This window comes from Prevotella sp. MGM2, from assembly GCF_002933955.1.
Classification (GTDB): Bacteria; Bacteroidota; Bacteroidia; order Bacteroidales; family Bacteroidaceae; genus Alloprevotella.
On record NZ_BEWW01000293.1, the window covers coordinates 1 to 44,335 of the forward strand.

The 44,335-nt window shown below is 52.4% G+C and carries 30 protein-coding genes and 1 tRNA gene; 17 read left to right on the forward strand and 14 right to left on the reverse strand.

The window, feature by feature from the left end:
• The 3 genes from C5S62_RS10145 to hflX all read right to left on the reverse strand — a co-directional run.
• The coding region (locus tag C5S62_RS10145; RefSeq protein ID WP_223301214.1) for an NAD(P)-binding protein at window positions 1-601 on the reverse strand (601 nt) is incomplete at its 3' end.
• Between the two features lie 33 nt (window positions 602-634).
• A complete protein-coding gene (locus C5S62_RS10150) occupies window positions 635-1,351 on the reverse strand; it encodes a family 2 glycosyl transferase (protein WP_104405271.1) in 717 nt (238 codons plus the stop codon).
• Window positions 1,352-1,399: 48 nt separating this feature from the next.
• Window positions 1,400-2,665 (reverse strand): GTPase HflX, encoded by a 1,266-nt coding sequence (hflX, locus tag C5S62_RS10155; RefSeq protein WP_104405295.1) that lies wholly within the window; start codon window positions 2,663-2,665, stop codon window positions 1,400-1,402.
• A 476-nt stretch (window positions 2,666-3,141) separates the two neighbouring features.
• Here hflX and C5S62_RS10160 point away from each other — a divergent pair, with 476 nt between their 5' ends.
• The 10 genes from C5S62_RS10160 to C5S62_RS10205 all read left to right on the forward strand — a co-directional run bounded on the left by C5S62_RS10160 (window position 3,142) and on the right by C5S62_RS10205 (window position 16,369).
• Window positions 3,142-4,659 (forward strand): oligosaccharide flippase family protein, encoded by a 1,518-nt coding sequence (locus C5S62_RS10160; RefSeq protein WP_223301215.1) that lies wholly within the window; start codon window positions 3,142-3,144, stop codon window positions 4,657-4,659.
• 177 nt (window positions 4,660-4,836) lie between these two features.
• A complete protein-coding gene (locus C5S62_RS10165) occupies window positions 4,837-6,507 on the forward strand; it encodes a putative transporter (protein ID WP_104405273.1) in 1,671 nt (556 codons plus the stop codon).
• Window positions 6,508-6,932: 425 nt separating this feature from the next.
• Complete coding sequence (locus C5S62_RS10170) at window positions 6,933-8,315, forward strand: DUF6242 domain-containing protein (RefSeq protein ID WP_104405274.1); 1,383 nt, start codon at window positions 6,933-6,935, stop codon at window positions 8,313-8,315.
• 43 nt (window positions 8,316-8,358) lie between these two features.
• On the forward strand, window positions 8,359-9,069 hold the full coding sequence (locus C5S62_RS10175; protein WP_104405275.1) for a DUF6089 family protein: 711 nt from the start codon (window positions 8,359-8,361) through the stop codon (window positions 9,067-9,069).
• 49 nt (window positions 9,070-9,118) lie between these two features.
• Window positions 9,119-9,898: an isoprenyl transferase gene (locus tag C5S62_RS10180; RefSeq protein WP_223301216.1), complete on the forward strand. Its 780-nt coding sequence runs from the start codon at window positions 9,119-9,121 to the stop codon at window positions 9,896-9,898.
• Window positions 9,899-9,958: 60 nt separating this feature from the next.
• Window positions 9,959-12,586, forward strand: coding sequence for an outer membrane protein assembly factor (locus C5S62_RS10185; protein WP_104405276.1), 2,628 nt, complete (start codon window positions 9,959-9,961; stop codon window positions 12,584-12,586).
• A gap of 107 nt (window positions 12,587-12,693) precedes the next feature.
• A complete protein-coding gene (locus tag C5S62_RS10190; protein ID WP_104405297.1) occupies window positions 12,694-13,212 on the forward strand; it encodes an OmpH family outer membrane protein in 519 nt (172 codons plus the stop codon).
• A 112-nt stretch (window positions 13,213-13,324) separates the two neighbouring features.
• Window positions 13,325-13,876 carry an OmpH family outer membrane protein gene (locus C5S62_RS10195; RefSeq protein WP_104405277.1) on the forward strand — a complete coding sequence of 184 codons (552 nt, stop codon included), beginning with the start codon at window positions 13,325-13,327 and terminating at the stop codon, window positions 13,874-13,876.
• A gap of 122 nt (window positions 13,877-13,998) precedes the next feature.
• Window positions 13,999-15,288: a D-alanyl-D-alanine carboxypeptidase/D-alanyl-D-alanine-endopeptidase gene (dacB, locus tag C5S62_RS10200; protein WP_104405278.1), complete on the forward strand. Its 1,290-nt coding sequence runs from the start codon at window positions 13,999-14,001 to the stop codon at window positions 15,286-15,288.
• A 127-nt stretch (window positions 15,289-15,415) separates the two neighbouring features.
• Complete coding sequence (locus C5S62_RS10205; RefSeq protein ID WP_104405279.1) at window positions 15,416-16,369, forward strand: alpha/beta hydrolase; 954 nt, start codon at window positions 15,416-15,418, stop codon at window positions 16,367-16,369.
• A 247-nt stretch (window positions 16,370-16,616) separates the two neighbouring features.
• Here the strand turns inward: C5S62_RS10205 and C5S62_RS10210 are convergent, their stop codons facing one another.
• The 4 genes from C5S62_RS10210 to purL all read right to left on the reverse strand — a co-directional run bounded on the left by C5S62_RS10210 (window position 16,617) and on the right by purL (window position 24,363).
• A complete protein-coding gene (locus C5S62_RS10210; protein ID WP_104405280.1) occupies window positions 16,617-17,783 on the reverse strand; it encodes a class I SAM-dependent methyltransferase in 1,167 nt (388 codons plus the stop codon).
• 41 nt (window positions 17,784-17,824) lie between these two features.
• On the reverse strand, window positions 17,825-18,502 hold the full coding sequence (locus C5S62_RS10215; RefSeq protein WP_104405281.1) for a M15 family metallopeptidase: 678 nt from the start codon (window positions 18,500-18,502) through the stop codon (window positions 17,825-17,827).
• Between the two features lie 514 nt (window positions 18,503-19,016).
• On the reverse strand, window positions 19,017-20,354 hold the full coding sequence (locus C5S62_RS10220) for an NADP-specific glutamate dehydrogenase (protein ID WP_104405282.1): 1,338 nt from the start codon (window positions 20,352-20,354) through the stop codon (window positions 19,017-19,019).
• A gap of 310 nt (window positions 20,355-20,664) precedes the next feature.
• Window positions 20,665-24,363 (reverse strand): phosphoribosylformylglycinamidine synthase, encoded by a 3,699-nt coding sequence (gene purL, locus C5S62_RS10225; RefSeq protein ID WP_104405283.1) that lies wholly within the window; start codon window positions 24,361-24,363, stop codon window positions 20,665-20,667.
• A gap of 636 nt (window positions 24,364-24,999) precedes the next feature.
• On the opposite strand from purL, the gene C5S62_RS10230 reads away from it, so the two are divergent.
• Window positions 25,000-28,515, forward strand: a complete 3,516-nt coding sequence (locus C5S62_RS10230) for a glycoside hydrolase N-terminal domain-containing protein (protein WP_223301217.1) — start codon at window positions 25,000-25,002, stop codon at window positions 28,513-28,515.
• A gap of 128 nt (window positions 28,516-28,643) precedes the next feature.
• Complete coding sequence (locus C5S62_RS10235; RefSeq protein WP_223301218.1) at window positions 28,644-29,948, forward strand: DUF3472 domain-containing protein; 1,305 nt, start codon at window positions 28,644-28,646, stop codon at window positions 29,946-29,948.
• Between the two features lie 166 nt (window positions 29,949-30,114).
• Here C5S62_RS10235 and C5S62_RS10240 read toward each other — a convergent pair whose 3' ends face one another.
• The 5 genes from C5S62_RS10240 to C5S62_RS10260 form a co-directional block, all read right to left on the reverse strand.
• Window positions 30,115-31,212: a GNAT family N-acetyltransferase gene (locus tag C5S62_RS10240; protein WP_104405284.1), complete on the reverse strand. Its 1,098-nt coding sequence runs from the start codon at window positions 31,210-31,212 to the stop codon at window positions 30,115-30,117.
• Window positions 31,191-32,108 carry a DNA/RNA non-specific endonuclease gene (locus C5S62_RS10245; protein WP_104405285.1) on the reverse strand — a complete coding sequence of 306 codons (918 nt, stop codon included), beginning with the start codon at window positions 32,106-32,108 and terminating at the stop codon, window positions 31,191-31,193. Before C5S62_RS10245 ends, C5S62_RS10240 begins: the two co-directional genes overlap by 22 nt.
• Before the next feature lie 77 nt (window positions 32,109-32,185).
• Entirely contained in the window at window positions 32,186-33,859 is a 1,674-nt protein-coding gene (locus C5S62_RS10250; protein ID WP_104405286.1) for a choice-of-anchor J domain-containing protein, read from the reverse strand.
• Window positions 33,860-33,904: 45 nt separating this feature from the next.
• Window positions 33,905-34,912 carry a DUF5689 domain-containing protein gene (locus C5S62_RS10255; protein ID WP_104405287.1) on the reverse strand — a complete coding sequence of 336 codons (1,008 nt, stop codon included), beginning with the start codon at window positions 34,910-34,912 and terminating at the stop codon, window positions 33,905-33,907.
• Between the two features lie 52 nt (window positions 34,913-34,964).
• Window positions 34,965-37,637 (reverse strand): TonB-dependent receptor, encoded by a 2,673-nt coding sequence (locus C5S62_RS10260; RefSeq protein WP_104405288.1) that lies wholly within the window; start codon window positions 37,635-37,637, stop codon window positions 34,965-34,967.
• Window positions 37,638-37,977: 340 nt separating this feature from the next.
• On the opposite strand from C5S62_RS10260, the gene C5S62_RS10265 reads away from it, so the two are divergent.
• Window positions 37,978-39,099, forward strand: a complete 1,122-nt coding sequence (locus C5S62_RS10265) for an endonuclease/exonuclease/phosphatase family protein (RefSeq protein ID WP_104405289.1) — start codon at window positions 37,978-37,980, stop codon at window positions 39,097-39,099.
• A gap of 165 nt (window positions 39,100-39,264) precedes the next feature.
• Here the strand turns inward: C5S62_RS10265 and C5S62_RS10270 are convergent, their stop codons facing one another.
• Window positions 39,265-40,347 (reverse strand): endonuclease/exonuclease/phosphatase family protein, encoded by a 1,083-nt coding sequence (locus C5S62_RS10270; RefSeq protein ID WP_104405290.1) that lies wholly within the window; start codon window positions 40,345-40,347, stop codon window positions 39,265-39,267.
• A gap of 48 nt (window positions 40,348-40,395) precedes the next feature.
• Entirely contained in the window at window positions 40,396-41,352 is a 957-nt protein-coding gene (locus C5S62_RS10275; protein ID WP_104405291.1) for a rhomboid family intramembrane serine protease, read from the reverse strand.
• Between the two features lie 131 nt (window positions 41,353-41,483).
• Between C5S62_RS10275 and C5S62_RS10280 the strand changes: the two genes are divergently transcribed.
• The 4 genes from C5S62_RS10280 to C5S62_RS10295 all read left to right on the forward strand — a co-directional run bounded on the left by C5S62_RS10280 (window position 41,484) and on the right by C5S62_RS10295 (window position 44,168).
• Complete coding sequence (locus C5S62_RS10280) at window positions 41,484-42,131, forward strand: DedA family protein (protein WP_104405292.1); 648 nt, start codon at window positions 41,484-41,486, stop codon at window positions 42,129-42,131.
• The gene (locus tag C5S62_RS10285) at window positions 42,128-42,967 is read left to right on the forward strand and encodes a DUF3316 domain-containing protein (protein WP_104405293.1); all 840 of its coding nucleotides are present in this window, start codon (window positions 42,128-42,130) and stop codon (window positions 42,965-42,967) included. The genes C5S62_RS10280 and C5S62_RS10285 overlap by 4 nt, the downstream gene beginning before the upstream one ends.
• A gap of 18 nt (window positions 42,968-42,985) precedes the next feature.
• Complete coding sequence (locus tag C5S62_RS10290; RefSeq protein WP_104405294.1) at window positions 42,986-44,026, forward strand: S41 family peptidase; 1,041 nt, start codon at window positions 42,986-42,988, stop codon at window positions 44,024-44,026.
• A 60-nt stretch (window positions 44,027-44,086) separates the two neighbouring features.
• A tRNA-Leu gene (locus C5S62_RS10295) sits at window positions 44,087-44,168 on the forward strand.
• Window positions 44,169-44,335 lie beyond the last annotated feature (167 nt).

The window sequence follows — 44,335 nt, forward strand, 5'->3', positions numbered from 1 at the left end:
CCTGATACCGGTCGTTGAAATAGTTGTTGTCAAACGTGAATCGCAGTGGTACGCGGCGTATGATGAAGGCTGGCAGTTCTTTGGCCGGTCGTCCCCATTGTTTTTCGGTGTAGCCTTTGATGAGGCGTTCGTAGATGTCGCGGCCGCATAGTTTCAAGGCTTGTTCCTCAAGGTTTTCCGGCTGTGTGATGTTGTCAAACTCCCTTCGTTGTGCTTCAATTTTGGCGCGTGCCTCTTCCGGTGTTTTTGTTCCCCACAACTGGTAGAACGTGTTCATGTTGAAAGGCAGGTTGTAGAGGCGTCCGCCGTAAGCGGCCAGGGGCGAGTTGGTGAAACGGTTGAAAGAAACCTGGCGGTTGACGTATTGCCACACCTGTTCGTTGTCGGTGTGGAATATATGTGCGCCGTATTCATGTACGGCTATTCCTTCAACGTTACGGCAGTAGAGGTTGCCTCCCGCTGTGTTCCGCCGGTCCACAACGAGGCAGCGCCTGCCGGCCTGTCGGGCTTCGTGGGCAAAAACCGCACCGAAGAGGCCGGCTCCTACTATGAGATAGTCATATTCCTTAACCATGTGTTCGGAGGAGTGGATAAAAGGCATGGGCCTTCCGTGTTGTCATTGGCGGGCGGCGGTTCAGATTTTGTCTTTTCCGCGGGTAAATTTCTGCCAGTAGTATTTGAGAGGGTTTTTATACTTCAACTGTTTCCAGGGCCGGCTTTGGTGCGGACGGTGAATGACTGGCAGATTGGTGAAAAGATAGTTTTTCAGTCCGCATGAAAGAGATTCGTGGGATATGGTGACGTCAAACCAGTCTTTGCCGGGGTTGAGTTGTGTGAAGTCGCATCGCCGCAGGAGTTCCGGCGTAAGCAGCGAGCAGCAGAAACTCTGGTGCTTGCGGTTGTCTATGACCTGGTTCTCGCGTCCTTTGGCGTAGAGGTAGGGATAGTTGATCTTTCCCGCTTCGTCTACGGTTACGGCCGCCGCTATGCCGCAGTCGGGGCGTGCGAGGGCTTCGTCGTAGAGGCGCTGAAGGGTGTCGGAGCTTACCGTCACGTCGCTTTCCACGATGCACAGGCCGGCGTCGGCTTCCAACGCTTTACGCTGTGCTTCCTGAAGTACCAGCAGGTAGTTGGGCGAGGGATGATCCGTCAGTTCGTCCAGGTGTACGAGGTTGAAGTTCATCAGATAGGCGGCCTGACTGAGAAGGAGTGCGTTTTCAGGTGTGCTGAAATCGTCATATACCGTATAGGTGTGGGGTACGCTGATGTCAGACGACACGACGGCACGTATGGTGTCCTGAGCCGTGTCGATGGCATCTTTCACAGGCGTAATGATATGCAGTTGTTTCATAATGGGAGGAGTAGGGGAGTTTGTGAGGAACAATATGGCTTGTGCGCCTCATAGCGCGTCGCCGTTTTCATCATAGTTCTGAAAGAGGAAGTCGTTGTAAGGATACTTCTGCACGTGCAGTTGGCGCACACGCTGGTATATGAGCGTTTTCAGCGCGTCGATGTTGAGGCGCTCGCGGGCGGAAATAAAGATGCAGTCTTCCCCCATGCGCCCCATCCATGTGTTTTTGAGCTGTTCGAGCGAGATGTTCTCTTTCGTGGCGGGCGTGAGGTCGTCAGGTTCTTTCTCCGTCCAGGTGTAGGCGTCCGTTTTGTTGAAGACGAGCAGCTGCGGCTTGTCCGAACAGCCCAAGTCAAGCAAGGTTTTGTTCACCACCTCAATCTGTTCCGTAAAGTCAGGGTGCGACACATCCACGACGTGTATCAGCAGGTCCGCCTCGCGCACTTCGTCGAGCGTGCTCTTGAAGGAGTCCACCAGGTCGGTGGGCAGCTTTCGGATAAAGCCTACCGTGTCGGCCAGCAGGAACGGCAGGTTATCGATGATGACTTTCCGCACGGTGGTGTCGAGTGTGGCAAAGAGTTTGTTTTCGGCAAACACTTCGCTTTTGGCCAGAAGGTTGATAAGTGTGGACTTGCCCACGTTAGTGTATCCCACGAGCGCCACACGTATCAGGCGGCCGCGGTTTTTGCGTTGTGTCGTTTTCTGGCGGTCAATGTCGGCCAGCCGTTGCTTGAGCAGTGCCATCCGGCCCAGAATAATGCGGCGGTCCATTTCAAGCTGTGTTTCGCCCGGTCCGCGCAGCCCCACCGATCCTTTGCCGCCTCCGCCGCCCGATCCGCCGCCTTGGCGTTCGAGGTGCGTCCACAGGCGTTGCAGGCGCGGCAGCATGTAGCGGTATTGCGCCAGTTCCACCTGTGTCTTGGCGTTGGCCGTTTGCGCGCGCATGGCGAATATGTCGAGAATGAGGCTGGTGCGGTCGAGGATTTTCACTTTCAGTTCGCGCTCGATGTTGCGCAACTGCTTGGCGGAGAGCTCATCGTCGAAGATGACCATGCCCACTTCACGCTCGGCCTCTTCTTCGGCTTCGATGTAGCGGCGTATTTCCTCAAGTTTTCCTTTACCCAGATAGGTCACCGAGCTCGGGCCGTCCAGCCGCTGCGTGAAGCGTTTCACGGCAACGGCGCCCGCCGTTTCGGCCAGAAATTCCAGTTCGTCCAGATATTCCGCCGTTTTGCGCTCGTCCTGGTTTTTGGTGATGAGGGCCACCAGTATGGCGGTTTCCGCTTTGGCTTCCGATTGTATGAATTCTTTCATGTTTGTCTTATGATATATGCAAAGATAGTGCAAATGCTTGAGGAAATGAAGCAAACCGGTTTGTTTTTTTGATTTTTTCAGGACATGACGCTCTTTTTGACGATTGTTGGGCGAGGCTCCGCGTCGTTGCGGCCGGCGGTCGGCGGAGTTGGAACTGTGTTCCGATTTAACATATTTAACTTTTCGCAACACTTTGGCATGTTAAAATATAGGTTGTAAGCGTAGCAATATTGAAAGTCCTTATTGGATTTTTAACACGAATACTTGGAATTTCAACTCCGATACGGGGAGTTTTTGAAAAAATATGGTGTTTTTCTCATGAAAAAGGCCTGAAAAACACAGAAAAAGCGGGACTTCCCATTGGAAAGCCCCGCTCCGCTGTTACAAAGATACGATATTTTCCGGCGGAAAGCAAGAAATGTTAAAACGGCCGATCGGGCGGTTACAGCCGGCAATGTCCAAATAAATGTGTACTTTTGCCGGAAACATTCATCCTGTCAGTTTTTTTCATGAAAACGGCTTCGTATAACCATATACTCAAATACACCGGACTGCTCGGCGGCGTGCAGGCGCTCTATATCGTCATGGCCGTTTTGCGCAACAAACTCACGGCGCTGCTGGTGGGAGCCGTCGGCATGGGGCTGGCCGATCTTTATTCGCGTGCGGTCGAACTGCTGTCGAACGCCTCCAACCTCGGTCTGTATATGAGTGGAGCGCGCACGCTGGCCGGACTTTGCGGAGAGGGACGCTGGCGCGCCGTGCGCCACGGTGTCTGCCTGTTGCGCACGTGGGTAGCCTATGCCGCCGCGCTGGGAGCGTTGCTCACAGTGGCCGTCTCGCCGCTCATGAGCCGCTTCGCCACGGGCGACTATGGCGCTACGGCAGCTTTTGCCCTGCTGGCTCCTGCTGTGGCCCTCTCGGTGCTCACCGGCGGAGAGATGGCCGTGCTCAAAGGCTGCGGACGCCTGCGGCGGCTGGCACAGGCGTCGGCGGGAGGCGCTGTTTGTACGCTGCTCGTTGCCGTGCCGCTCTACTGGTGGCTGGGGTTGCGCGGCGTTATTCCCGTCATCACGGCTGTAGCCGCCGCCACCTTCCTGATTTACCTGCGCGCCGCCACCCGCGAATGCCCTTACCGCATAGCTCCGTTGCATCGCCGGTTCGTGAGCCGGGGAGTGCCGTTGCTGCGGTTAGGGCTGGCTTATGTCGTGGCCGGCGTCATGGCTTCGGGGGCCGAGATGGCTGTCAGGAGCGGACTGATGAACTCTGGCGGCGGGCTGAAAACGGTGGGGCTCTACGCTGCAGGTCTGACGCTCACCGTGAGTTACGTGCGCATTCTTTTCATGTCGATGGACGCTGACTACTTTCCGCGTCTTTCCGGGCTTGTGCACGAACGCCGCCGCATGAATCTCACGGTCAACCGGCAGACGGATGTGCTGGTGGCCTTCGCCGCCCCCTTTCTCATACTCTTCGCCCTGGCCCTGCCTTTGCTGGTGCGTCTGCTCTACACGGCAGAGTTCATGGCCGTAGTCCCCATGGCCCTCTGTGCCGTCGGGTTCATGTTTTTCAAAGCCCTGTATACCCCCATAGCCTATCTGCCGCTGGCGGCGGGCCACGGCACGGTATTCGTGGTGATGGAGTTGATCTATAATGTGCTTTTCGCCTTGTCTGTAATCGCCGGTGCGCGATGGGGCGGCTTGGCCGGCGCCGGCGCGGGACTGGCGCTTTCAGGAGCGATCAACCTCGCCATGCTGTGGGCCGTCTATGCCCGTCGTTACGGTTTCCGGCTGCGCGTCGCTACTCTCCGCCGCTCTGCCGGCCTGCTGCTCTGTCTGACCGCCGGTTTGGCTGCTGCCGCGCAAACGGATCTGTCCGTGCGCCTCGCGGGAGGGATCGCGGCCTGTCTGCCGGCCTGTCTGCCGGCCTGGCATCTGCTGCGGCGCCAAACTGCGGCGGGAAATGCCTGGCGTAACCTGCTGCATCGGCGCAAGCACTGAAAATCATTAACTTCTCATTCCGTAAGAGCCAAAACGGCTTCGTATGCAAAAAAATACGGCGAAATCGGGCGCGGATGCTCAGTTCTTATTACCTTTGCACGCCTCAACGCACGCCGGTATGGACGCCGGAGCTCAACATCTAATAATCATCATCTTAAACCCAAACAGCGTTCTGCCATGAATAGTTGGTTTGAACAAACCCTGCTTTCCACTTCGGCCGTACAGGCCGTCATTGTTATCAGTCTTATATGTGCCGCCGGCCTGGCCTTGGGCAAATTGCGTGTGCGTGGCATCAGTCTGGGCGTAACCTACGTGTTTTTCATCGGCATCCTGGCCGGTGCGCTAGGCCTTCGGCTCGATGCCCAAATGCTGGCCTACGCCGAAAGTTTCGGTCTCATCCTTTTTGTCTATATACTGGGTCTGCAGGTCGGCCCCGGCTTTATAAGTGCCTTCCGGCAGGGGGGGGGCAAACTCAATCTGCTGGGGTTGGGCGTAGTGGGACTCAGTACGCTCATAGCCTTGACGGCCGTATGGGCGGGATGGGTGCCCTTGCCCGATATGATGGGGGTACTCTGCGGGGCTACCACCAATACGCCCGCACTCGGTGCGGCGCAGCAGACGTTCAAGCAGTTCGGCGACACGGCTGCCAGCTCGACCGCTGCGCTCGGTTGTGCCGTCACTTATCCCATCGGAATGGTGGGAGTTATCATTGCGCTCATCATCATGCGCGGCTGGCTCATGCGGCGCGACCGCTCCAACGAGAGCGACGGCAAGGCCGACGAGGCCTACATCGCCTCTTTCATCATTTGCAACCCCGCTGTTTTCCATCAGCGCCTGCACGATTTGGCCGATTTGGGTGAAGGTAAGAAATTTGTAGTCTCGCGGCTTTGGCGCGACGGTAAGGTTATTTTACCCAATGCCGACACCCTGCTTGAGGAGAACGACCGCATTTTGGTCATCACTACGGCCGGAGCGCTGAAACGGCTCACGGTGTTTTTTGGCCGTCGTGACGAGAAGGACTGGAATAAGGAGAATATCGACTGGAACGCTCTGGATTCACATCTGGTGTCGGAACGTATTCTCATCACCCGTTCCGAAATCAACGGCAGACATCTCGGATCGCTCCATCTCCGCAACCGTTACGGCGTGAACGTGAGCCGCGTGCAACGGTCGGGGATACAGCTGGTGGCCACGCCGGAACTGACGCTCCGTATGGGCGACAGGCTCACCGTGATAGGAGAGGCCGACAGCCTGAAACGTGTGGCGGATGAACTGGGCAATACCGTCAGACGGCTGGATGAACCCAACATGGTTACCATTTTTATCGGTATTGTTCTGGGACTTCTTCTGGGGTGTGTGCCCGTAAGCGTGGGGCTTAATACGCCGGTGCGCCTCGGCCTGGCCGGCGGTCCTATCATTATGGGCATACTCATCGGTGCGTTCGGACCGCGATTCCACATGGTGGCCTATACCACGACAAGCGCCAACCTTATGTTGCGCTCGTTGGGACTGTCTATGTATCTGGCTTGTCTGGGACTGGACGCCGGAAAGGATTTCCTTGACACCGTTATGCAGCCCGCCGCTCTCGGATGGATAGGGCTGGGGGCTGTCATTACCATACTGCCTGTTGTTGTCATGAGTATAGTAGCTGTGCGTTGGTATCGGAAATCATTTGCCGCAACGGCGGGCATGCTTTGCGGAGCAATGGCTAATCCGATTGCGTTGGACTATGTGAACGATACCCTTCCGGGCGACAAATCCTCGGTGGCTTATGCTACGGTGTATCCGCTTGCCATGTTCTTGCGTGTCATCATCGCACAGGTTGTCGTGATGTTGTGGATGGAGTAACTGTGTTTTGATAATATTTGCTTGCATTGGGGACTTGTTTTATATTAGTAATAGCGAAGCGGAAACTTTTGTAGAGAAGTCCCGCTTCTGGCATTGTTCTGCCAAAAGCGGACGAACAGTTTTAAAGGCGTTTTTTAGAAAAAAAGTTCCCATTCACAATTTGAAATCCAAGTATTCGCCTCCTGATCCGGATACCGACATCTCCTTTTTCAATGCTTAAAATTAGGAAAAACGCCTTCCGCAATGTAATGACAGGTTAAAAGTCTTAAAGTGAAAAAGTGCTTATAAAGTAGCTTATTACCCCTAAAAATTGCAAAATAAGGGGCAATGCTTCCGTTTTGGGAAATTAATGTGTATTTTTGCAGAGCGTATACACTTATAATTATTGACATCTTTTTGACTTCAGCTTCTATTTTTTATATAATATGAAGAGAAAACAATCATCGCTGCTGTCGGCAGCCGTTGCGTTAATCATTTTATTGACAAACGCTTGCAATACGGATAGTACCTATGATGTGGCATCATCGGGCGACTGCATCGTGACAGCCGCAACCCTGGGTACACTTTACAGGGAAACTACGGCTAAAACTCCTGACGGCCGCGACACAACCTACCGTGCCGCCGTTACCGGAGCGCTCTATCCGCTACATATAGACCAGGTGAACAACCGCATCTATAATACCGATTCGCTACCCACAGCTACGGAAGTGGAACGCACGGTATTCTCCATATTTAATGTGGCGGGTATTGCTGCCATCCGTTCTATTGCCACTGGGCAGGATACCCTTTTTGTTAAGACGGACTCTACCGATTGTTCGGTGGAACGCTTTATTACCGTATATTCTTCAGACAGTCAGTCAAAACGGATTTATTCGCTGCAATTGAATGTTCATCGCGAAGAGGCCGATTCTTTTGTCTGGCGGACTACGCAGACCGCCGACGCGGCGCTGCAATCGTTGGGCGCAGCGCCGATGCGTCTCGTTCATCGTAAGGCCGATGGCGCCATGCTGGCCTACGGACAGGAAAACGGACATGTTGTAGTCGGCGTGCTGGCTTCGCCGACCGCCGCATGGGAAAAATATGAACTGGCGGCCGCCATTGATCCGCAGTCGGTCGTGGCATCCAAAGACGGGAAAAACTTCTATGCTCTTACATCCACGGAACTGCTGGCGTCAGCCGATGGGGTGACATGGCACGCAACCGGTAGCCTGTTGCGTCCTGATGCACTTGTCGTTTGCGGAACTACGCTGCTTGTGGGTCTGAAAGACGGCAGTTTTGTGAGTTCTGCCGATGGTGGGCAGACTTGGCAGACCGATGGTGCGGACGAGCCGGAATATCTGCCTCTCACTGATGTATGCGGTGTGGCTGTAACATCGAGAACTGACAATACTTTTGAAGACTTTGTGGTGACCGGCAAGCGTGCTGATGGTAAAGCCGTGGTATGGCGACGTACTGTCGACTTGGCGGGAGAAGAAATTTATGAGTGGTATTATCTTCCCGAAATGAGCGGATCGCCTTATAATTGCCCTGTTCTTAAAGAACCGTTGCTGTTTGTGTATGACGGTGTTACCTATATGGCCGGACTGACGGCTCAGGATCATGTCGCTCCGCTTTATGAAAGCCGTGACAACGGAAGAACCTGGAAAAAAAGCGAACTGTCACTTCCTGCTAAGGGTGGTCCCACGCACATGGCTCTTGCCGTGAGCAAAGATAATTTCATCTGGGTGGCCGATGGTATGACGGGAAATTTGTGGCGCGGGCGTTATAACCGCATGGGATGGCAGCAGGCGCCCACAGTTTTCGATTAGATATAGAAATCCATACACATCTACTGTCAGACATATATTTCACATGAACCGGCTTCATCGTTTTATCGCTTGTTTGTTTCCGCTGCTTCCGGCACTGGGGCTGACAATGGCGGCAACGGCGCAGGAAGAAGTGGAGTATCGTCGTGAGATCGGGGCTGCGGCGGGTGTGAGTTTCTCGCTGACGGATGTCAATTCGGTATGGTACGGTAATACCAATTTCTCAGGTGGTGCTGTCGTGCGTTTTCTCCTTAATCCGCGCATGGCGGTAAAGACTTCCCTGACGTATGCCCGTTTAAGCGGTGCTACATCCGGCATGAAGGACTTCTTTCCGGTTGATCCTGATTGGCCGGGTATGGAACAGCTCAAATTCAAGGCCGACGGCGGAATCGTAGATCTGAGTGCCGTATATGAACTGAATTTCCTGCCTTATGGCTACACGCAAGGCTATCAGGGTTACAAACGTTTCGTACCATATATTCAAATGGGGCTTGGCCTGACTTATGCAGATGCAGGAAAAGTTTTCACTATGAATGTTCCCATTGGCGCAGGATTGAAATACAAAATAGCGCCACGTCTTAATTTGGGATTGGACTGGTTGTTTCATCTGACACTAAGCGATAAACTCGAAGGACTGGAAGCTCCGTTGGGCATTAAATCGTCAGGTTTCAGAAATAAAGACCATTACGGTATGACGCTGCTGACGCTGACTTATGACATTTCGCCCAGGTGTCCGACATGTAACCGCGATGAGTGAACAAGACCGGTCGTATTATATTATTAGATGTAGAAATAACTTCAAGGACATGATGTCTGAACAACATATAACCTCTGGCAGCGGCAAGGCTGCTATCCATATTCCCAGGCATGTAGCCATCATCATGGACGGAAACGGACGGTGGGCAAAAGCACGCGGTCTGAATCGTAGTATGGGGCATCAGCAAGGCGTGGAAACTGTCAGGGAAATAACAACGCTGGCCTCCGGACTAGGCATTGAATACCTGACTCTTTACACTTTTTCAACAGAGAACTGGAACCGTCCGCCAGAGGAAGTGGCTGCATTGATGTCGCTCATACTCACGGCTATGGAAGAGGAACTGTTCATGAAGAATAATGTGAGAATGCGCACTATCGGCGATATACAGCGGTTGCCTGAAGAAGTGCGTGAGGCTATTGTGGGGCTGGAACAGCGTACGGCCGGAAATACAGGCATGACAATGGTTATAGCTTTGAGTTATTCCGCTCGGTGGGAACTGACGCAGGCGGCGCAAAAAATCGCGCGGAGAGTTGCACAAGGAACATTGTTGCCGGAAAACATTACGGAAGAAACCGTCAGTCGCGAACTTTCTACCAGTTTTATGCCTGATCCCGACTTGCTTATCCGGACTGGCGGTGAAGTGCGTTTGAGTAACTACCTATTGTGGCAGTGTGCCTATTCGGAACTGTATTTCTGTAACACCTTCTGGCCGGATTTCGGTGAAACTGAATTTATGAAAGCCTTGGCGCAATACCAGCACCGCGAACGGCGCTACGGTAAAACCAGCGAACAGGTGGCAAACGATAACAACGAACAAACATATTCCTAAAATAGAATCGTTCCTGCGATTCTTCTACGACATAAATCCCAAGAAACGAACAGAAAAACAATGAAATATCTCAGCCGAATTATCCTGCTTACGCTGCTGGCGCTGACAGTTGCAAACTCACAGGCACAAGACTATGTGCCTGTGCAGGTGAAACCTAACATCACGTATACGCAAGACCGCACACGATATGTATTGGGCGGATTGGCCATAGATGGTGCAGATGACTTTGATGAGGAGTCACTTTTGAGTGCTTCCGGACTGATTGTAGGCGAAAGTTACGATGTGCCGGGAGAGGATATCAGCGAAGTCATACGCCGGTACATGCAGCAGAAATTGTTTTCAAACGTACGCATCGAGGCCGACAGCATTGTAGGAGGAAAAATATATCTGCATATCTATCTGACGCCGCAACCGCGTATTTCAAGTATCAGTTATTCCGGCGTTAAAAAAGGAGAACGTGAGGAAATTGAAAAGCAATTGGGACTGCAGGTAGGTAGCCATATAACTCCCAATATGGTGGACAGGGCTAAATTCATTATTAAGAATTATTTTGAACAAAAAGGATTTAAGAATGCCAGCGTTGAGATTATACGCCGTGATGATGTGACTGCAAACAACCGGGTTCTCGTAGATATCAATATTACAAAAAATGAAAAAATAAAAGTCAGCAAAATCTTCATCACAGGCGTAGACCGGCAATATGTGAAGAAATTAAAGCGTGCGATGAAGAAAACACATGAGAAAAGTTTGGTGAACATCTTTCGCTCTAAGAAATTCTTGCCTGAGAAATATGATGAAGACAAAGGTTTCCTTATAGATAAGATGAACTCATGGGGCTATCGTGACGCATTGCTGAAAAACGACAGTGTGCAAACTTTGGACGATGCACACGTTAATATATATATAGATATGCATCAGGGACCGAAATATTACTTACGTAATGTGGAGTGGGTTGGTAATACGGTCTATCCTTCCTCTGTGCTTGAGAATTTGCTGAAGATGAAGAAGGGTGATGTCTATAATCAGGAACTCCTTCAAAAGCGTCTCTATGTGGATGATGACGCCGTAGGTAATCTTTATTATAATAACGGTTACGTTTTCTATAATCTTGATCCTGTTGAAATCAATGTGGACGGTGACTCCATTGACTTGGAAATGCGTATCAATGAGGAGCAGCAGGCCACCTTCAATAATGTGCGGATTTCCGGTAATGACCGTGTTTATGAAAATGTCATTCGTCGCGAATTGCGCACCAAACCGGGCGATCTTTTTTCAATGGAGGCTATCAAACGTTCCGTTATGGATTTGGCCAATATGAATCAGTTTGATCCGGAGTATCTGCAAACCGAAATATTCAAGAATATTAAACCGGATCAGGCTAACGGCACGGTAGATATAACCTATCCGCTTGTTACGAAAGGCGGCGATCAGGTAGAACTTTCTGCAGGTTGGGGACAGACTGGTATTGTGGGACGTGTCGGATTGAAGTTTACAAACTTCTCAATCCAAAACCTTTTCGGACGCGGTTCCAAACGTGCCGGCTTTATTCCTCAGGGTGATGGCCAGACCCTCTCTTTGAGCGGACAGAGCAACGGTACCTATTACCAGAGTTACTCGCTCTCATTCCTTGACCCGTGGTTTGGTGGCAAGCGCCCGACGCAGTTCTCTTTCTCGCTCTATTATTCCAAACAAAGCGATATCAATTCCAACTATTACAGCAGCTATAACAGTATATACAACAATCTTTACGGTTACGGAACGAACAGCAGTTATTATGATTACAGCAATTATTATGAGCCTGACAAGTATGTGAAACTTTTCGGTATGTCCGTGGGCTTTGGCAAGCGTCTGCGATGGCCCGATGACTATTTCATGTTCATGGCGGAACTGTCTTATACGCGTTACAACCTGAAATCATGGCAATACTTCCTGATAACAGACGGTAATTGTAACAATATAAACCTTTCGCTCTCTGTCAATCGTTCATCCGTCAACCATCCTTTCTATCCGAGTTCGGGTTCGGATTTTTTGGCTTCGGTTACGCTTACGCCGCCTTATTCGCTTTGGGACGGCCGTAACTACAAGAATCTGGCAACCAATTACAACAGTTCCAATTATCAGCGTGAAGCACAGGAAAAATACCGTTGGATTGAATATCATAAATGGAAAGTTAAATTCCGTACGTTCACAGCTCTCTCCAATGCCCCTCTCAAAACACCAGTGCTCATGACGCGTGCCGAATTCGGCATACTCGGTGCTTACAACCGCTATAAGAAATCGCCTTTCGAAACTTATTATGTAGGTGGTGACGGGATGTCGGGCTATAGCACCGGATATGCTACCGAAACCATCGGTTTACGCGGTTATGACAACGGTTCTTTGGCCGGTAATAACGGGCAGAACGCTTATGCCTATAGTCGTATGACGCTTGAATTGCGTTACCCTCTGATGCTCGAAACGTCAACCAGCATGTATGCCTTGGCTTTTGTTGAAGGCGGTAATGCCTGGTCGGATGTCAAACGTTTTAATCCCTTCAATATGAAGCGTTCGGCGGGTATCGGTGTGCGCATTCTGTTGCCCATGGTCGGTCTGATGGGTATTGACTGGGCTTATGGTTTCCAGAAATATATCAATGGTGTTAAAGCCGGTGGTCCACAATTCCACTTCATTATAGGACAGGAATTCTAAGTCTTCAGGTAAAAATATAAATAATCGGACAGGCTGGCGCATTACCTTTGATGCGAAGAAAGCATATTGGCATGTCTGGCCTGAATCATCCTAAAAACAAAAAAACTATGCGAAAAATCATTTTCTCCCTCCTCGTGGCTTGTGCCGGTTTCATCACGGCCTCTGCCCAGAAGTTTGCCCTCGTAGACATGGAGTATATTATGAGCAACATACCTGCTTACGAACGTGCCAGCGAGCAACTCAACCAAGTTTCAAAGAAATGGCAGGCCGAAGTCGAAGCCCTCGACAATCAGGCCAAAACTCTCTATAAGAACTATCAGAATGAAGTTGTCTTTCTCAGTGAGGCACAAAAAAAAGAACGCGAGCAGGCCATTGTAGATAAGGAAAAAGAAGCGGCCGAACTCAAGAAAAAGTATTTCGGGCCTGAAGGCGAACTTTATAAAAAGCGTGTGTCGCTCATCGAGCCCATACAAGATGAAATATATAACGCGGTGAAGGGCATTGCCCAGTCAAAGGGATTTCAGCTCATTCTGGACCGTGCCTCTGAATCTGCCGGAATCATTTTTGCCTCCCCCGCCATTGATATCAGCAACGAGGTATTGGCCAAATTAGGCTATTCCAATTAATTTGTTTACCTTTGCCCCTGTTTGCAACGGTAAGTGAAGTCTCGTCTTCATAGTGAAAAACCGTTGTACGCCAAGTGAAAATATACGAAAATAACAAATCAACCAATAAGTCATGATTAAGAAAATTCTATTGATGGTGCTTTTCATCGCACCGTTGGGCCTTGCAGCTCAGAAGTTCGCTACTTTCGATTATGCCACCGTTATGCAGGCTATGCCCGAAACGAAGAAAGCACAAACCGAACTTGAATCGTTGAACAACCAGTACAGAACGGAGTTGCAGAACATGCAAAAGGAAATCCAGACGAAGATGGAGAAGTACGAAGCGGAAATCAACGATAAGACACCGGAGAATATCCGCACGCGCCGTGCTCAGGAAATTCAGGAAATGCAACAGCGTCTTCAGCAAGCCTACGAAGACAATACCAAGAACTTCCAGGATGAAGAGACCAAGAAAATGCAACCCATCATCCAGAAGGTTATTGATGCTGTCAATGCTGTTTCAAAAGAAGGCAACTACGTCTATATAATAGATAAAGCCTCCTCCCAAAATGCCGGCATATTCGTAAACACCGCCCTCAACGAAGACGTTACGAATAAGGTCTTGGCCAAACTCGGCCTTTCCGCCTCTGCTGCCACACCGGCTACTCCCTCAACGATGAAATAAGTCATTGTAAAGACCACATAAAAACTTAGGAACTGCCGGACGATGCTTTTCGCTCCCAGTTCCTAAGTTCTTTTTTTGCAGTGTGAACAAGCCGGCCTTTCACCGTCTCAATTCTTTTGCCCATGTCCCGCATCCTTTCTTTGCCATTGTTCCTTCTCCTATTGGCAACGACTGTACAGACAGCGACTGCCAATAACCTGCATTATACAACAGAACCGGCCGATACTGTTGCACCCGATAGTTTGCCAAACAATAGTGTCCTTGGCAAAGGCAGTAATGTTTCTGCCATAGTGCCTGTCTTGCAGGATTCCGCTAAGGCAGTCATAGTCAGCCGCCTTAATGCCTTAACGGGTGAAGAACTCTTTAAGCACAGCCAATTAGGACTTTATGTGTATGACCTTACGGCAGATACCCCAGTTTTCGGCTGTGGCCAAGACCAGCAGTTGCGTCCGGCCTCGTGCGAAAAGATTGTAACAGCCGTGACTGCGCTCTCGAAATTGGGGCCCGACTACCGGTACCGTACCCAGTTGCTAACCGACGGCAAGCCGGCCGACAGTTTGCTCAACGGTAATCTCTATTTGCGTGGCGGTTTCGACCCGCTCATCGGCAATAGCGATGTAAAACTCCTGGTTGGAACGTTGAAAGAGCAAGGCATCACCCATATTAGCGGTGACCTTGTGTTTGACCGTACATTCAAGGACACGGCCTCTAAAGGTTGGGGATGGTGTTGGGATGATGACGACACGCCGCTCACGCCCATGCTTTACAACGCCCGGCCGGGCTTGGAAAAGTATTTTTCTGAAGCTTTGAAAAACGCAGGTATAGTCCTGCAAGGGCGCCAGTGTTATGGTACCGTGCCTCGCCGTGCCGAATTGTTGACCGAGCGCATGCACACCGTCCGGCAGGTTCTGCCACACATGATGAAACAAAGCGACAATCTTTTTGCCGAAACCCTGTTTTATCAGCTTGCAGCTTCCGACGGCCGCCATTATGCCGGCCGCCAACGTGCCGTACATCATATAGAGGATTTGCTCAGCAGTCTGGACATTGATGCCGGCACCTATCAGATTGCAGACGGCAGCGGGCTGTCGCTCTATAATTATCTGACCCCGCGCCTGCTTGTGGCTCTTTTACGCCATGCCCATGCCAATGCCGGCATTTATCGGGAACTCTTGCAGGCTTTGCCTGTGGCCGGTCGTGACGGTACGTTGCGTCGCCGCATGACCTCCGGTTCAGCCCATGGTAATGTACGGGCCAAGACCGGTACGCTGGAAGGGGTCATCACCTTGGCTGGCTACTGTACGGCCGTCAACGGCCATCTTCTCTGTTTCGCCATTATGAATCAAGGCATTCTGAAAGGTTCCGTGGCACGCCGTTTTCAAGACCGTGTCTGTCAGGCTCTGACAGAATGAATGTCTCGGATATTTTAAAAGAACCGAAGAAAAAAACTTCCATGTCGGTCCTATGAGAAAGGCCAATCTCCTGTGTATTTATTGAAAACCGTCCATTTTCAGATACTTATATGTAAAAAACAAAAACATGAGACGCTCATATTTCAATTCTCTTAAATACGTCTTTGTGGCGTTGACCGTTTTGCTGCTGCTTTCCGTCGGTAGCGCGTTCTTCCTGTTGAACTACGCTCTTACTCCTTCCCACGACGGCCGTAATGTGGAACAATCATGGCAGGACATGTATCGGACATATCCTGATGTGAAAAACTGGAGCGACAGTCTGCGCCATTGCAAGGCTTTGCGCGACACCTTCATCACGGCTCCCGACGGTATCCGTCTGCATGCCTACTACGTGCGCGCCGCCCGCCCCACCCGCCGGACGGCCGTTATTGTGCATGGTTATACCGACAATGCCGTCCGCATGATGATGATCGGGCGCATGTATGGTCATGATTTGGGTTACAATATACTCCTGCCTGATTTGCGTCGGGCCGGTCAGAGCGATGGCAGCCACATACAGATGGGGTGGCTCGACCGTCTTGACGTGGCGCGTTGGGTTAGTGCCGTACCCCGGCTTTTCGGCGATACGGCTACGGTGGTGGTTCATGGTATCTCCATGGGAGCCGCCACAACAATGATGCTGTCAGGCGACAGTCAGCCTCAGTATGTGCGTGCCTTTGTCGAAGACTGCGGCTATACGGATGTCAAGGCCCAGTTTACCAAGGAGATTTCCGAGCGTTTCCATCTGCCCTCCTTCCCGCTCATTCCTTTGGCCTCCGCTTTGTGCCGCCTGCGCTATGGATGGAGTTTCGATGAGGCCAGTGCGTTGAAGCAGGTGAGCCGCTGCCGTCTGCCTATGCTTTTCATACACGGCTCGGCCGATACCTATGTGCCGACGTCCATGGTGAACGAACTTTATGCTGCCAAACCCGCTCCCAAGGCATTATGGGTGGCTCCGGGTTCCGCTCATGCTATGTCTTACCACGATTATCCGCAGGAATACACCTCCCACGTAGCCTGGTTCTTGCGTTCTCTGATGTGACAGGCAAGAGGCATGTTTAGCCCTGTGGGGTACTCGTCTTCTGTTCCTGTAGTCTACGTACAGAAACGGAAACAGTTGTGCCGGAGAAATATTTTATGAGTTGTTTTTGCGCCAACCGGTCTGTTCCTATAATAAGAACAGACCGGTTGGCCGTATAGGAACAAGTATGTTACGTTCAGAACTTATTCGCCGGCCTTTCGGCGGGGTGTGACTGTTCCGGCTGATAATCCTGTCTCATCGTGCCGGCTCATGATTCTCTTTTGGCTGTAATCACCACCCGCCGCCCGTCGGCCAGCGTTGTGGCAAACCAATGAGCCGTACCGCCTTCCTTCACCTTGAGGCGTCGGCGGAGTTCGGCCACTGTGGAGGGGAAGTTGCGCACGGCAATGTTGGCACGCTCGCCGGTGGCGCAAAGTGCGCGGAGTTCCTTTTTTGAAAAACCATATATCCCTTCTACGGCGAATGTGCGGCCGGGAAAGTCTTTTACCGGTGTGGCAGCCGTGTAGAGATGGCTGTTGGGATGAAGTTTTTTCAGTCCGAAACGTTCCGATATGAGGCGGAACGCCCCTGCTTTCATCAATGCCGCTCCGGGTTCGAAGAGATAAGTTTCCACCTCTCCGGCCCACGTCACCAGTGCGGTCTGCTCGTCCTCCGGAGCGTAGTTGAAGCGGCAGCTGCCATCGGCTACGCAGACCTGCTTTCCGCCGTTGTCATTGCGCAAAACGAGCAGCAGTTCCTTGCATTCGCCGCCCGCCGCCACGATGTGCACCTCGGCCACGCTGTGTCCTATCGCCGCTATGGCGCGGTGTATGTCGAGCATGGGTGAAAGTTTCACAACGGCTATGCGGCATTTTGCCATGATGAGTGGCAGAAGCGATACGACGTCGGGCGTGCAGTCCTCGATGAGCACGGTTTTCCGGCCGGCGGCGTCACGGCGCGCAGGGTCGATGAAAATCAGGTCGGCCGGCGGCATTTGTCGGAGGTAGTCCTCTCCGTCGGCACAGACGACCTCGGCCGTTTCCAGCCCCAGAAGCGGAAAGTTGTGCCGTGCCAGCCGGCACAGTTCTTCCTGACGTTCCACGTAGACCGCCCGCGAGAAATGCCGCGCCATGAAAGAGAAGTCCACGCCCAGTCCGCCGGTAAGGTCTGCCATCGTTCCGCCCTCGGGCAGCAGACGGGTTACCGTTTCGGCCTTGTAGCGTGCTGCCGTTTCGCCGGAACATTGCTCAAGCGAAAGGCGCGGCGGATATTCCAGCCCGTCTGTCTCGGTCCACGAAGGCACTTTCGCGCGCAGGCGCTGCCACCCCTCAATCTGTTGCAACAGGTAGGGAGCTTCGGGAATTTTCCGGTTGGCCAGTGTCAGAGCCAGTGTGTTGAGGTCGTCTTCGCGGTGTTGTCTGATAAAAGCGTGCATGTTTCAGGAAGGTTGGCAAAATGATTGAAAGGGGAGGGCCGTCATCTGATGACCTTGTAGTATTTCCGTGCCGTAGCCCGCGACTTGAAATTGAAGTGCCACCACTCTGTGCTGAGCACCTTGAAGCCTGCCGCTGCCATTACGCGGCGCAGCAGTCGGCGGTTTTCCAGAGCTTCGGCGCTCAGGCGCCCTTGCGCGGCATTGCCCGCTTCCGTCTTCACATGGGCCAATGGTCCCAGATGGTCAATGACGGTCCCCATCGTCAGGGTGTCGCCTGTGTCCGCGTGGCAAAGAGTCACGTCAACGGCAAGACCGTAGTTGTGGAGGCCTCCGCCGTTGCGCGGATTGCTCACATAGATGCTTTTGGAGGTGCCGCGCACCACGTCGTACATTTTCTGCTGCACCGACATGGGGCGGGCGGCATCATACACCTTCAGGCTGAGGTCGGGCCTCAGGCGCCGCAGTTCGGTCTGTGCGCGTTTCAGTGCCCGGGCGGCTTCGGGATGAAGATAGGCGTGGTGCAGGTCGGTATAGAGCACACGTCCTGTGAAATTGTCGGCCCGGCCATACATCAGGCTGACATGAAGGGTAGGGTCTACACTTCTCACCTCTACCAGTCCCTGGCGTTCCATGGCCAGTTCGGCCGCTGTTTTCTTTTGGGCCTCAACTGGTAACGGCAGGCAGAACCAAAGGACAGAAAGGAGTAAATATGGTTTCATGGCAAGTGGGGTGTGAATGAAGCTGGACTGCCCCGGCTGGCTCTTTCCGCATCCTGCCGCAGCCGTCCGTCCGGCAAAGTTAGTACAAACCGCTGTAATTTGCCGATTCCTTTCGGTTAAGTTGTCATCCGTTCCCGTTTTGTCTTGAAAAAAGGCGGAGAAAGGCTGTTTTCGATATTCGGCACTTTAACATTTTTAACCTTCCGTAACGTTTCGGAGTGTTAAAACATAGATTGTAAGTAATGTGGAAGAAAAAGTCAGTATCGGAATTTCAACTCGAATACTTGGAATTTAAATTCCAATACGGGGAATTTCGGGAAGAAATATGCCGGTTTTCTGTTTAATTCCGGCTGAAAAACACTGAAAAAGCGGGACTTCCGTGTGGAGAGTCCCGCTTGGCTGTTACAAAGATACGATGTTTTCCGCTGGAAAGCAAATAGTGTTAAAATCGTATTCCAGCGGAAAAACGATGCCCCGTCAGGCTGTTGGCGCCTTTTCGGGAAAGGTGCTTTTCTCACACGATGCCCTGCGCCATGATGGCACTGGCCACTTTCATGAAGCCTGCTACGTTGGCGCCGCGCACGTAGTTTACCGTTCCGTCGGGTTGTGTGCCGTATTTCACACACTGGGCGTGGATGTCCTCCATGATGTGGTGCAGGCGCTGGTCCACTTCTGCGGCCGACCACGTGAGATGCTGCGAGTTCTGGGTCATTTCGAGTCCCGACACCGATACGCCGCCGGCGTTGGCCGCCTTGCCCGGCGCGTAAAGGATGCCGGCCTTGAGGAATGCCTCGACAGCATCCGGCGTAGAGGGCATGTTGGCGCCTTCTGACACGGCAATGACGCCGTTCTGCAGGAGCAGGATCGCATCGTCGCCGTCCAGTTCGTTCTGTGTGGCCGACGGCATGGCAATGTCGCACTTCTCGGCCCACGGACGTGCGCCGGCTACGTATTTTACGCCGGGATATTGCTCGGCATATTCATAGATGCGGCCGCGATAGAGGTTTTTCAGTTCCATGATGTAGTCGAGCTTTTCGCGGGTAATGCCGTCAGGATCGTAGATGTAGCCGTCGGAGTCGGACATGGTAACGGGCACGGCACCCAGTTCGATGAGTTTCTCTGCGGTGTATTGCGCCACGTTGCCGGAGCCGGAAATACATACGCGCTTGCCTTTAATGTCGATGCCGCGTGTTTTGAGCATTTCCAGCAGGAAGTAGACGTTGCCGTAACCGGTGGCTTCGGGGCGGATAAGCGATCCTCCGAAAGCCAGTCCCTTGCCGGTGAGGGTGCCGGTGTTCTCGCGTGCCAGTTTCTTGTACATACCATACATGTAGCCTACTTCGCGGCCGCCTACACCGATGTCGCCGGCCGGCACGTCAGTGTCAGGTCCGATGTGTCGCCACAGCTCTGTCATAAAAGCCTGGCAAAAGCGCATCACTTCGGCGTTTGACTTGCCGCGCGGCGAGAAGTCGGAGCCGCCCTTCGCACCGCCCATCGGCAAGGTGGTGAGTGAGTTCTTGAACGTCTGTTCGAAAGCCAGGAACTTGAGGATGCCGAGGTTTACGGAACTGTGGAAACGGATGCCGCCTTTGTAGGGGCCGATGGCGTTGGAGTGCTGCACTCGGTAACCCATGTTGGTCTGCACGCGGCCTTTGTCGTCGGTCCATGTTACGCGGAACGACATGATTCTGTCAGGTATGCAGAGACGTTCTATCAGGTTGGCCGATTCAAATTCGGGATGACGGTTGTATTCCTCTTCAATGGTTTCAAGCACTTCACTTACGGCTTGTATGTATTCCGGCTCTCCCGGAAAACGCCGTTTCAACATTTCAATGACTTCAATGGCTTTCATTTGTTTTATAAATTAAGTTGTTGTCAATTCCGTTTATTACAATTTATGAATTTATTATTCGAAATCGTTGCAAAGATACATATAAATATTAAATAAATAAGCAAAAAGTTATTTGTTGTACGTTTTTTTATCACATAGATGCGTTTTTTTTTGCTTCTCCTGTCTCTTCTCAGCGTGACGGCAAGTGAAAAAAACGCCATACCAACAGGTAAGGCATTTCTGTGAAAGGTTGGAAATCATATTCCATTTATTCCAAAAAAATCCCTGCAATGCCGGACATTGCAGGGACAAAATGAAATAAGAAACCGCCTTATTGGTGTGCCTCCACCCATTTCCGGGCATTGACAAAGGCTTCTATCCATGGTGTCACCTCGTCGGTGCGGCGGCCGGCAGGGTAGAAGGCGTTCTGCCAGGGGTAGAACGCACGTTCCAAATGGGGCATCATGGCCAGATGGCGGCCGTTGGCGCTGGCAATACCGGCTACGGCATAGTCCGAACCGTTGGGATTGCCCGGATAGGCTTCATGATTGTATTTCAATACGACGTTGTAGTTGTCCTCGGCGAGAGGCAGGCTGAACTTACCCTCTCCGTGGGCCACCCAAATGCCGAGACGATCGCCCGAAAGCGAACCGAACATCACGCTGCGGTTGGTGGGCACCGTAACGCCTACGAAGGCGCTCTCGAACTTGTGGGAGTCGTTGTGAAGCATGCGGGCGCGCTCCTGATGCTCGGGGTTGATGAGGTTCAACTCTATCATGAGCTGGCAACCGTTGCAGACGCCCAGCGAAAGCGTATCCTCGCGGGCATAGAAGCGGTCGAGGGCTTCTTTGGCCTTGGGGTTGTAGAGGAAAGCACCGGCCCATCCCTTGGCTGAACCGAGGACGTCGCTGTTGGAGAAACCGCCGCAGAACACGATCATGTTGACATCGTCGAGCGTCTCACGGCCGGCTATAAGGTCGGTCATCATGACGTCTTTCACATCGAAGCCGGCAAGGTAGAGGGCATAGGCCATCTCGCGCTCGCCGTTGGTGCCTTTCTCGCGGATGATGGCGGCACGGATGCCGCTTGGCGTGCGGCGGTCGGGATTGATGCCGAATTGGGCGAATGTACCGGTAAATTCCGGACGAAGGTTGAATTCCAACGGTTGCTGCTTGTAGTTTTCATAACGCAACTTGGCCTGTCCGTTCATGCTCTGCTTTGTGTCGAGGAGATAAGATGTTTCGTACCAGATGTCGCGAAGATAGTCAATGCCGAACTGATAGGTGGCACCGTCCTTTTCTACCAGAATATGGCGTTCGTCTGTCGGCTGTCCTAGCTTAACGGCTGCAATGCCGGCGGCTTCGAGCGTTTCCTCAAAGGCTTTCTTGTTTTTGTCGCTTACCTGTACAATCACGCCGGGATTCTCGGCAAAGAGGGCTTTCACCAGGTCGGCGTTCTTGAAGTCATCGAGGGATATTTCCAAACCGCCGTCGGTGTTGGCGAAACACATCTCCAGAAGACACGTGATGAGACCGCCTGCCGAAATGTCGTGGCCGGCCATGACGAGTTCCTTTTCCACCAGCTCCTGCACGGCGTTGAAGGCATTGCGGAAGTATTCGGGATTCTTTACCGTGGGGACATCGGAGCCGATGAAGCCGAGGCTTTGTGAGAATGCCGAACCGCCGAGGTGCAGATCATCGAATGAGAAGTCGATGTGGTAAAGCGCTGATTCCGGCTCGTTGACAACAACGGGCGACACTACTTTGCGTACGTCGCTTACTTCACCGCCTGCCGACACGATTACCGTTCCCGGCGAAATGATCTTTTCGCCGCCGGGGTATTGTTGTGAGAGGGAAAGTGAGTCTTTGCCTGTGGGGACATTTATCTGAAGGGCGCAGCAGAAGTCGCTCAGGGCTTCCACTCCGCGGTAGAGGCGCGTGTCCTCTCCCTTTTGCGAACGGCATGGCCACATCCAGTTGGCCGAGAGCGATACGCTGTCGAGGCCTTCGGCCAGAGGAGCCCAGACGATGTTGGTAAGACTTTCGGCCACGGAGAGTACCGAACCTGCCGCGGGGTCGGCCAGTCCGGCCTGTGGGGCGTGTCCGATGGCGGTGGCTATACCCTTTCGGCCGCGGTAGTCGAGGGCTACGACGCCGCAGTCGGAAAGCGGGAGCTGAAGTTCACCCTGTGTCTGCTGGCGGGCCACCTTTCCGGTTACGGAGCGGTCCACTTTGTTCGTCAGCCAGTCTTTGCAGGCTACGGCCTCCAGTTGCAGCACATTGTTGATGTAGGTGTCCAGTTGTGTTACATCGTAGGGGGCGTCCTTGTAGCGGCGTTCCACGGTTTCGTCCACCATGACGGTTTTGGGCGAATGGCCGAACATCTGCGCTACGTCGAGGTCGAAGGGACGCTGTCCGTCGCCTTGCTGGAAGGCGAAGTGGGCGTCGCCGGTTGTTTCGCCCACAACGTACATCGGTGCGCGTTCGCGCTCGGCTATGCGGCGGACGTGTTCAAGGTGTTCCTCCTGTATGAGCAGGCCCATGCGTTCCTGGCTTTCGTTGGCAATGATTTCCTTGGCCGAGAGGGTGGGGTCGCCCACGGGAAGCTGCGTCATGTCGATAAGGCCGCCGCATTCCTCCACCAGTTCGGAGAGGCAGTTGACGTGTCCGGCCGATCCGTGGTCGTGGATGCTGACTACGGGGTTGACGTCTTCTTCGCAGAGGGCACGTACCAGGTTGTTGGCGCGCTTCTGCATTTCGGGGTTGGCGCGTTGCACGGCGTTCAGTTCGATGCCGCTGGAGTAACGGCCCGTATCGACAGAGCTGACGGAGCCGCCGCCCAGTCCGATGCGGTAGTTGTCGCCGCCCACAACCACTACTTTGTTACCTTTCTTCGGTGTGCCTTTCAGGCAGTCGCGCTTCGTGCCGTAGCCCACGCCGCCGGCCAGCATAATCACTTTGTCATAGCCATATTTCTCGCCGTTTTCCTGATGTTCGAACGTGAGCACGGAACCGGTGATCAGCGGCTGGCCGAACTTGTTGCCGAAGTCAGAGGCGCCGTTTGAGGCTTTGATGAGTATTTGCTCGGGTGTCTGGTAAAGCCATTGGCGGACGGGCAGGATGTCTTCCCAGCTGCGGCCGCCGTCGAGGCGCGGATAAGCCGTCATGTAGACAGCCGTGCCGGCTATGGGCCATGAGCCTACGCCGCCGCCCATTCTGTCGCGGATTTCGCCGCCTGTTCCCGTCGATGCACCGTTGAAAGGTTCCACGGTGGTGGGGAAGTTATGTGTTTCGGCCTTGAGCGAGATGACGCTCTCTATGTCTTTCACCACAAAGAAGTCGCTTGTGGAGTGGTCCTGCGGTGCGAATTGTTCCACCACCGGGCCTTCGGCAAAGGCCACGTTGTCCTTGTAGGCCGAGATGATTTTGTGCGGGTGCTCCTGCGTGGTCTTCTTGATCATGGCGAAGAGCGAGGAGGGCATTTCCTGTCCGTCGATGATGAACGAGCCGCCGAATATCTTGTGACGGCAATGCTCGGAGTTGACCTGTGCGAAACCGAACACTTCCGAGTCGGTGAGTTGGCGGTCCAGTTGTTTCTCCACTCCGTGCAGGTATTCTATCTCGGCCGGAGAGAGGGCCAGTCCTTCCTGCTCGTTATAAGTCTCGAGGTCTTCTATGTAGAGGATGGGGGCAGGCTTGATGTCGATGGTGAAGATGCTTTGGTCCAGTCCGTCATACATGCGCTGGAGCATCGGGTCATGTTCCGCGTCGGCCGAAGCTACGGGAAAATACTCCTCTATACGCGCAATGCCGTGGAGATTCATGTTTTGCGTAATCTCTACGGCATTGGTGCTCCAGGGAGTTATCATTTCGCGGCGCGGACCTACGAACCAGCCTTTCAGCGTTTCACCTTCTTCAAGAACGGCGTCGCCATAGAGCCAGCAGAGTTCCTTCACTTCATCGGCCGAGAGCTGACGGTCCACTTCCGTGGCTATGACGCTCTTTTGCGGAGTTCTAAAAAACAATATCATATATTTGCAGAATTTTAATGATTTCTTTAGCCGCAAAAATACGAAGAATTTATGATATTAACCCTCTTTAAGCGATTCCTTTGAGGGCGGGTGCGGCATTTTAATGTGGAAGTTCTGAAAAAACAATGCCGGTAGGGGCAAAATCATCCGTCCGACTTTAACATATTTAACTTTCCGCAACACTCCGGAGTGTTAAAACATAGGTTGAAAGTAGTGAAGGAGAAAAAGTCCGTACTGGAATTTTAACTCGAATACTTGGAAATTAAATTGCAATACTTGGAGTTTTCATTGGAAATACGATTGAAAAACAATAAAAAGCACCTCAAAAACGCAGGCGGAGCGGGACTTCCCGATTAAAAGTCCCGCTCCGCTATTACAAAGATACAACATTTTTCACCGGAAAGCAAGAAATGTTAAAATGGCTCTTTCGTGAGAAAGTCCGGATTTTCGGAGGGGAACATCACAAAATGTGTTTTTCCGTTGTGGCTTGATTAGGAAATATTCATTATATTTGTGGCAGATACACGGCTGTTTCCGTTAACCGCCTCATCGCTTGCGTCCGCTTGTGACGCTCATGATGGAAATCACTTATAATCATAATATCAATTTACTAATCAAGAATCTAAAACAATGGTAATGAAAAAGATTTACGCTTTCTTAATCGCCTTGTTTGCATTGACTGCGGTGAGCGCGCAGGGAGTCCTGCCCGAATTCTCCACCACCGATGCACCGAAATGGTACATCGTGCAGTTTGCAAAAGGAGGGCACACGTTGCTCGACAACGGTGTGAACAATGACCTCATAACCGCCAACCGTGCTGTGGCCGATGCCCAGCAATGGCAGTTCATCGGCACCAAGGAGGGGTTTTACATGCGCAGCAAGCTGGGCAACTGGCTCGGTTTCAAGAACAACTTCTATTACTCGGTGGCTGAGGCGGCCAAAGTGCGGATGACCGTTCAGGAAACCTCGGCCGAAGGCGGCAACTGGGAAATCAAGCGCGTGGGACAGTCGTCGTGCCTCAACCAGTATCAGGGCACCGGCGTGGGTGTGAGGCTGAGCGAGTGGACGGCCGGCGACGGCAACAACGCCCTGGCCTTCCATCCCACAAGCGTGGACCTGCCCGTCTTTTCCGGCCAGGGCAGCGAAACGTGGTATTTCGTGAAGATGAACAACGGTGGCCGGTATATGGCCGATACGGCCGTGGCCGGCTGCATCGTCCTCAGCAGTCCCGACCCAGTAGACGGCCAGTTGTGGAAACTCGAAGGCACGCAGGACAATTTCCAGCTGGTCAACAAGCTGGGCCGCTACGCCGTGGTAAGCAATGTGGCGCAGAGTGGTTCTCTAGGCGGTAAAAACCCCACGCCGGTCCGCTCTTCCGAGACGCCCTATGCGGCCGGCTTCTCCCTTCAGGCCAGCGGCGCATCCACAGGTCCGGGATGGGAAATCCACCCCAACGACCGCGCCGGCAAGAACTTCAACCTGTGGGGCGGCGCCAGCGGCACCATCATCGGTCTGTGGAATGCCAACGACAACAACAACCCCATTACTTTCATCGAACCCGACAAAATGGTCTATCCCGACTTCAAGTCGGTGGGCATCAATGGGTATGCGCCCGACAACAAGCTGACGCTGTGGTATGACCAGCCGGCCACGACGGCCCCGCTCTATTCCGGCGGCAACGGCTATTCCAACTGGATGGAATACTCGCTGCCTATCGGCGACGGACAGTTTGGAGCCAGCCTCTTCGGCGGCATTGAAAAGGACGAAATACAGTTCAATGAGAAAACTCTCTGGAGCGGCCGCAGCACCGATTCTTCATCGGATTATGGTTATTACGAAAACTTCGGCTCCGTCTATGCCGAAGAACTCAGCGACGTCTTCAGCTACGTCTCCACCAGTGCCGCCAAGGACTACTACCGCCAGCTCGACCTTTCCACCGCCACCGGCAAGGTGTCTTATAAAAGTCCCGACGGCGCTGTCACTTACACGCGCGAATACATCTCTTCCAATCCGGCCCGCGTGGTGGCTGCCCGTTACTCAGCCAGCGTAGGGGGGAAGATAAATCTCCGCTTTACGCTCGCCAGCAGCAAGGCCCTTAAGGCTGCTACGGCCTACGCTGACGGCAGTGCCACTTTCAGCGGCAAGTTGCCCGTGGTAAGTTACAACGCCCGCATGAAAGTGATACCGACCGGCGGCGAAATGACCACCGGAGAGGACGGCATCACCGTGCGCGGTGCCGACGAAGTGCTCGTCATCCTGGCCGGCGGCACGGACTACGACCCGCAGAATGCCACCTACGTTTCGAATACCGCGGCACTGGCCGGCAAGGTGGAAGCTTGGGTAAACGATGCCGCAGCCAAGACGTGGGCCGAAATTTACAGTGAACAGCAGGCTGACTATAAGTCGTTCTTCGACCGTGTGCACCTTGATCTTGAAGGAACGGTCAATGACGTTCCGACAGACCGGCTGGTCGATACTTACGCACAGGGCGCAGGTCCCAATGCACGCATGCTCGAACAGCTTTACTTCGCTTACGGCCGCTACCTCTCTATAGGTTCTTCACGCGGCGTGGACCTCCCTTCCAATCTTCAGGGTATCTGGAACAACATTGAAAAGGCCAGCTGGCATTGTGACATTCATTCCAACATCAACGTACAGATGAATTACTGGCCTTCCGAAACGACTAACCTCAGCGAACTTCATCTGCCTTTCCTCAACTATATCATCAACATGGCCGATAGCAAGGAGTGGAAAGCCTATGCCAGAGAGAGCGGGCAAACCCGTGGCTGGACTTGCTACACCGAGAACAATATCTTTGGAGGTACGGGCGGTTTCATGAAGAACTATGTCATTGCCAACGCCTGGTATTGCTCGCATCTTTGGCAGCATTACCGTTACACTCTCGATAAGGACTTCCTCAAACGCGCCTTTCCGGCTATGCTGACAGCCAGCCAGTACTGGATGGACCGTCTGGTGAAAGCTGCCGACGGCACCTATGAGGCTCCCCGCGAATATTCGCCCGAGCATGGCCCCGGATCGGAAAATGCCACAGCCCACGCGCAGCAACTGATTTACGACCTCTTTGAGAGTACGCTCAAAGCCATCGACATCTTGGGGAACGAAGTGGAAGTATCCGCTGCCGACCTGGAGAAACTTCAGGACCGCTTTGCCCATCTTGACAAAGGACTCGCCATCGAAAGATACACCGGACAGTGGGGAGCCAATAAGAATGGTGTGAAAACGGGTGAGAAGATTCTTCGCGAATGGAAGTACAGCCAATATACGGCCGGAGCTGACGGTCATCGCCACATGTCACATCTCATGTGTCTCTATCCCTTCAGTCAGGTCAAGGATGGGACCGACCTTTACAAGGCTGCTGTCAACTCTCTGAAACTGCGTGGCGACGGTGCCACCGGATGGTCCATGGGGTGGAAAATAAATCTTTGGGCACGTGCCAAGGATGGCAACCACACCCATACGATTCTGAAGAATGCCCTGCGTCATGCCAATGGCGGTGCCGGCGTGTTCTACAATCTTTACGATTCTCATGCGCCGTTCCAAATAGACGGCAACTTCGGCGCTTGTGCCGGTATGGCCGAAATGCTTATGCAGAGCCACACCGATTCCATTGAAATCCTTCCAGCCCTGCCTGCCGCATGGAGCGCCGGTGAGGTGAGCGGTCTCAAGGCAGTCGGCGATTTTACGGTAAGTATTGTTTGGAAGGGAGGGAAGCCTCTTCGCGTAACGGTGGTCAACAATCAAGGTCAGCCTGGCTATGTGAAATATCCCGGAATAAACACCGCCATGTGTATCGTTAACGGTGAAGAAGTTCTCGGCAGTTGTCGCGGTACGGATCTGGCTGTTCTAAAAGCGGAAAAAGGGGCTGTGACAGTATTCGACTTTACTCAGGTTCCGACCGGTATCGGAAAAGTCGGTGCGGCCGGTACTCTCAGCCTTGCAGTAAAGGGCCGCACGATTACATTGGATGGCGCGGATCTGAAGTCTGTGAAAGTTTTTGATCTTGGTGGGCGCATGATTCATCATACCCGTATGAAAACATTTGCCGTTGATGCCGCAGCCGGTAATGTGGCGGTGGTGGAAGCACTTGCCAAGGATGGTCAAAAAAGTGTGTTCAAGGTAACGCTTCAGTGAGTCTGTAATTGAATTTCATCAATAGTCAAGGTGCGGCACTGCTATTTCAGGGTGCCGCACCCTTTTTTGATGTGATGAAAGAGGTGATTTGTGTTTTTTATGCGTATTTTTGCCAAAATATTTTTGTGATGGAATATCAATTATATAATACGATGTATACGAAAAAGAAGTATTGGATTTTTATGTTGGTCCTGTGGTGTTGTGCCACATGGGCTTATGCCCAGTCCCGCGATGTGTCTGTGGCTGTCAGTGGTAATTCTTATGTGACCAACCGTTCCGATGAAGTGCGGATCGGCGGCAAGGGCACCCAAATGTGGACCCATCCCGAAACTGTGGTGAGTACCTATTTTTACATTCACCAGCCGCAAACTCTCCACGTCGCAGTGAGAGGAAAAGGCGAGGCCGCGATGCTCCTAAGCTGCAACGGAAAGAAAGAAAAAGTAGTGTTCAAGGGCGAAGAGCCGGTTGTATGCGGTAATCTTAAGGTAAAGGTGCAGCACCCCGGCTACGTCAGGGTTGATCTTAAAGGATTGGAGAAACAAGGCAACTATTTTGCCGACATCACCGACATAGTGTTGCGGAATGTGGAAGGCGATGTGACCTACGTACATGACTTTTCCGATTATTGGGGACGTCGCGGGCCGTCCGTACATCTCAATTATCCTCTGCCAGAAGGCGACTTCGAGTGGTTCTACAACGAAGTGACCGTGCCTGAAGACGGGGAAACGATGCACAGCTATTATATGGTGGCTGGTTTCGGAGAAGGTTATTTCGGCATGCAGTATAACTCCGATACGGAGCGCCGGATTCTTTTTTCGGTATGGAGCCCTTTTGAAACGCAGAATCCTAAGGAAATTCCTGAAGACCACCGTGTTGTTATGTTGCGGCGCGGCAAAGACGTGCATATAGGTGAATTTGGTAACGAAGGTTCGGGCGGACAGAGTTATCTGCGCTATCCGTGGAAGGCCGGCAATACGTACCCTTTTCTCATGCAGGTAAGGCCCGACGGCAAAGGCAATACCATTTACACCGCCTATTTCTACGCTGCCGATGATAAGGAATGGCGCCTTATAGCAGAGTTTCTCCGGCCTAAAACGAATACGTGGTATAAGCGTCCGCACTCATTCCTTGAAAATTTCAGTCCCGAGCAGGGTTATCTGACCCGTAAGGTCTGTTTTTCCAACCAATGGGCCCGGACGGCCGGCGGGAAGTGGCATCGGCTGACTCAGGCCGGATTCACCAACGATGGTACGGCGCGTGCCGGTGTGCGGCTGGATTATCGTGGCGGTCTTACTCCCGACAAAAAGGGGGTATTCTTGCAGATGGGAGGTTTCTTTAATGAAAACACGCCTTACGGCAGTCGCTTTACATGTGAACCGCCCGCCGCTCAGGAACCTCCCGTGATTGATTGGGAAGGCTTGAAGAGACTGTAAGTCTGATCGCCGTAAGTAGAATAACAGATAGTCGGGTGTTTTCTGCGGTGGTGGAAAACTGCCCGGAATGACCTTGAAAATACAGCCAAAGCGGGACTTCTCAATGGGAAGTCCCGCTTTGGCTGTTACTTTAGTATTTGAATTGTTTGTTCCTGATGTGTGGAATTTAAAATGAGAGCCGGTAGGTGTCGTAACATACGGCGCGGGCGCCGAATCCTTCTTTTTGAAATATCAGGCCTTCGTTGAGCAGGGTGCCGCCTTGTTCGGTGGAGATGCCGAAATCGAGATAAGAAGGGCCTGGGCTGCTGGTGGCGTATTCGTCTATGATGCGGGAAAACAAGAAGTCGAGTGCGCCGATTTGGCGGCCTTGGGCCGAGGATGCGATATACTGTACGTGTACTACGCGGGGAGTGAGGAAAAGCAGGCAGCCTGCAACAGTCCCGCCGCCACTCCCGTCATTGTTGTCGGGGGCTTGTACGGTACAGAGGCGTATGTCTCTTGGGAAACGGCTCATAAGCAGTTGCAGTTCCGATAGCGTGTGTACGGGCGTTGTGGCATGGCGGTTTTGCAACACATCGTGAAGAATGTGCCAGAAAACCGGCAGATGATCGGAGGCATTCATGCTGACGCGGCAGCCGGCTTTGAGCGCTTTCTGCATGCCGCGGCGGCGCAGGGTGGAAAGAGGCTGGGGGTGGCGTAAGTCCACTACGGAAGAAATGGCGCGTGCCTCAAGCTGTGCTCCCAGGCGGAAAAGGGCATAGAGGTCCTCCTCCGCAGGCAGGGTGTGGTAGATGTGGGGCATGGGCCTGTAGAGCATTTGGCTGAACCCTTGCTCTTTGTAGCAGGCCAGGCAGGCTTGTAGAATTTCGCTGGTTGCGGCTGCGGTGACTTCCGTGCCGAGCAACAGACCGCCGTAGGTGAGGCCGCCGTGTGATTCGATGCAATGCCTTTCCGACCGGCTGCGGCATGCGGGCAGGAGGGCGACTGTGCGGCCGTCAGTTTGCCGTACCATAAGTGACGCGTCTTCGTAACGGTCGGCATGATAGTCCATAAAGTCACGTTCCATGAGGAAACTTGACTGCCGCATGCGGCGTGCGGTCTTGTTCCACTCTTCATGCGCGGCGGGAGAATATTTTTCTATGTACAAGCCTTTGGTAGTCATCGTTGATGTTTGATAGCGGTACGGTGGGGCCGGATGATGGCACACGCCGTTCCTTTTTCTGAATATGCTTTCTTCCGGAATTATCCGGCCGGAAAGCCCCATGCCGTTTTCTGTGCCGTGGCTTCAACGGCGTTTTCCACCTTGTCGGGCAGATTGGGGAAGAAGTCAATGCCTGTGAGCCGCTCCAGCTCGTCAATGCTGACGGCGTGTGTGCCGATAACGGCCAGTGGGGCCGGCTGTTTGTAGTTGTAGCCGTATTCTTTGTGCTCCATCCAGAAGCCTATGGCCGTGTAAGTGCCGTTTTTCACCTTGAGCAGGGCCATGAAGTAATAGTGGGGCACTGCAACGCGTTTGCCGTCGGTGCGGTTGACGTAGCCGAGAATCTGATGAGGCTCTACGGTGCCTCCCTTGACCACGTAAAGCGTATCGGCAAAGGACGCGTCGCGACCGAGTTTCTGAACCTGGCCCTCAAGGGTGATCCAGTAGCCTTGGTTGAAGGAGGCGAGTTGGGGTGACATGTTCGACATGTAGAATGTCTGTTCGTTGGCTTTGGCGGAATAGAGACGGTCTGCCGAGGCACAGATGTGTCCCCGGTTATAGGGATTGCCGAAACTGCGCGGCCCGATGCGCAAGGCGGTGGGGAGCATAGGATCGTCTGCGAAGGGTTCGTCGCTGCGCGATACGTTTTTAATGCGTGTGCGGCCGTCGAAACGGAAGGCCACCCAGCGGGAGTGGAGTTGCTCCCTATCAAACTCAAGGCTATAGGTCATCACGCTGTCGGCACCTTCTTTCGTGCGGTGGGCCGTAACGAGTGTACCGCTAGTCTTTATGGCCGGTGTTTCCATTCGTGCGGCCACATTGCCCGTGGCAGGAACGCCTGGAGCGGTGTCGCCTCCGCCTAAATTGATGTTGGGAGTGTCATCTGAACAGGCTGTGGCAAACAGTAATGTGCCGCCTGCAAGAACCAGGCCATATAAAAGACGGATGATATTTTTCATGCGTTGTTCTTATACAATTAAAAATGAACGGGCCTGTACTGACCCGCTCATTTGTTGATATCCGGTTGCTTTTGTCGTTATTGTATGTAAATGGTTCCATCGGCGGCGGTCAGCGTGAAGTCGTCGAAAATAACCGCACCTCCGGGATTTTTTGAAATCATGACTATGGGATTGACCATAGTTTCGGCATCGAGCGTGAAGGTGTGCTCAACAAGCACCCATTCGCCGGTGAGGTCGTTAACGTAATCGCCATAGGTGTATTGGGTGTTTACTGCGGCGCCGTTGACCACCGGTACGTAGCCCGGACGGACACTACCCCCCCTGTTTGTGGCGGCCTTGACGTAGAATTTCATCGTATAGGTGCCGGCCGGCAGTGTCAGTTCTTTATAGGCCAAGCGGTTGTTGCCGCTTGTTGAACCGGCTACTTCGGCGGCATATTGGCCGCTGTGAGCGTCTGTGGTGCGGGTGATGGCTCCCTTGGAAGCCGAGGTCGTGGATTGCCAGTGGTAAGGGGTGGAGCCTTTCCAGTTTTCAAAATCTCCGTTGGCAGCTGTCTCGTCTCCTGTATTGTCGTCGCTGCCTCCGGTGTTCTCGCCCGGTTTGCCGGCTTCGATGGAGAAATTGCGCACTTCCCAGGTGGAACCGCTTTCGGCATTGGTGTTATAGCGGAAAGCTATGCGGATATTCTTGCCCATATATTCGGCCGGAATGGCAAGGTCGGCTGTAGTGAAGGTGTTCCAGTCGGTTTTGCCGTCAGCCGTTTTCAGGTCTGTCACGTGGTCGGAGTTCAAAAGTGTCCAGCCGTCTCCGGGATGGGCTTCGTCAAAGTTGGCATTGATGAGCACCTGCTGGTTGTCTTTATCTTTGTTGTATTGAATGATATATTCATAGCTGAGGTGGACTTCCGTCTGACCTGCCAGAGATATTTCGGGACTTACCAGATAATAGGTGCCGGCGGTTGTTACTTTCGTGGCGTTGTCGTAGCCGGTAGCCTTAGCCGTCTGATAATCGTTGATCCATTGTCCGCTGCCGCTCGTGGTGTGGCTCTTGAAGCCGCCGAGGTCTGAGGAGAACGAGGCGGAGAAAGGCAACGTCTTCACGCTTTCCTCATCGCCCTTGTCGGGATTATAAGTGCCGGCGCCGTTGAGAACCTTAAAGTTCTTGACCTCCCAGGTTGCTGCCTTGGTGGTGGTTTTGTAGCAGAGGGCCACTGTCACACCGCCAGTCTTACAGAACTCGGCAGGAATGTTCACCTCGCCGCTGTTATACCATGTGTCCCAGTCACTGCCCTGCACCTGGTTATATTCCATTTCCGTCCAGGTAGCGGCGGTAACATCCGTCGTATAGTCTTTGCTCACCAAAAGGCGGTAGTGGCTTTTAAGTTCGTTGGCATTGCCGTAACGCAGAATGTAGTCAAATGTCACATGTGCGGCTTCAATGTTGGTCAGGTCCATTTTAGGGGAAATGAGCCAGCTTTCAGCGGGGTTGTTCTCTTTGTTACCATCGCCGTCAGTGTCGGTAAAAGAAGTTACCTGAGCACAACTGTAGCTGACACTCCAAGGGAATGCGCCTTCCGGAGTGCTGGTGGTGAAACGGCCGAGACTGGTGGAGAAACTCTCGTTGAGAATGACGTCACCGACTTCACCTTCATCGGGCTTGTCGTTGATGCCATAAGGGGCTGGAACATCTTCGCAGGCGGTGAAGCCTAAGGCAAGAATTGCTGCGGCAAAGAATGATAAATACTTTTTCATATTTGCGGATATGTTATGTTTTGAATGAACGGATTAATGGTGTATTTATTGTGCGTAGGTTGCCGTTTCGGCGTCAATTTCCGAGTTGGACTTGAGCGCCGGATAAACATCGTCAAGCGAACGCAACTGTAATTGCCAGCCGTCGTAGTAATTTAATACGCCGGTGTATGAGCGTTCGTCGGCGGGCAGATAACGGTAGGCGATTTCGTTTTTCGTGGAGGTGCGCAGAACGACATTGCTCGTATTCGTTTTTAAAGAGATGGTACGGTCAACGCCGTAGCCGTTGTCGTGAAGCTCATAAGGTGCGAACATCTTATGACCGTTGATCATGGTCTCTGTCTCCCCTGTAACTTCGCCTACGGCAGGAGTGGAGTTTTGTGCCTCATCGATAAGTCCGCTTACCTTTGCCAGGAGCGGTGTGTTGCGGTAGATCTTGTTGGCTGATGCCCGGAGCCAGGCCTCACCGGCAGCATCGGTAAAGTCGAGAGGTACTGTTTCAGGTGCATTGTCGTCAGGCTGTCCCACCAGCTCAATGTTGGTGCGGCACATCTCAAAGAGCATAGGACCAAGATTGAGATTGCCGTAACTCGTCTTGTAGGGTTGCCCTATGGTGGGTACTTTGCTGTAGCAACCTGCCCAAAGACCTTTCAGATTGACCTTGATGCGTTGTCCTACCTTGAAGTAGGGATAGAGGCAGGTGTTCTTTATTTTCAGCAGGATGCTCTGGTCGGTACCGTCTGTTCCGATGTTGCGCAACAGAAGTGTTTGATAAAGATTGCCTGAAATGTCGTTGGCGGCAATGACACCGGTTATGATGATGTCCTCGTTGATTTTTGAATAGAAGTTCGAGGCATTCCGTTGAAAATCGGCTGTAGCGCCATTGGCACAGTATTTGTCTTTTACTTCACCGATGGTCATGTTCACCTCGCCAACCGACGTGGGACTCGTTATGAGCAGATTGTCCGTGTCGGGGCTGTCGTGGTCGTCCATGCACGAAGACAGGGCTAATGTACTCAGGCAGCCGGTAAATATGATGGATAATAATTTGTTCATGTCTTTATTGCTTTTTGTTCGGTACGCCGGATGGTAAGTGCGGCATACTGGTTTAGAAACGGAAACCTACGTTGAGGAACGCGTTGATGGCGTTGGCGTAGTAATATTTCGAATTCTTTGAGAAAACATAGGCGCGGTCTTCGCCGGTGTTGTAGCTGTCGCCACGGTTCTGTTCATATCCTCCGGTGCGCATGTTACGGTTGTTCGTGATGTTGCTCACTGAGAGGTTTACGCTCAGGGTGCGTCCTTTGGGCAGGCGGATGAACTTGCCGATAGAGGCGTCAAGCATGAATCCGCCGTCAAACTTTTCCTGCTTGGCCGAATAGGCGGCAGCTACGGAACCGTCTTGATTGAAAAGGACACCTCCGCCTCGGTTGAGCTCCTCCCGCGTTACATCGAAAGTGGGTACTCCGTTGGCGTCAACGGCCGAAGCGGTGTAATTGGGCGTAATGTTGGAGAGGCGGCGATACTGCGAGAAGCCGACATAGACACGGTCGTAGTAATTGAGGTTGGCCTCGAAGAACCAGCCGTTGGTGTTGTAGTTAACCCCTAGACTGGCGGCGGCCAGCGGTGTGCCGCTTATGCGCATGCCATCGGCTACGACACGCAGCGGCATAGCTTCGCCGGTTACTGGATTAGTCCAGACGTTCAGTTCGTTAATGGTTTTTGCATCCATTCCCTCATAGTTGATCTGCGCATAAGGATTGTTGATGTATTTGGCATCGCTGATGGTTCCCATGAGGTTGAAGGAGAGTTTTGAATTGACCTGATAAACAAAAGCCGCTTCAAGGCCGGAATGTTCCTTGTCGATACCGTTCATAGTGAGATAGGTGAAACGTGTTTCAGCGTCATTGTAGAAAGCCGTCTGCTCCACCTGATTCATGAATTTGGTGTAGAAGGCGGAAAGACGGCCGGAAAAGTTACCCACACGGAAAGCATAGCTGAGTTCTCCGCTGAGGATGTCTTCGGTAGTGAGGTTGTCTACAAAATTGTTTTGCATGCGAGGGGCCACAAAACTGTTGCGTGCCAATGGTGCGCGGCTTTCATATCCTCCTGAAATGGCTATGCGGTGGTTGGCTATGGGCGTATAAGTCAGCATGGCTTTGGCGCTTCCGCCCAGAAAACGTGCTTTCCCGCTCTTGCCATAGGAATTTTCCGGTGCGCGGCCGTTTTGCATCAGGCCGTCACGCTCAATAGTCGAACCATCAATGCTTCCTCCTGCAATCGCGGAGAATTTACGGGTTGTATATTGGTATTGCATCCAGGCACGTGCTTGGTTTACAAATATGTTGTAGTTGTAGCCGAATTTGTCGCCTACGCCGATTTTGCGGTTGGGATTGCGCAGGTCGTTTTGCGCTTCGCTGCTCTCCGGGCCGTAATCGTTGGCCGCGAATTTATCCACATCGGTGTAGCGGGTGCCGCCCAAAAGGTCTTCCATCGTTTTGTAGTGCATGCCTTTGGTGGAATTGATGCTGAAACCGGCAACGTATTTATTGTGTGCGTTGAGTGAGTGGCTGAAGGCCGAGTTGAGGGCAAATACCATCTGGTCGTTATGACGCCGCTCCTGATAATAGAGAGCTTCGCCTCCGTTAAGTTCATTTTGGCGGTTCACATAGTACATACGGTCCCAGTTAATCTGGCGATTGGCTTCACTGGCGCGCCAATAGTCTACGAGCTGGTTGTATTGTTCGAGGAAGAACGGATTTTGTGCCAGATAGTCAGGATTGTTAATAGTGGGATCGTAAACGTTGAATACGCTCGATGGCAGGTTCTTGTAATAGTCAGGTCTAGGGTCGTAAGCATCGCCGTTCCAGCCTAGGGCTGTGGAACCGTAATTGCTGTACTTGAAACCGGCTGCGGTAGAGAGGCGCATCTCGGAGTTGATCTTGTAGTCCCAGGAAAGGATGGTGGTTGGTTCAAAGCTTTTCACAACACGCGAATTGCGCATTTTCCCGTTTTGGAATCCCCAGTTCGGATTGTAATAGTGGGAATTGGCCAGCCAGTAAGCTTCTTCTGTTGAAGCTCCCTGCTGTCCGCGTTCCGTGGGCGATCCGAATGTGACGAGTGAGAGGCTGTGGGCATCGCCGAAACGTTTTTCTGCCGATAACATGTAGGCAAAGGAGTTGTAGAATGTACCGTCTATCACGCCTTCGTTGGCCCAGCGGTATCCCACGGTTCCGGCAAAGGCCCATCCGTTTTCATTCAACCCTGTGGCGTGGGTAAACATGCCGCGCATGAGGTAGTTGCGGTTACACCCTGAGAGAGTGAGCTTATTGCCTTGTGCAAACTGGCTGGCCCGTGTGTTGATGTTGCTTGCTCCGCCGATACTTGTCAGTCCGAAGTTGTTGTATTCAAAACCGGCAACACCTTCCTGATTGCGGGTGGCATCGTTGAGGCCGCCTATCATGCCGTAACTGAAACGGCCTGTTTCGACATCGTTAAGCATCAGGCCGTTCATGTAAACCTGATTGTACATGTTGTCGTAACCACGCACGCGGAAACGCATGGGGCTGAAGCGGTAACCTACCTCTGAGAGATAGACATCGCTCTTCGACGCCGAAATGGACGATACGGCTTGCGAGGCATCGTTGTCCTCGTCGAGTTGCGACTCGGTGAATGTGAAGTCAGCGCTGTCGTCATAGCGGTTGAGCGTGTCGACTTGCTGGGCATACATTCCTCCGGCCACGCACCAAGCCGCAGCCATTAGTTTTACGCCTTTACTCATAATACAGTTTTTTGTTGATTGATTATGGTTTGAGTTTTCCGGGCAAGGCTTCTGCCTGCTGGCCGGTCATGAAGTTTCTCCCTTCTATTCTATATGGGTTAAATCAAAGGAGCAGCCTGCCAATGTTTGACCGGAAATAGGGCTAAAGGCAGGTTTCTTTCGGAGGCAGTTCCAGTCTTTTCCGGGGATTATTACGTTGCAAAGGTAATAGATTTTCAGATGGAAACGTTTACATTTTATGTGATTTTTTATTTTTATGTACGACCCTCGTCCGAAATCTCATTTTTTTTTTTGATATTTGCCCCGAAAAAAGGCGCAAAGCCATAAAGTTTGTTTTATAATGAAGAAAATTTGTTTATCCCTTGTTCTGCTTTTGGTCGCTTTGTCGGTTTGGGCTGACGGTAAGGAACCTAAAAGCTATCGCCTTTATGGCGTGGCGTTCTACAATCTGGAAAATTTGTTCGACACTGTGCACGATTATGGTAAGAACGATTATGAGTATCTTCCTTCCGGCACCATGAAATGGGGCAAGATGAAGTATGAGGCCAAGCTAAAGAATATTTCGAAGGTTCTTTCCGAACTGTGTGTTGACAAACATCCCGCAGGTCCTGCCGTTATCGGCCTGTCGGAAGTGGAGAATCACCATGTGCTCGATGACCTTCTCAAGCAACCGGCTCTTAAGAACCGCGGTTACAAGTATGTGAACTATCCCGGCGTAGACCGTCGCGGCGTGGAGTGCGCTTTCCTTTATAATCCGCGTTCTTTCAAACTCGAAAGCAGCATGATTGTACCATATTATTATAAATACGATGACCCTTCAATGCCTGATCCTGGCCTTGGTTTTTACGTGGACGGGCAAGGATGTGTCAAAGCCCATGAGGAATTGCGTGGCGACACTACTTATATTACGCGCGGTTTTTTGGTGATGAATGGTCTTTTAGCCGGTGAGCGGACGGTGTTTATTGTTAACCACTGGCCTTCCCGCGGTGCTGGCAGTTTTGCCCGCGAACGTGCCGGCTATCAGGTGCGTTGTCTTAAGGATGCTCTTATGAAGCAATATCCCGATGCGAAAATCATCATCATGGGTGATATGAATGACGATCCGGCAGACAAGAGTATGACTAAAAGTTTGGGATGTCTCAGGCGAATGAAAGATGTTAAAAAAACAACGGATCTTTTTAATCCGTGGTACGATATGCTCTATAAGGTAGGGCAGGGAACTTTGCTCTATGATGGGCGTTGGAACCTTTTCGATCAAATTGTTTTTACAGGTAATCTCCTTGGTTCCGACCGTTCTACGCTGAAGTTTTACAGGAATGAGATTTTCATGCGTGATTATCTTTTCCAACAGGAAGGCCGTTACAAAGGTGCTCCTTTGCGTACTCATGCCGGTGGCGTGTGGCTCAATGGTTATAGCGACCACCTGCCCGTTTATATTTATCTTATCAAGGAGGTGAAGTGAGCAGGGCGAGAACGCAGAGAATTGAATTGAAATATAGAAATCCCGATGCTTTTCTCCTGCATCGGGATTTCTTGTGTTTTGTAAGTTGTGTGAAAATGGTGCGTGGGGATATTATATGTGAATGAGATGTTCCATTTTACGGGTATATAGAGGTGAAGGTATTGCCTATTTTTCTTTCTGCCATTCGAAAGAAGCGACTATAGGATAATGGTCTGATGCGTTGATGGAACAGTCTACCTGGCAGGCGTATGGTTTAAAATGGCGTGAACACATCATGTGGTCTATACGCACACAGATGGCATCGCGGTTAAAGGTGCGTCCAAAACCGTTGCCGGTGGTTTCGTATGCGTCAGTCAGTCCTTGCGACAGAATGCGCCGCCGGGTGTAAGATATCGGCGTGTCGTTAAAGTCACCACATAAGATAACGGGAAATTTTTCGTGAAGTTTCAGGTAGTCTGCCACGATATCAGCTTGTACGGCGCGTGTGACAGAAGCTGTTGAGATCTTTGAAACCAGCAGCCGTGAGCTGCTTTCCACATCGCTTTCTTCCGGTGTGCGTACCATTGTGTGATAGCTTTTGCGGTCTGCGGGCGAGAGGTGCATCGATTCCAAGTGACAGTTGACAACCAGCAGTGTATCTGTTTTTCCTGTCAGCAGTTTGAATGCCGCGCTGCCGTTGGTGCCGTTATGGCAGATCACTTCTTTTCCCACTATGGGGTAACGTGAGAAGACCGCGTATATGTTACTGTTAATCGACACGGTGTCATGATGAGGGTATGCCTTCTCCAGCATGGGTAGTGTCTCTTCGGCATAGCGCGTGAAAGGAATCGTGGCTGCCTCTTGGAGGCAAACGATGTCCGCCTGTGCGTCAATCAGATAGTTCGTAATGGCATGACGCTCCTGTGCGGCGGTGTTTTCGCCGCCGAAGCAGGCTGTGTTGTAGGAAATAACCTTGATGGCTCCTTCGGGCGGTGATGAAGGGAAGTTGAAAGGGATGTATGCGCGGATGGAAAAGAAGGCGCCTGCCAGTCCGAGGAGTGGAATCCATGCGTGGCGTCGTGCGAAGAGGAGTGTCAGAGCCTGCATGAGCAGTACACCGGTCAGAAAAAAAGGAAAAGCCAGTCCGACAACACCGAGCAGGCGGCAGTGTACGGGACTGATAAAGACGCTGGCCGCACATAGCCATAGAAGGACTACGGCGCACCATGATGCGCCAGCCAGCAGGTTTTGTGCTGTATTGACTTTCATTGTTTTAAAGTGGATGTCGCGGTTGTGCGCGGCTTCGTTGTCCTGTTTTTATTTTTTACTGTTTTCAAAGAGGAAACGTTTCTCTTCCTCTGTCAGTGCGTTGTAGCCGTTTTTCCGTATTTTGTCGAGGATATCGTCCACGCGTTTCTGCTGTTCGGCCGTGCGGCGGTTATAATCGTAGTCGGCGTTGCGGTCTTTGAAGCGCACGCCGCCCCGGTGTATTTTCATTTTGGGCCGCCGTTTGAAAAGTTGGCCGAACTTTCGCGCCCGGTCACGCAGACGCTCGCGGAAGTTACGGCTGCGCCGTGGCGTCCAGGTTTCCCAACTGTCGAAGCGCCGGCGCCGTCCGCCGTTGCGCCAGTAAAGGATGAGCAACAGGCCGAAAATCATGCCTCCAAGGTGGGCGAAATGGGCAATGTTACCGTTGGTGAAAAACGCTGAGAACAATTCTATTGCGCCGTAACCTACCACAAAATATTTGGCTTTGATGGGGATAGGAGGTATGAGCAGCATGATGCGCTCGTTAGGAAAAGTCATGCCATAGGCCAGCAGCACACCGTAGCAGGCGCCGCTCGCACCGATTGTGGTCCAGCGGTTCAGATAGTCTCCCATCGGCATGATAAATCCGGAAGGATCCCTTACGCCGGCATAGCCAGCCATGCCTGTGAAATAATATTCACCCAGCTGCCACAGTTCCTGACAGATGCCTGCGCCCACTCCGCAAACGAAAAAGTAGAGCAGGAAACGTTTCGGGCCGAACACCTGTTCGATGATGCGTCCGAACATCCACAGCGAGAACATATTAAAGAAGAGGTGGCTGAAATCGCCGTGGAGAAACATATAGGTGACAAACTGCCATGGGGCGAAATTGTCGGCCAAAACGAAGTGCAGGCCCAGCATGTCGACGAGATCGGTGCCGCGGCGGCCGAACACGAGTTGTGCCAGAAAAACGATACCGTTGATTATCAGCAGATTCTTTGTTATTGGGGGCAATTGTTTGAACATACGATGTCTTTAGGGATAAATATGGCCGCAAAGTTACTACTTTTGCGCCGATTGTCATTTTAGTTTATGATAAAATGTCGTAACTTTGCACCTGAAACCGTTAAAACAAAAGAACTTTACATTTTCTTAAAATGCAAGAAATCATCCAGTTTTGTTTAGACAATCTGAACTATCTCACCATTACGCTTTTCATGGCCATTGAGAGTTCTTTCATTCCCTTTCCCTCCGAAGTGGTGGTGCCGCCTGCAGCCTGGCTGGCCTGTACTGAAGGTAACGGCATGAACATCTTTCTCGTTGTAGTGTTTGCCACTTTGGGGGCCGACATCGGCGCGCTGGTCAACTATTATCTGGCACGTTCTCTGGGGCGTGCCGTGGTTTACAGGTTTGCCGACAGTCGTTTCGGCCACCTGTGTCTGCTCAACGGCGAAAAGATAACCCATGCCGAGGACTATTTTCGCCGTCACGGTGTGCCGTCCACTTTCTTCGGTCGGCTTGTGCCTGCCGTGCGGCAGCTTATTTCGATTCCGGCCGGACTTTCCCGGATGGATATCCGTAAGTTTCTCCTTTATACTACGCTCGGAGCCGGATTGTGGAACGGCATACTGGCTCTGTTGGGATACCTTATCTATGTTTCGTCGCCCAATTTGAAAACGACGAAAGACGTGGCCGACCTCGCTGGGAAGTACAGCCATGAAATAGGTTACGCCATATTGGCTGTAGTGGTTTTGGCAGGCATTTATCTGCTTGTGAAATATGTTCTCAAAAAGCGCCGCGCATGATGAGGCTCCGGCGGCACAGCCTGATATTGACGCTCTGTCTTGCAGCTCTTTCTGCTGCCGGACAGAGCGTTTGCATGTCCGGCAACTGCGGTGGTCGGGTGTTGCCGTCGCGCACTGTCACTCACGAATGGCTTTATGGAGCGGGACATCTCAATGTGCTGGACACTTATCTCACGCCGTTGGAATATACCGGTCCTTCGCTTTCCGTTACCCATCGTTCGGAGCGTTTGGCGCGGTGGGGATGCGGCAAGGTGACGGTGCAGGCGTTTTTCACCGGTCAGGCTGCCGCTCTTTCTTCGCCGGCCGATAATCACGATGCTTTTGACGGTCAGATCACTGCCGCCGTGGCCTGGCACCGCAATTGGTTTCCTGTCAGGGGACTGAGACTGGCGGCTGGCGGAATGGTTCAGCTGGGCGGCGGGTTCACATATCTTACCACCGGCGGAAACAATCCTGCACAGGGGAGGCTGGCTGTGGACGCGGTTCTGTCGTTGCGGGCGGATTACGACTTCCGTCCCGGGCGGAGCGGAGGCGGTATCACGTCGCAACTCGATCTGCCTTTTGCCGGAGCAATGTTCACGCCCAATTACGGGCAGTCATATTATGAGATATTCTCTTTGGGCCATTACGACCGTAATGTGCGTATGACACACCCTTTCAACGCGCCGAGTGCCCGATGGCTCACCACATTGAGGCTGCCTTTGGCGGGAGCCATGCTTTCGTTGGGATATCTGGCCGACATCCGCCAGTCCGATGTCAACGGTCTTAAGCGCCATGCCTGGAATCATCATTTTGTGATAGGTTATGTGCGGCGCCTTCAGCTCTTCCGGCCGTAATATTAATAGAAATACGTAATGAAAAGATTGTTCCGCTTCCTGCTGTTTATCTCTGTATCTGTTTGGCTGCTGTCTGCCTGCATAACGGAAGACGTCATGCCCGACACGCGTCGCGGGAACTTCGAGGCGTTGTGGCAGACGCTCGACGAGCGTTATTGCTTCTTCGGCCGGAAGGCGGCCGCTTACGGGTTGGACTGGCGCGCTGTGCGCACAGCTTACGGAATACGTGTGAGAGAGGAAATGACCGACCGGCAGTTTTTTGAAGTATTGGGTGAGATGATTTGTGAATTGCGCGACGGTCACGTCAACCTCTATGCCGCTCATGACGTAGCGCGTTACGGAGCATGGTTTGACGACTATCCGGCCAATTACTCCGACTCCTTGGAGCGTGTGTATCTGGGGCGCACGTCCGATTATCAGATGGCCGCCGGCTTGAAATACCGCATACTCGATGATAACATAGGGTATGTGCGCTGCGCCTCCTTTGCTTCAGGGTTTGGCGACGGTAACCTGCATGAGGTGATGCGATATCTGGCTTTGTGTGACGGACTCATCGTAGATGTGCGCGGTAATGGCGGCGGCATGCTTACTGCCGCCGGAAAGTTGGCTTCGCTCTTTGTGAATGAAACGGTGACAGCCGGTTACATGTGCCATAAAACCGGTCGCGGACACGATGATTTCTCCACACCGGAGGTGATCCGCCTCAAGCCTTTTTCAGGACTGCGTTGGCAGAAGCCGGTGGCCATACTGACCAATCGGCGTACATACAGTGCTGCCAACAGTTTTGTGATGTACCTCAAGGGACTGCCTGGTGTGACCGTGGTGGGCGACCGTACCGGAGGCGGTTCGGGCATGCCGCTTACAAGCGAATTGCCCTGCGGATGGAGTGTACGGTTTTCGGCCTGTCCCATGTACGACCGGGAAATGAATGTTACCGAAGAAGGCATTGAACCGGATGTGAAGGTTGATATCAGCAGGGAAGACTATGCCCGCGATGTGGATACCATCATAGAAACGGCTCGCAGGCTGCTGCGTGCGGAAGGTGAGAGGGGGATTTGAAAAAATGACAGATAAAATGCTGCCGGTAATAAAAATAATTGTATCTTTGCACCGCTATCGGCGCCTGTGGCGAAATTGGTAGACGCGCCAGACTTAGGATCTGGTGTTTCGCGACGTGTAGGTTCGAGTCCTATCAGGCGCACAAATTGACTGAGGAGGAATTTCCGCAAGGATTTTCCTCTTTTTCTTTTCTGTAAGTATCTGTTATCCTGCGTATAACAGAGAGTGCTGCATTCTCGCCAAAGGTTCGATAATCCGGGTCAAGCCGAAATTCCGGTGCATTTGTTAAAATTCGAGAGCTGAAATGTT

Bases quoted from the DNA above. Each gene is read 5' to 3' on its own strand.
- C5S62_RS10150 (WP_104405271.1), bottom strand. From the start codon at position 1,351: ATGAAACAACTGCATATCATTACGCCTGTGAAAGATGCCATCGACACG.
- hflX (WP_104405295.1), bottom strand. From the start codon at position 2,665: ATGAAAGAATTCATACAATCGGAAGCCAAAGCGGAAACCGCCATACTG.
- C5S62_RS10165 (WP_104405273.1), top strand. From the start codon at position 4,837: ATGAATAGTTGGTTTGAACAAACCCTGCTTTCCACTTCGGCCGTACAG.
- C5S62_RS10170 (WP_104405274.1), top strand. From the start codon at position 6,933: ATGAAGAGAAAACAATCATCGCTGCTGTCGGCAGCCGTTGCGTTAATC.
- C5S62_RS10175 (WP_104405275.1), top strand. From the start codon at position 8,359: ATGAACCGGCTTCATCGTTTTATCGCTTGTTTGTTTCCGCTGCTTCCG.
- C5S62_RS10180 (WP_223301216.1), top strand. From the start codon at position 9,119: ATGATGTCTGAACAACATATAACCTCTGGCAGCGGCAAGGCTGCTATC.
- C5S62_RS10185 (WP_104405276.1), top strand. From the start codon at position 9,959: ATGAAATATCTCAGCCGAATTATCCTGCTTACGCTGCTGGCGCTGACA.
- C5S62_RS10190 (WP_104405297.1), top strand. From the start codon at position 12,694: ATGCGAAAAATCATTTTCTCCCTCCTCGTGGCTTGTGCCGGTTTCATC.
- C5S62_RS10195 (WP_104405277.1), top strand. From the start codon at position 13,325: ATGATTAAGAAAATTCTATTGATGGTGCTTTTCATCGCACCGTTGGGC.
- dacB (WP_104405278.1), top strand. From the start codon at position 13,999: ATGTCCCGCATCCTTTCTTTGCCATTGTTCCTTCTCCTATTGGCAACG.
- C5S62_RS10205 (WP_104405279.1), top strand. From the start codon at position 15,416: ATGAGACGCTCATATTTCAATTCTCTTAAATACGTCTTTGTGGCGTTG.
- C5S62_RS10210 (WP_104405280.1), bottom strand. From the start codon at position 17,783: ATGCACGCTTTTATCAGACAACACCGCGAAGACGACCTCAACACACTG.
- C5S62_RS10215 (WP_104405281.1), bottom strand. From the start codon at position 18,502: ATGAAACCATATTTACTCCTTTCTGTCCTTTGGTTCTGCCTGCCGTTA.
- C5S62_RS10220 (WP_104405282.1), bottom strand. From the start codon at position 20,354: ATGAAAGCCATTGAAGTCATTGAAATGTTGAAACGGCGTTTTCCGGGA.
- purL (WP_104405283.1), bottom strand. From the start codon at position 24,363: ATGATATTGTTTTTTAGAACTCCGCAAAAGAGCGTCATAGCCACGGAA.
- C5S62_RS10230 (WP_223301217.1), top strand. From the start codon at position 25,000: ATGAAAAAGATTTACGCTTTCTTAATCGCCTTGTTTGCATTGACTGCG.
- C5S62_RS10235 (WP_223301218.1), top strand. From the start codon at position 28,644: ATGGAATATCAATTATATAATACGATGTATACGAAAAAGAAGTATTGG.
- C5S62_RS10240 (WP_104405284.1), bottom strand. From the start codon at position 31,212: ATGGGGCTTTCCGGCCGGATAATTCCGGAAGAAAGCATATTCAGAAAA.
- C5S62_RS10245 (WP_104405285.1), bottom strand. From the start codon at position 32,108: ATGAAAAATATCATCCGTCTTTTATATGGCCTGGTTCTTGCAGGCGGC.
- C5S62_RS10250 (WP_104405286.1), bottom strand. From the start codon at position 33,859: ATGAAAAAGTATTTATCATTCTTTGCCGCAGCAATTCTTGCCTTAGGC.
- C5S62_RS10255 (WP_104405287.1), bottom strand. From the start codon at position 34,912: ATGAACAAATTATTATCCATCATATTTACCGGCTGCCTGAGTACATTA.
- C5S62_RS10260 (WP_104405288.1), bottom strand. From the start codon at position 37,637: ATGAGTAAAGGCGTAAAACTAATGGCTGCGGCTTGGTGCGTGGCCGGA.
- C5S62_RS10265 (WP_104405289.1), top strand. From the start codon at position 37,978: ATGAAGAAAATTTGTTTATCCCTTGTTCTGCTTTTGGTCGCTTTGTCG.
- C5S62_RS10270 (WP_104405290.1), bottom strand. From the start codon at position 40,347: ATGAAAGTCAATACAGCACAAAACCTGCTGGCTGGCGCATCATGGTGC.
- C5S62_RS10275 (WP_104405291.1), bottom strand. From the start codon at position 41,352: ATGTTCAAACAATTGCCCCCAATAACAAAGAATCTGCTGATAATCAAC.
- C5S62_RS10280 (WP_104405292.1), top strand. From the start codon at position 41,484: ATGCAAGAAATCATCCAGTTTTGTTTAGACAATCTGAACTATCTCACC.
- C5S62_RS10285 (WP_104405293.1), top strand. From the start codon at position 42,128: ATGATGAGGCTCCGGCGGCACAGCCTGATATTGACGCTCTGTCTTGCA.
- C5S62_RS10290 (WP_104405294.1), top strand. From the start codon at position 42,986: ATGAAAAGATTGTTCCGCTTCCTGCTGTTTATCTCTGTATCTGTTTGG.